Below are 57364 nucleotides of genomic sequence, written 5' to 3'. Positions count from 1 at the left end.
TGTCGACCAGATTGTTAAGCTTCAGGGTGATGCCGGACGACAGCCCTTTCTGGGCATTGGCAATCTCTTTATCAATCATATCGTACAGCAGACGGCGCGAGTTCTGCGGCGAGACCAGCAGATAGTCGAAGCTGACAGGGCGGTACGGATTCTCAATGAAGTTAAAGACCCGGCGTACCTCGTTGGTGATGCGCGCATCGGCGGTCAGCAGCGAGTAGTCGGTATAAATTCGCGCCGTTTTCTCGTTAAAGTTCCCGGTACCGATGTGGGCATAGCGCACCACGTCGTCGCCCTCTTTACGGGAGATCAGGAACAGCTTGGCGTGAATTTTGAGACCCGGCGCGGAGAAGATCACGTGCACGCCCGCTTCCGTCAGACGGCGCGCCCAGTGAATGTTCGCCTCTTCGTCGAAGCGGGCCTGCAGCTCAACCACCACGGTCACTTTTTTGCCGTTGTGCGCGGCGTGGATCATCGCATCGATGATGCGGGAATCTTTTGCCACGCGGTAGATGTTGATTTTGATCGCCAGCACGCTCGGGTCGAACGAGGCCTGTCGCAGCAGCTCCAGCACGTGTTCAAACGTGTGATACGGGTAGTAGAGCAGAACATCGCGCTCGCGAATGGCGTCGAACCCGTTGCGGAATTTATCAAACCACAGATGGCGCAGGCGCGGCAGCGGCTTGTTCACCAGATTGGCCTTGCCGACGTTCGGGAAGCCAATGAAGTCTTTAAAGTTGTGGTAACGGCCGCCCGGCACGATGGAGTCATAGCGCGAAATGGTCAGCTTCTCGCGCAGCATTTCTACCATGGCGTCCGGCATATCGCGCTGATAAACAAAGCGCACCGGCTCGGCCGTCAGGCGTTGTTTCAGGCTGGAGGACATCAGCTCCATCAGGCTGGCCTCCATCTCGTGCACCAGGTCATATTCGGCGTCACGGGTCATCTTCATCGAGTAGGCGTTTAGCGCATCGTAATCGAAGAAGCCTTTGAAAATGTCGTCGAGACAGTAGCGCAGGATGTTGTCCAGCAGGATCATCGGCTTGCGTCTGCGCGGGGTTTCCGGCGGCAGGTTCACGAAGCGCGGGACCTTGTCGGACGGGATCTCCAGCAGCGCGTAGCGAATGGATTCACCGCGAATAATTTCTACGGCCAGATAGGTGTAGTCATCTTTCAGGAACTGCACCAGATCGGTTTCGCGGTTGATGAGAATCGGGGTAATGTGCTGGCGCAGGTACTGTTTAAAATAGTGGCGCAGCCAGTTTTGTTGGTTAACGGAAAGCTGACGTTCGTTAATCAGGAAGATTTGATTGCGCGCCATCTCCAGCAGCAGTTCGTTATACAGGCCGTCAAATTCCTGATCGGCTTTCAACACGCGGGACTGGATTTTGCCCAGCAGATGCCGCGAGTGAGAGTTTAAGCCCTGTTCTTCGCTGATGATGATCCGTCTTTTCAGCTCGGCAAAGCGAACCTTGTAGAACTCATCCAGGTTGTTGGAATAGATGCCCAAAAAACGCATGCGTTCGATCAGCGGGTTACTTTTGTCAGCCGCTTCCTGGAGTACACGTTCGTTAAATGCTAACCAGCTTAGCTCTTTCTCGATATATAACTTTTCCTGACCCATTACAGCTCACACTCCAGTTCAATCACAGGACGTGGTAAATCCGTCTCGTCCTTATTATGGCGAGCATTTCCACGATATGTCCAACAGTGCCAGAAAAGTATGACAGTTATTTTTTTTGTTGGGGAATTTAGAAGGTTGGAGAAGGGAATATCGGGTAATGCAAGGTAGATGTCGGGTAAGCGCGGCGCCACCCGACATAACAAACTACTCTTCCGCCGCATGGCCCTGCGGGGGTAACTTCACGCCATCCAGCCAGGCAGCGCCGTCGCGCATTTCGAGGCGCCCGTCGACAAACCAGCTTACCACCAGCGGGTAAATGGCGTGTTCCTGGGTCTGCACGCGTTCGGTCACGTCTTCTTCGCTGTCGCCGTCAAAGACCGGGACTTTGGCCTGCAGGATCACCGGACCGCCGTCCAGCTCGTCGGTAACGAAATGCACGGAGGTGCCGTGCTCCTCATCGCCGTTTTCCAGAACCTGACGATGGGTGTGCAGGCCGGGATATTTCGGCAGAAGAGAAGGGTGAATATTCAGCAGACGTCCGGCGTAGTGCGCAACAAAAGCCGGGCTCAGAATGCGCATATAGCCCGCCAGCACCACGACGTCCGGTGCGTAGGCATCAATCTCCTGAACCAGCTCGCGGTCAAAGGCTTCACGCCCGGCGAACTGGCTGGCTTCCAGCGCGTGCGCGGGAATGTTCGCTTCCCGCGCGCGCTCAAGGCCGAACGCGTCGGCCTTGTTGCTGAATACTGCCCGAATGGTGCCGTTGATTTTCTTCTGTTTGCAGGCGTCAATGATGGCCTGCAAATTGCTTCCGTTGCCGGAAATGAGCACCACGATGTTTTTCATTCAATGACCACACGCTGTTCGGAATCGGAGGCTTTAATCGTACCGATTTTCCACGCGTTTTCACCTTTTTCGGTCAGCAGTTTAACCGCTTTATCCGCTTCGCTTGCCGGCAGGGCGATAACCATGCCCACGCCGCAGTTAAAGGTGCGGTACATTTCGTGAGAGCTCACGTTGCCTGCGGTCTGCAGCCAGTTAAACACGGCCGGCCACTGCCATGAGGATTCGTCGATTACGGCCTGGGTGTTGTCCGGCAGCACGCGCGGGATGTTCTCCCAGAAGCCGCCGCCGGTCAGGTGGGCGATAGCGTGCACGTCAACGTTCTCAATCAGTTCCAGCACGTTTTTAACGTAGATGCGGGTTGGCGCCAGCAGGTGGTCTGCCAGCGGTTTACCGTCAAGCTCGGTGGTCAGCGGGTCGCAGCCGCTCACTTCGAGAATTTTACGCACCAGAGAGTAGCCGTTGGAGTGTGGGCCGCTGGAGGCCAGCGCGATCAGCACATCACCATCCGCCACTTTGCTGCCGTCGATAATTTCTGATTTTTCTACTACGCCGACGCAGAAGCCCGCGACGTCATAATCTTCGCCGTGATACATACCCGGCATTTCAGCGGTTTCGCCGCCGACCAGCGCACAGCCGGACTGCAGACAGCCTTCGGCGATACCGTTAATGACGCTGGCCGCGGTATCCACGTCCAGTTTGCCGGTCGCGTAGTAATCGAGGAAGAACAGCGGCTCTGCGCCCTGAACCACCAGGTCATTCACACACATCGCGACCAGATCGATACCGATCGTGTCGTGACGTTTTAAATCCATCGCCAGGCGCAGCTTGGTGCCTACACCGTCAGTACCCGAGACCAGAACAGGTTCACGATATTTTTGCGGCAGCGCGCACAGTGCGCCGAATCCACCCAGACCACCCATCACTTCCGGGCGGCGGGTTTTTTTCACCACACCTTTGATTCGGTCAACCAGCGCATTACCTGCGTCAATATCAACACCGGCATCTTTGTAGCTGAGAGAAGTTTTGTTGGTCACGGCTCAAGTCCCCACGCGATTGCATAGCTAGTAAGAAAAATCGGCGCAATTCTAACAGTCCAGGCAAACGTTTGCGAGCCTATTCTCGGTGCGGGGATCTTTTTTTCTCTCTGGCTTAGGCAGGGCGACAAACTTGACTCTGTTCACGAAAATGAAACCGGTTTCGGCGTTCTGCTTGCAACGGCTATCCCCTTTGCACATCATCGAACTGAAACCGGTTTCTGTAATTGTTTTTGCAGAAAATAACGCAGAATGAGGGAAAGCAAATGTCAGGATTTAAAGCAGATTTTCTGTGGGGTGGTGCCGTTGCGGCGCATCAGCTTGAGGGCGGCTGGAAAGAGGGCGGCAAGGGCGTTAGCGTTGCCGATGTGATGACGGCGGGCGCGCACGGCGTACCGCGCGAAATCACCAACGGCGTGCTTGAGGGGAAAAATTACCCTAACCATGAAGCCATCGATTTCTACCACCGCTATAAAGAAGACATCAAACTCTTTGCCGAGATGGGGTTCAAATGCTTCCGTACCTCCATCGCCTGGACGCGTATCTTTCCGAAAGGTGACGAGCTTGAGCCGAACGAGGCCGGTCTGAAATTCTATGACGATCTGTTCGACGAGTGCCTGAAGTACGGCATCGAACCGGTGATTACGCTTTCCCACTTCGAGATGCCTTTCCACCTGGTCACGGAATACGGCGGCTGGCGCAACCGTAAGCTGATCGACTTCTTCGTTCGTTTTGCGAAAGTGGTTTTCCAGCGCTATCAGCATAAAGTGAAGTACTGGATGACCTTTAACGAGATCAACAACCAGGCCAACTTCCATGAAGATTTTGCGCCGTTTACCAACTCCGGGCTGAAGTACGCGCCGGGTGAAGATCGTGAGCCGGTGATGTTCCAGGCCGCGCACTATGAACTGGTGGCCAGCGCCCTGGCGGTGAGGGCGGGGCGCGAGATTAACCCGTCCCTGCAGATCGGCTGCATGATTGCCATGTGCCCCATCTACCCGCTGACCTGCGCGCCGGACGACATGATGATGGCGATGAACGCCATGCACCGCCGCTACTGGTTCACCGACGTCCATGTGCGCGGCAAGTATCCGCAGCATCTGCTCAACTACTTTGAACGTCGCGGCTTCGCGCTGGATATCACCGAAGAGGATAAAGTCGCGCTGACGCAGGGCTGCGTGGATTACATCGGGTTTAGCTATTATATGTCCTTCGCCACCAAGGCGACGGCGGACAACCCGCAGCTGGACTATGACGAAAGCAAGAGCCTGGTCTCCAACCCGTACGTGCAGAAATCCGACTGGGGGTGGCAGATTGACCCGGTGGGGCTGCGCTACTCCCTCAACTGGTTCTGGGATCACTACCAGCTGCCGCTGTTTATCGTTGAAAACGGCTTTGGCGCAATCGACGTGCAGGAGAGCGACGGCACGGTGAACGACCAGTACCGCATTGACTACCTGGCCGCCCACATCCGCGAGATGAAAAAAGCGGTGGTGGAGGATGGCGTCGATCTGATGGGCTATACCCCGTGGGGCTGTATCGACCTGGTGTCTGCCGGTACCGGTGAAATGAAAAAACGCTACGGCTTTATCTTTGTCGATAAAGACAATGAAGGCAACGGCACGCTGAACCGCAGCAAGAAAAAGTCGTTCGACTGGTATAAGCAGGTGATTGCGAGCAACGGCGATAACCTGTAATTGTCGGGTGGCGCTAACGCTTACCCGACCTACACTACACGTAGGCCCGCGTAAGCGTAGCGCCACCGGGCAAAACCTCGCACTTAAGCCGGAGACCTGTCTCCGGTTTTTTGTCTTTGCTTGATCCCTGTCAAGCAACATGGGTATGGCGCAATCCGAAAAAAGCGGTATAATCCCGCGATTTTTTTGCGGATGCCATTCAGAGGAGAAAGAGAATGAAGATTGTGGAAGTGAAACACCCACTCGTTAAACACAAGTTGGGCCTGATGCGTGAGCATGACATCAGCACGAAGCGTTTTCGCGAACTGGCCTCTGAAGTCGGCAGCCTGCTGACTTACGAAGCGACCTCCGATCTGGAGACAGAAAAAGTCACCATCGAAGGCTGGAACGGCCCGGTGCAGGTTGAGCAGATCAAAGGTAAGAAAATTACCGTTGTGCCAATCCTGCGTGCCGGTCTCGGCATGATGGAAGGCGTGCTGGAGCATGTGCCAAGCGCGCGCATCAGCGTGGTGGGGATCTACCGTAACGAAGAAACCCTCGAGCCAGTTCCTTACTTCCAGAAGCTGGTGTCCAACATCGACGAGCGTATGGCGCTGGTGGTTGACCCGATGCTGGCAACCGGCGGTTCAATGATTGCCACTATCGACCTGCTGAAAAAAGCGGGCTGCAGCAGCATTAAAGTGCTGGTGCTGGTTGCGGCACCGGAAGGGATCGCGGCACTGGAAAAAGCGCACCCGGACGTTGAGCTGTATACCGCCTCTATCGACCAGGGCCTGAACGAGCACGGGTACATCATCCCGGGGCTCGGCGATGCCGGCGATAAGATCTTTGGTACGAAATAATCGAATAACGATAAATAAGCCGACTTTGATAGTCGGCTTTTTTTTGAATAAAACACCAACAACGATACTACTCAGAGGAAAACACTATGACGCGCCGTGCTATCGGGGTGAGTGAAAGACCGCCGCTTTTACAGACTATCCCGCTTAGTTTGCAGCACCTGTTCGCCATGTTTGGCGCAACCGTGCTGGTGCCAATCCTGTTCCACATTAACCCGGCTACCGTACTGCTGTTCAACGGCATCGGTACGCTGCTGTATCTCTTTATCTGTAAAGGCAAAATCCCGGCATATCTCGGGTCGAGCTTCGCCTTTATCTCTCCGGTGTTATTGTTGCTGCCGCTGGGCTATGAGGTCGCGCTGGGCGGCTTTATCATGTGTGGCGTGCTGTTCTGCCTGGTCTCCTTCATCGTGAAGAAAGCCGGTACCGGCTGGCTGGACGTGATGTTCCCCCCTGCGGCGATGGGCGCCATCGTGGCCGTCATCGGTCTTGAGCTGGCGGGCGTGGCGGCGAACATGGCCGGCCTGCTGCCAGCAGACGGCCAGTCGCCGGATTCCAAAACCATTATCATCTCGCTGGTGACGCTGGGCGTAACGGTCTTTGGTTCCGTGCTGTTCCGCGGCTTTATGGCGATTATCCCGATCCTGATCGGCGTGCTGGCGGGCTATGCGCTCTCCTTTATGATGGGCGTGGTGGATACCACCCCGATTGCGCAGGCGCACTGGTTCGCGCTGCCTACCTTCTATACGCCGCGCTTCGAATGGTTTGCGATTTTCACCATTCTGCCTGCAGCGCTGGTGGTGATTGCAGAGCACGTCGGCCACCTGGTGGTGACGGCAAACATTGTCAAACGTGACCTGATCCGCGACCCGGGCCTGCACCGTTCCATGTTTGCGAACGGTTTCTCCACCATCATTTCCGGTTTCTTTGGATCTACGCCAAACACCACCTACGGTGAAAATATCGGCGTGATGGCGATTACCCGCGTCTACAGTACCTGGGTTATCGGCGGCGCGGCGATCATCGCCATTCTGCTCTCCTGCGTCGGCAAGCTGGCGGCAGCGATTCAGATCATCCCGGTGCCGGTGATGGGCGGCGTGTCTCTGCTGCTGTACGGGGTAATCGGTGCCTCCGGTATTCGCGTGCTGATTGAATCCAAAGTGGATTACAGCAAAGCGCAGAACCTGATCCTGACGTCGGTGATCCTGATTATCGGCGTGAGCGGCGCGAAGGTGCACATCGGGGCGGCCGAGCTGAAAGGCATGGCGCTGGCGACCATCGTCGGCGTGGGCCTGAGCCTCATTTTCAAGCTGATCTCCGTGATCCGCCCGGAAGAGGTGGTGCTGGACGCTGACGAAAGCGAAAAAGCGTCACAGTGATCCTTTAACCGGGCGGACGATCCGCCCGGTTCTCTCCTTGCAGGTTCCGTGTTAAACTCCATGCCGATTTTATGTCAGATCTGGTTGAGGTACTTCTGAACGGACCGGCACAGCTCTCTCTGCCACTCTATCTCCCTGACGACGAAACGTTTGCAAGTTTCTGGCCGGGTGATAACCCCTCTTTACTGGCTGCACTGCAAAACGTGCTGCGTCAGGAACACAGCGGATACATCTATATCTGGTCACGCGAAGGTGCGGGGCGCAGCCATCTGCTGCATGCCGCCTGTGCGGAGCTTTCGGCGCGCGGTGATGCGGTAGGCTATGTGCCGCTGGATAAACGAACCTGGTTCGTGCCTGAGGTGCTGGAGGGGATGGAACATCTTTCCCTGGTCTGCATCGATAACATCGAATGCGTGGCGGGGGATGAGCCGTGGGAAATGGCGATCTTTAACCTCTACAACCGCATTCTGGAATCGGGCAAAACCCGACTGCTGATCACTGGCGATCGCCCACCACGACAGCTGAATCTGGGCCTGCCGGATCTGGCGTCTCGCCTGGACTGGGGACAAATCTACAAGCTCCAGCCGCTGTCGGATGAAGATAAGCTTCAGGCGCTACAGCTGCGTGCAAAGCAGCGTGGGTTTGAGCTGCCGGAAGACGTGGGCCGTTTCCTGCTGAAGCGGCTGGACCGCGAAATGCGCACGCTGTTCGACACGCTGGATCAGCTCGATCGTGCCTCGATTACCGCCCAGCGCAAGCTGACCATTCCGTTTGTGAAAGATATTCTGAAGCTATAGTTGTGCCGGGTGCCGGCTGCGCCTTACCCGGCCTACATATGGCACCCGTAGGCCCGGTAAGCGCAGCGCCACCGGGCGAAACCATCAGAGGATCTCGAGCACGTCTTCCGGCGGGCGTCCAATGCGCGCCTGGCCGTTCGCCACCACAATCGGGCGCTCAATCAGCTTTGGATTTTCAACCATCGCCTGTATCAGCCGATCCTCGGAGAGACGGTCGTCATTCAGGTTAAGCGACGTATACAGATCTTCTTTCTTGCGCATCAGATCCCGTGCACTGCCCATGCCCAGCATATGCAGCAGCTGGCGGAGGGTTTGCGCGTCCGGTGGGGTGTCGAGGTACAGCACCACCTCCGGCTCCACGCCGTTAGACTTCAACAGGCTCAGGGTATCGCGGCTCTTGGAGCAGCGCGGGTTGTGATAAATTTTTACGGCGTCTGTCATGACGTGAATTCTCCTTGATTACATCTTCTCGTACGGCTTGAAGCGCTGCTGCAGGCCGCGAAGCTGATCGATACGCGCGTCGTATCGGGCCTGCTGGAGGCTGCCGAGTTTGACCTGCGAGCTGGCGCTGCTGAGCGCGGAAATGGCCTGATCGAGGCGGCCCACCAGGGCAAAGCCTTCGGCACGCGCCGCGAGCTCCTGGTCGCGGTTGCCAAGCTGGGCTTCCGCCTGAGCGAGCAGATCCCAGCCGTTTTGATCGTCTTTATTGTTAAAGGTGTAACGGTTCAGGATGGTCGCCGCTTCACCCGGCTGGCCGCCCTGCAGGTAAGCGTTCGCCAGGTTAAGCTGCAGCACCGGGTTGGTGCGGACGTCTTTCGCCCCTTTCAGGCGGTTAATCGCATCGGCAGGCTTCTTCTGCCCCAGATCGATATCCGTCGACAGATCGAGGTACCACGGGTTGTTCGGGTCGGCAGCCAGAAGCGGTTGCAGCGCTTTACGCGCCTCGTCGTATTTGCTGGCTTCCATCGCCTGGAGCGCCTGACCATACTGCGCGGCGTTTTTCTCACGCACGTTGCCTTTCGCCAGGGCATCCAGCAGGTCGCTGGTGAGCTGGTTACGCCCGGAATTGTACATCCCCAGCGTTCTCACTTTCGCCATGTAGAAATCCTGCGAAGACTGGACCACGACCGGGCGCATCTGGTTGGCACGGTTACGCGCGTCCGACAGACGGCTTTCAGGCAGCGGGTGCGTGAGCAAAATTTCCGGTGGACGGGAAGAATAACGCGCCTGATCGAGCAGTTTTTCGAGGAAGCTCGGCATGGCCTGCGGGTCAAAGCCTGAGCGCTGTAACACCTGGATGCCGATACGGTCCGCTTCCTGCTCGTTTTGTTGGGTAAAGCTGATCATCCCCTGGCGCGTCCCGGCCAGCGTACCGGTCAGCGCCGCCATCCCGGCCTGCGGGCTGGCCATCGCCAGCAGAATGGAACCCAGTGCGCCCACCCAGGTGAGGGGAGCGTTACGTTTCTGGTCTTCCATCGCACGCGCCAGGTGCCGCTGGGTGACGTGCGAAATTTCGTGCGCCATGACCGAGGCCAGCTGGCTTTCGTTGTCCGAATAACGGAATAACGCCGAATGCAGCACCACGTTACCGCCAAAGAAGGCGAAGGCGTTGATTTCGTCATTATTGATTAAATAGAAATGGAAGGGGGTTTTTACCGAGTCGGCGTGCGCTACCAGGCGCATTCCCAGCCCGTTTATGTACTGTACCAGCAAAGGGTCGTTAATCAGCGGGGCGCTGCCGCGCAGCTGGCGAACATAGTAGTCGCCCATTTGCATCTCTTGCCCAATAGATAGCGTGCTTCCTGCCGTGGTGCCCATGTCCGGCAATGTATCGGACGAGTCAGCAAAAGCGGGCAACACCTGACCGACCGTCACCGCGGCAATCAGTGTTGCAACCAGTGTTTTTCTCAACTGCCTGAACATAACCACTGTCCTGTATGTTAGATGTGCTAGTTTGACCGATGAACCGGCATATCGTTCATCTCTGCTGCCCTGCGAGTGTAGCCGTGTTGTAGCATGAAGAAAATCCCATTCATCAGGCTTTTGCGGATTGCGATCGGGATACAAAAAGCGAAAGTCTTTTTTGTGACAGTTAGATACAATTCACCGTCTCACTCCCGCCATTCGATTCAGGGAAGGGTTGTATGCTCGAAATGTTAATGCAGTGGTACCGGCGTCGGTTCAGCGACCCGGAAGCCATTGCTTTGTTGGTTATTCTGGTCGCCGGGTTCGGTATCCTGTTCTTCTTCAGCGGCCTGCTCGCCCCTCTGCTGGTAGCGATTGTGCTGGCGTACCTGCTGGAGTGGCCAACGGCGCGCCTGGAAAATATTGGGTGTTCCCGCCGCTGGGCGACCAGCATCGTGCTGGTGCTGTTTGTCGGCATCCTGCTGTTGATGGCCTTTGTGGTGATGCCGGTAGCCTGGCAACAGGGAATTAACCTGATCCGCGATATGCCCGGCATGCTGAATAAGCTTTCTGATTTCGCCGCCACGCTGCCGCGCCGTTATCCTGCGCTGATGGATGCCGGGATTATCGACGCGATGGCCGAAAATATGCGCGCCCGCATCATGACGATGGGCGATTCGGTGGTGAAGTACTCTCTGGCGTCCCTGGTCGGACTGCTGACGCTGGCGGTCTACCTCGTGCTGGTGCCGCTGATGGTCTTCTTCCTGGTGAAAGATAAAGACCAGATGCTCAACGCCGTACGCCGTATTCTGCCGCGCAACCGCGGGCTGGCGGGGCAGGTCTGGGAAGAGATGAACCAGCAGATCACCAACTACATACGCGGCAAGGTGCTGGAGATGATTGTGGTGGGGGGCGCCACCTGGATTGGCTTCCTGATTTTCGGCCTGAACTACTCGCTGCTGCTGGCCGTGCTGGTCGGATTTTCGGTTTTGATCCCCTACATCGGCGCGTTTGTGGTGACCATTCCGGTGGTTGGCGTGGCGTTGTTCCAGTTTGGGCTGGGTACCGAGTTCTGGAGCTGCTTCGCGGTGTATCTGATTATTCAGGGGCTGGACGGTAACCTGCTTGTACCGGTGCTGTTCTCCGAAGCGGTGAACCTGCATCCGCTGGTGATTATCTTATCGGTGGTGATTTTCGGCGGGCTGTGGGGATTCTGGGGCGTGTTCTTCGCCATTCCGCTGGCGACGCTGATTAAAGCGGTCGTCCACGCGTGGCCGGATGTGCCGGCGGTAGAAGAGCAGTAAGTTTTGCCGGGTGGCGCTGCGCTTACCCGGCCTATTTATCCTTGTAGGTCGGGTAAGGCGAAGCCGCCACCCGACACTCACTTTCAGGCACTTTCTTTCAGCCAGTTCAACACCACGTCGTGGTGGTTGCTGGTTTTGAAGTCGTCAAACACGTGTTCAACTTTACCGTCGGCGTCAATCAGGAAGCTGATGCGGTGAATACCGTCGTAGGTTTTACCCATAAACGTCTTCTCGCCCCAGACGCCGAACTGCTCGCATACCTGATGATCTTCGTCAGAAAGCAGCGTGAAGTTCAGCAGCTCTTTTTCAGCAAATCGTGACAGCTTTTCTGGTTTATCGGTGCTGATACCCAGCACTTCCACGCCGACTTTTTTCAACTCATCCATGTTATCGCGTAAGCCGCAGGCCTGTACGGTGCAGCCGGGGGTCATGGCTTTCGGGTAGAAATAGACCAGAACACGCTGTCCCTGGAAGTCGGTCAAATTTACTTGCTCGCCGTCTTGATCCGGTAAGCTAAATTTCGGTGCGATGTCACCGGCTTTCAGTGGATTCATTACTCAACTCCATCCTGTTCGTGCTGCGAATAATTGACGACGCTTATACTGCCCTGCGCGTTTAATTCTGTACAGAGGGCTTTGAACGCTTGCTCGATATTTGACGCATCCTGTGACGCAGGACTGTGCGCGGTAATTTGAATAAAGAGCGTGGGAACCGTGCTTGCGTCGCCCGGCTGTGTGCGGGAAACGAGCTCGGCGATGTTCATCTGATGGCTGTCAAACAGCGCGGTGAAGCGCTCAATCAGATGTGGAGAATCAGGCACTTCAACCTGCACCCAGACGGTAGAAGGCATGGCCGGGCGAGGGCGCGCGGTGGTGCGCTTCATGACGATCAGCAAGTCCAGCTCGGCACCTTTCAGCGGCAGGGTCGATTCAATCAACGTGATGGCGTTCCATGTCCCTGAAAGCAACATAATGAATGTGAACTCTTCGCCGAGCATGGCCAAACGGCTGTCTTCAATATTACAGCCGCAACTGCTTACGTGGCGGGTGATGGTGTTCACGATACCCGGCCTGTCGGCACCCAGCGCAGTGATAACCAGGTAATGTTGTGATGAGGTTGTCAAACCTGTTCTTCCTTTGCATGGTTAAGTCTTCCTAAGGAAAGCATAAAAAAAACATGCATACAACCGCCTGAGGGCCTCAGGTCGCTTGCTTTTATTACAGTTCCAAACGTACCATTGAGACTCTTGTTCGCACAGAGGATGGCTCATGTTCACGGGAAGTATTGTCGCGCTTGTAACACCGATGGATGAAAAAGGTAACGTCTGCCGGTCTAGCATGAAGAAGCTGATTGATTACCATGTCGCCAATGGAACCTCGGCGATCGTTTCGGTAGGGACTACCGGTGAATCTGCAACGCTGAGCCACGACGAGCACGGCGATGTGGTTATGCTGACCCTGGAACTGGCTGACGGACGTATTCCGGTCATCGCGGGCACAGGCGCGAATGCCACCGCAGAAGCGATCAGCCTGACTAAACGTTTTAACGACAGCGGCATTGTCGGCTGTCTGACGGTGACCCCTTACTACAACCGTCCTACTCAGGAAGGTTTGTTCCAGCACTTCAAAGCCATCGCTGAACATACTGACTTGCCACAAATTCTGTATAATGTGCCGTCCCGTACCGGTTGCGATATGCTGCCGGAAACCGTTGGTCGTCTCTCGGAAGTCAAAAATATTATCGGTATTAAAGAGGCGACAGGGAACTTAAGCCGCGTTCATCAGATCAAAGAGCTGGTTTCAGACGACTTTATCCTGTTGAGCGGTGATGATGCGACCGCGCTGGACTTTATGCAGCTCGGTGGCCATGGCGTGATCTCCGTAACGGCAAACGTTGCGGCGCGCGATATGGCTGAAATGTGCAAACTGGCCGCGGCCGGTCACTTTGATGAAGCGCGTGTCATAAATCAGCGTCTGATGCCGCTGCACAATAAATTATTTGTCGAACCCAATCCGATCCCAGTGAAATGGGCATGTAAGGAGTTGGGGCTTGTAGCAACCGACACGCTGCGTCTGCCAATGACACCGATTACCGACCACGGTCGTGATATCGTCAGGGCAGCGCTGAAGCATGCCGGTTTGCTGTAAAGTTTAGGGAGATTTGATGGCTTATTCAGTACAGAAGTCGCGCCTGGCGAAGGTTGCGAGTGTTTCGCTTGTTATGCTGCTCGCTGCCTGTAGTTCAGACTCGCGCTACAAGCGCCAGGTGAGCGGTGATGAATCCTATCTGGATGCGACCCCGCTTGCTGAACTTCACGCACCGGCTGGTATGATCCTGCCGATTCAGAACGGCGATTATAATATTCCCGTGACCAACGGCAGCGGCCTGGTCGGTAAAGCGCTTGATATTCGTCCACCAGCACAGCCTCTGGCGCTGGTGAGCGGGGCGCGTACCCAGTTCACCGGTGATACGGCGTCTCTGATGGTTGAGAGCGCGCGCGGTAGCACCCTGTGGCCGCAGGTTGTCAGCGTCATTCAGGCGAAGAACTACACCATCGATAAACGCGATGATGCCAGCCAGACGTTAACCACCGACTGGATCGAATGGAACCGTCTGGATGAAGACCAGCAGTACCGCGGTCGTTATCAAGTCTCCGTTAAACCACAGGGTTATCAGCAGGCGGTTAACGTTAAGCTGTTGAACCTGGAGCAGGCGGGTAAACCGGTTGCGGATGCCGCATCCCTGCAGCGTTACAGCACCGAAATGCTGAACGTGATTGCCGCAGGCCTGGATAAAAACGCGACCGATGCTGCCAACGCCGCGCAGAGCCGCAACGGTGTGACCTTCGATGTCCAGAGCGGCGCGGATGATACCGGCCTGCCAATGCTGGTGGTGCGTGCACCGTTTAACCAGACCTGGCAGCGTCTGCCAGCGACGCTGGAAAAAGTGGGCATGAAAGTGACCGACAGCACCCGCTCAACCGGCAGCATGACGGCAACCTATAAGCCGCTCTCCGACAGCGCGTGGCAGGAACTGGGCGCGAAAGATCCTCAGCTTGCCTCCGGTGACTACAAGATTCAGGTCGGTGACCTTGATAACCGCAGTAGCCTGCAGTTTATCGATCCAAAAGGTCACACGCTGACCCAGTCGCAGAACGATGCGCTGGTCGCTGTCTTCCAGGCAGCATTCAGCAAATAAATACGAGGGCTGGTGAATCCAGCCCTTTTTATTTTCGTGCTACGCAAACGTGTGCGTGGCATAATATCCCCAGTTTTGAACACAAATCATCACACCAGGAGTAATGAAGATGCAGAAGCAAGCTGAGTTGTATCGTGGCAAAGCGAAGACCGTATACAGCACGGAAAACCCGGATCTGTTGGTGCTCGAGTTCCGCAATGATACGTCAGCAGGGGATGGCGCGCGCATTGAGCAGTTCGATCGTAAAGGCATGGTGAACAACAAGTTCAACCACTTCATTATGACCAAACTGGCCGAAGCGGGTATCCCGACTCAGATGGAAGCGTTGCTGTCCGATACGGAATGTCTGGTGAAAAAACTGGATATGGTTCCGGTTGAGTGCGTTATTCGTAACCGCGCGGCGGGCTCCCTGGTGAAGCGTCTGGGCATTGAAGAAGGTATCGAACTGAATCCACCGCTGTTCGATCTGTTCCTGAAAAACGACGCCATGCACGACCCGATGGTCAATGATTCCTACTGCGAAACCTTCGGCTGGGTGAACAAAGAGAACCTGGCGCGCATGAAAGAGCTGACCTACAAAGCCAACGACGTGCTGAAAAAATTGTTTGATGACGCGGGCCTGATCCTCGTCGACTTTAAGCTGGAGTTTGGTCTGTTCAAAGGCGAAGTGGTGCTGGGCGATGAGTTCTCACCGGACGGTAGCCGCCTGTGGGACAAAGAAACCCTGGATAAAATGGACAAAGACCGCTTCCGTCAGAGCCTGGGTGGCCTGATTGAAGCGTACGAAGCGGTTGCTCACCGTTTAGGCGTTAAGCTCGACTAACTCCCTCACTTGCCAAAGGATGTTCGCATCCTTTGGCGTCTTACCTTTGTTTCCTATGGTAATCTTGCCGTTAACCGCCTACGATCATAGCTATTATAAATGGAATAGTTAGAGGTGGTTATGCGCTGGCAAGGGCGTCGTGAAAGTGACAATGTAGAAGACAGACGCAGTGATGGCGGCGGCGGTCCTTCCATGGGCGGACCCGGCTTCCGCTTACCCAGCGGCAAGGGCGGTATCATTCTGCTGATAGTGGTGCTGGTCGCGGGCTATTACGGCGTCGATCTCACCGGGTTAATGACCGGTCAGCCGCTGCAACAGCAGCAGCATTCTCAGCGCTCCATCAGCCCGAATGAAGATGAAGCGGCCAAATTTACCTCCGTGATCCTCGCCACAACGGAAGACACCTGGGGTCAGCTGTTTGAGAAGATGGGGCGTACCTACCAGCAGCCGAAGCTGGTGATGTACCGGGGCGCAACCCGCACCGGATGCGGCACCGGACAGTCCGTGATGGGGCCGTTCTACTGCCCGGCGGACGGCACCGTCTATATCGATCTCTCCTTTTACGATGACATGAAACGCAAGCTTGGCGCTGACGGCGATTTTGCCCAGGGCTACGTGATCGCGCATGAAGTCGGCCATCACGTGCAAAAGCTGCTGGGGATTGAGCCAAAAGTGCGCCAGCTGCAGCAAAATGCGTCGCAGGCTGACGTGAACCGCCTGTCCGTTAAAATGGAGCTGCAGGCGGACTGCTTCGCGGGCGTCTGGGGCCACAGCATGCAGCAGCAGAGCGTGCTGGAATCCGGCGATCTTGAGGAGGCGCTGAATGCCGCTCAGGCGATCGGTGACGACCGTCTTCAGCAGCAGAGCCAGGGGCGCGTCGTGCCGGACAGCTTCACTCACGGTACTTCGCAGCAGCGCTACAGCTGGTTTAAACGCGGTTTCGACAGCGGCGACCCGGCGCAGTGTAATACCTTCGGCAAAGCGATGTAATGCTGGCGTTTGAACAGCTGATACGCGAGCTTGAGCGCACCGGCCATCGTCGGCTGGTGGTGCTCAGCGGTGAGGCGCAGTGGACGTTGAGTCAGGCGACTGACCTGCGTAATGCCCTGCCGGGAGACTGGCTGTGGCTGGATGACAATCCCTCAAAAACCCTCAGCGGACTGCTGGGACGCGAATACCTTCACGCCGTTTTTGACGCGCGCGCCGGGTTTGACGTCTCAGCCTTCGCCGCGCTCAGCGGGACGCTGCGCGCCGGAAGCCTCCTGGTGCTGCTGGTTCCTCCGCTTGCTGACTGGGCCGACAGGCCAGACAGCGATTCTTTGCGCTGGAGCGACAGCGCGGAGCCGATCGCCACTCCACACTTTGTGCACCACTTCTGCCGGACGCTTGCCGCCGATTCGGATGCGATTGTCTGGCAACAGCATCGTCCTTTGTCCGTTCCCGTTGCGCCGGATTTACCCGCCTGGCAGCCTGCCAGCGGCGCACCGCAGCGCGAGCAGGCGGAGATCCTCGACGCGCTTCTGACCATGCCTGCGGGCATCGCTGCCGTAACGGCACCGCGCGGGCGAGGAAAGTCAGCGCTGGCGGGGATGCTGCTCAATAGCATTCAGGGGAGTGCGGTGGTCACGGCACCGGCTAAAGGGGCAACGGATGTCATTGCGCGCTTTGCGGGCGAGCATTTCCACTTTATGGCCCCGGATGCGCTGCTGGCCTCCACGCTGCAGGCCGACTGGCTGATTGTCGATGAAGCGGCTGCCATCCCGGGCCCGCTGCTGGAGAAGCTGGTGACGCGCTTTTCGCGCGTATTATTAACCACCACGGTGCAGGGCTATGAAGGGACGGGCAGGGGATTCCTGCTGAAGTTCTGCGCCCGTTTCAGCGGACTGCGGCATTATGCCTTATCGACCCCCATTCGCTGGGCCGCCGGATGTCCGCTTGAGCGGTTCGTGGCAAATGCTCTGTTATTTGATGATGCGCTTATCGATCGCAAACCGGAAGGTGAGGTTCGTATAACGCCGCTGGCGCCGCGGATGTGGGAGAGCGACCCGGCACGCGCGGCAAGCGTTTATGAACTGCTGTGTGCTGCACACTACCGCACGTCACCACTCGATTTACGCCGGATGATGGACGCGCCCGGCCAGCACTTTGCTGTTGCAGAGACGGGGGCTGATATTGCAGGCGCGCTCTGGCTGGTGGAAGAGGGCGGGTTGTCACCGGAACTTAGCCGCGCCGTGTGGGCGGGATACCGGCGTCCACGCGGGAATCTCGTGGCGCAGTCGCTGGCGGCGCACGGCGGCTCTCCGCTCGCGGCGACGCTGAAAGGGCGACGGGTTAGCCGCATTGCGGTTCACCCCCTGCGCCAGCGGGAAGGCATCGGGCAACGGCTTATCCTTAGCGCCAGCGGGGAAGATTATCTGTCGGTGAGTTTCGGTTATACCGACGAGCTGTGGCGTTTCTGGCAGCGGTGCGGGTTTGTGCTGGTGCGGATGGGGAGCCATCGGGAAGCCAGCAGCGGCTGCTACACGGCGATGGCGCTGCTGCCGCTGAGCGAGGCCGGGCGTCGGCTGTGCGCGCAGGAACATCACCGTTTATGCCGGGATATGCGCGTCCTGTCGGCCTGGAACGGTGAAAAGATCCCGGTGGAAGACGGCTGGGAAGCTACCCTTAATAGTGATGACTGGCGGGAGCTGGCGGGGTTTGCTTTTGCCCATCGCGCGTTTTCAACCTCGGTTGCCGCGCTGACGCGGTTGTTGCTCAATGTTGATATGCCGCTTCCGGCCCTGCGGGGGAAGCTAGCAGGAAAAACGGATGAGCTCGGGCGAAAAGCGTTGCTGGCAAAGCTGCGCTCTGAAACCGCGCAAGCGCTTGAAAGTCTTGATTATCCCCGCTGCCAGCAGTTGAAGGAAGCCATTTTGCAATGGCAATTTTTTCAATGACTTCTTCAGTAAAGTGGCATGGTCATTCCCGCCGGGAGGCGTAGAATCCAGGTCATCTATTAAGGAGACCACCATGAAACATGACCATTTTGTTGTTCAAAGCCCTGACAAACCGGCTAAACAGTTACTGCTTCTGTTTCATGGGGTTGGCGATAATGCCGTCAATATGGGTCAGATTGGCAGCTGGTTTGCGCCCGTTTTCCCGGAAGCGCTGATTGTCAGCATCGGCGGCGTAGAGCCATGCGGCCCGAACGGGCGCCAGTGGTTCTCGGTTCAGGGCGTGACGGAAGAGAACCGTCAGGCGCGTATCGACGCCATCATGCCGGCCTTTATCGACGTCATCCGTTACTGGCAGCAGCAGAGCGGCGTAGGAGCCGAAGCGACCGCGCTGATTGGCTTCTCGCAGGGGTCAATCATGTCGCTGGAAAGCGTAAAGGCGCAGCCGGGTCTGGTGTCACGGGTGATCGCCTTTAACGGCCGTTTTGCGACGTTACCGACAAGCGCAACCACGCAAACCACGATCCACTTAATCCACGGCGGTGAAGACCGGGTGATTGAGCTCTCGCATGCGGTTGCTGCCCAGGAAGCGCTGATGCGTGAGGGTGGGGATGTGACGCTGGATATCGTTGACGATCTGGGCCACGCCATTGACGACCGCAGCATGCAGTTTGCGCTTGACCATCTGCGCTATACCGTACCGAAGCACTACTTTGATGAAGCGCTCAGCGGCGGTAAGCCGGATGACGATGATATTGTTGAGTTTATGTGATTCTTCCCCCTCTCCCATGGAGAGGGGGAATCGGATCGATTACTTCTTCTGATCCTTCTTCGGCCAGTCGTCGTCATCGTCCCACTTGTCGTTGAAATCACGGTGCGGGGGAAGATCCGGCTTGTTGGCGAGAAATTTTTTATGGTCGACGCGCTTAAGGTCTTTAATCACGTTCAGCAGTACGCCGACCAGAAAAACCAACACCAGAACCCACCAGTACTTTGAAAGCCAATCCATTCGCTATTCCTCTCAGAGCGTTCGTCAGGCGACGATTTGCTCCATAATACGTTGATACATACGGGCCAGCAGTTGTAAATCTGCCGCATTGACACACTCATTTATTTTATGAATGGTTGCGTTCACTGGCCCCAGTTCGACAACCTGAGCACCCATACGGGCGATAAAGCGTCCGTCTGAGGTGCCACCCGTTGTCAGCAGCTGTGGCTTAATTTCATTATAGTGCTCGATGGCGTTCACCACCGCATCCACCAGTTTACCGCGCTGCGTCAGGAACGGCTGGCCGGAAAGCCACCACTCCACGGTGTAACGCAGCTGATATTTTTCCAGCAGGTCGATAACACGCGCCTTGATCATCTCATCGGTCAGTTCCGTGCTGAAGCGGAAGTTGAACTGGACGACGTAATCCCCCGGGATCACGTTATTGCTGCCGGTCCCGGCCTTGACGTTCGCAATCTGCATGCTGGTCGGCGGGAAGAACTCGTTGCCCTTATCCCACTCAATCGCCACCAGCTCGCTCAGCATTGGCGCGGCGCGGTGGACCGGGTTATCGGCCAGATGCGGATAAGCGACGTGGCCCTGCACACCGTGAATGGTCAGGTTACAGGTCAGCGAGCCACGGCGTCCGTTTTTGACGACGTCACCCACCACTTCGGTGCTGGACGGCTCACCGACCAGGCAGTAGTCGAGACGCTCGTTGCGTGCCATCAGCGCTTCGACGACCTTCACGGTGCCGTTGTGCGCGCTGGCTTCTTCGTCGGAGGTGATCAAAAACGCGAGACGGTTTTTGTGGTTCGGATGCTGCGCCACAAAGCGCTCTGCCGCCACGACCATCGCCGCCAGAGAACCTTTCATGTCTGCCGCGCCGCGACCAAACAGCATGCCATCGCGAATGGTCGGCTCAAACGGCGGGTTAATCCAGCGATCCGCGTCACCGGCGGGAACGACGTCAGTATGCCCGGCGAAGGCCAGCGTTTCGCCCTGTCCGCGCCACGCCCAGAAGTTCTGGGTATCGCCAAAATCCATGCGTTCAACGGTAAAACCGATGGCACGCAGGCGTTCAATCATAAGAGCCTGACAACCTGCGTCGTCCGGGCTAAGGGAAGGACGGCGAATAAGCTGCTGAGTCAGCTCAATGACCGGGCATGACATAAACTACACCTCAACGAAAAAAGTCGGAATAAAGGGTTTCACTGAAACCCAGCAGCATAGGCTGCCCTGGCGCGCAGAGCAATGGGCGTTTGATAATTGCCGGCATCTCGAGCATCAGTTTTGCCGCGCTGTCGGCATCGGTGATGCTGGCGCGCAGAGAGTCGTCCAGTTTACGCCAGGTGGTGCCGCGGGTGTTCAGCAGGGCTTCCCAACCCAGCTCGTGGATAGCGCTATGCAGAAATTCTGCATCGAGCCCGTCGGCACGGTAATCGTGGAAGCGGTACTCTACACTGTTAGCGTCCAGCCAGCGGCGGGCTTTTTTGATGGTGTCGCAATTTTTAATGCCGTACATCACAACCATGGTGAATCCTTTTGATGTTCTGATAATTAAATGTTCAGTAAATTCGAAGATATATCCTTAAGTGGAATATAACACATTCAGGAATTGTCTGGATTAATACGTCTTCTTAATTCGACTCACAACTGTACGCTGAATATTCTTTCATCATTTAAGCATAGATGTCCATTAACTTTAAAAATCCAATAAACTCAGCAAATAAAATAAAACTCACCCGTTCGTAGGGTTATTTCAAAATATTGCTGGCCGTCACAAAAAATTGAGGGCTCTCCGTTCATATTTATCATATATCCCCGCAGGACGTAGGGTACAATCACAGCAATTGGTTAAATAGTCTTCACAATGATGGTACGTTTTTGTAGAATGCGCATAATAATAAGAGAGGTTGTTATGATTGAACGTGAACTGGGGAACTGGAAAGATTTTATCGAAGGCATGCTTCGTAAATGACATTCAGTAAGAATTGCAAGAGCACTAAAATAAGTAAAATAACCATAGTGTGAATTAATCACACAGTAAAAAGGCGGCCGATAAAGCCGCCTTTTTTTATTTCAACCACTTACTCAGGACGTTCCTTTAGCGGGAAGCGGCGACGCACCAGCACAAAGAACAGCGGAACGAAGTAAATGGCCAGAACGGTGGCCGAAATCATGCCGCCCATCACCCCCGTGCCGACGGCATGCTGGCTGCTGGAACCTGCGCCAGTGCTGGTCGCCATCGGAAGTACACCAAAAATAAACGCCAGTGACGTCATCAGGATTGGACGCAGGCGCTGACGGCAAGCGTGCAGCGTGGCGGCCATCAGCTCGTGGCCTTTGGCATTCATCTCGTTGGCAAACTCAACGATCAGAATGGCGTTTTTCGCCGATAGCCCAATGACGGTGAGCAGGCCCACCTGGAAGTAAACATCGTTCTCCAGGCCGCGCATCCAGGTCGCGAGCAGCGCACCGATAACCCCAAGGGGCACGACCAGCATGACCGAGAACGGGACCGACCAGCTCTCATACAGGGCGGCAAGGCAGAGGAAGACCACCAGCAGCGAGAGTGCGTAAAGGGCCGGGGCCTGCGCCCCTGAGAGACGCTCCTGGTAAGACATGGCCGTCCACTCGAGACCAAAACCGGCGGGCAGCTGTTGCACCAGTTTTTCCATGGTGTCCATGGCGGTACCGGTGCTGACGCCCGGCGCGGCTTCTCCGACGATTTCAACCGCAGAATAGCCGTTATAGCGTTCCAGGCGTGGCGATCCGCTCTCCCAGTGCGAACTGGCAAAGGCGGAGAACGGCACCATGCCGCCAGCATTATTTCTGACAAACCAGCGGTTAATATCATCCGGCAGCATGCGGAACGGCGCGGCGGACTGGACATACACTTTTTTCACGCGGCCGCGATCCATAAAGTCATTCACATAGCTCGACCCCCACGCCGTTTGCAGGGTGTCGTTGATATCGTTGATCGAGACGCCCAGCGCCTGCGCCTTACGCTGATCGATATCCACCTGAAGCTGCGGGCTGTCGTCGAGGCCGTTATGGCGAACGCGGGTCAGGCCGGGATCGTTGCCTGCCAGCGCTAACAGCTTATCGCGTGCCGCCATCAGCGCCGTGTGGCCCGCACCGGCGTGATCCTGCAGCTCCATATCGAACCCGGCGGAACTGCCCAGCCCGCTTATCGCCGGCGGACTGCTGGCAAAGACGCGCGCCTCTTTGATGTGCGCAAAGGCTTTTGTCGCACGTTCAATGATGGCAAACGAGGTGCCCGTTCGGGTATCGCGCTCGTCCCAGTCCTTCAGGCGGACAAACATGCGGGCGACGTTCTGTCCGTTTCCGCCCGGGCCGGAGCCGACGGTGGAGAAGACCGAGACAACGTTGTCTTTCTCTTTGGTAAAGAAGTACTGTTCCACTTTCTGGACCACTTTCAGCGTCTGCTGCTGCGTTGCGCCGCTCGGAAGCTGCACCGAGGTGGTGAACATCCCCCGGTCTTCCATCGGCAGGAACGAGGTGGGCAGGTGCAGGAACAGCCAGACCATGCCGCCCAGCAGCACAACGTAAATCATCATCCAGCGCAGGCTGCGGTGCAGTACGCGACCAACGGCAGATTCATACCGCGCGGCGTTGCGGTTGAACATGCGGTTAAACCAGCCGAAGAACCCTTTCTGCCCGTGATGCTCTCCTTTGTGCAGCGGTTTCAGAATGGTGGCGCACAGCGCGGGGGTGAGGATCAGCGCGACCAGCACGGAGAGCACCATCGCCGAGACGATGGTGATCGAGAACTGGCGGTAAATCGCCCCGGTGGTGCCGCCAAAGAAGGCCATCGGGATAAAGACGGCCGACAGCACCATCGCAATCCCGACCAGCGCCCCCTGAATTTGCCCCATGGACTTGCGCGTCGCCTGGCGCGGAGAGAGCCCTTCTTCGCTCATGATGCGCTCGACGTTTTCAACCACCACGATGGCATCATCCACCAGAAGGCCGATTGCCAGCACCATCGCAAACATCGTCAGGGTATTAATGCTGTACCCGAAGGCGTAGAGCACCGCAAAGGTCCCCAGCAGCACCACGGGGACGGCAATGGTGGGGATCAGCGTCGCGCGGAAGTTTTGCAGGAACAGGTACATGACCAGGAACACCAGCGCGATGGCTTCGAGCAGAGTCTTCACCACGTCTTCAATGGAGGCTTTTACGAAGGAGGTGGTTTCATAGGCGACTTTGTACTCCAGCCCGTGCGGGAAATACTGCGACAGCTCGTCCAGACGGTCTAACACCAGTTTTGCCGTCGCCATTTCGTTCGCGCCGGAGGCCAGTTTAATCCCCAGACCGGAGGCCTGATTGCCGTTAAAGCGGCTCAGGTAGTCGTATTTCTCCGCCCCCATTTCCACCGTGGCGACATCGCCGAGACGCACTTCCGACCCGTCCTGATTCACGCGCAGGGTGATATTGCGGAACTGGTCCGGCGTCTGCAGCAGGGATTGCGAATTAATGGTGGCGTTCAGGGCTTGCTTATCAACGGAAGGCGTTCCCCCCAGTTGCCCTACGGCAATCTGGGCGTTCTGGGCTTTGATAGCATCCGTCACGTCGGTTGCCGTCATCTGGTAGCTGTTCAGCTTATTGGGATCGAGCCAGATACGCATGGAGTATTGTGAGCCGTAGGCGTCGATATCCCCGACGCCGTTAATCCGGCTGATGGGATCCTGAATATTACTGGCGACGTAGTCCGCGATGTCCTGTTTATCCATCGAGCCATCTGTCGAGACAAACGCGATGGTCAATATGTTGGTATCGCCGGTTTTACGCACGGTCACGCCCTGGTTTTGCACCGCCTGGGGCAGCTTGCGCATGGCCGACTGCAGCTGGTTTTGGACCTGCTGCACCGCTTCGTCCGGGTCGGTGCCCGCCTTAAAGCTCAGGGTGACCGTCGCCTGTCCCGTGGCGCTGCTTTGCGAGGACATGTACATCAGGTTATCCAGACCCGTCATGTTCTGCTCGATAACCTGCGTCACGGTATTTTCCAGCGTCTGTGCGGACGCGCCGGGGTAGTTTGCGGTGACGCGCACGTTCGGCGGTGCCAGGTCGGGGTATTGCTCAACGGGAAGTGAAGTAATCGCCAGGACGCCTGTCAGACACAACAGGATGGCAAGCACCCAGGCAAAAATGGGGCGATCGATGAAAAAATTCGCCATGAAAGTGTGACCTCGTTTTGCTGCACGTCATTATTGTTTATTGCCCGCATAACTTTAGCGGTAAGGCCCAGGTCAAACGTGGAGAAATAAAGGAGATAGTGTAAATTATCATGCGCTTTTCCCTGCGCTTCCCTCTTTACCGTTATTTACCCGTTAACGGAGTGGGCGCCGGAAACGTCACGCTGACCAGCGTGCCGCCGTTTTGCGGCTGTGAAAAGTGCAGCACTCCTCCAAGCCGCTGCGCGCGTTCGCGCATGATGTTCAGCCCGTAATGTCCCGGCGGCTCGCTGGCTTCGCCAATCCCGATGCCGTTGTCGCGAATGCTGACGCTGTGTGTACCGTCCGCTGCAGTCACGCAGCTGACGGTGATTTCGCTCGCCTGCGCGTGCTTAATGGCGTTCAGCACGGCTTCACGAACGATCTGCAGCAAATGCACCTGCTTTTGCGCGTCCAGCGCCAGCGAGGAGAGGCGGCAGTCGAGATGCAGTTTCGCCTGCGTCTGGCTCTGCAGCCCATCGAGGGACTCCTGCAGCGCCGCGGGTAAATTCGCATGGTTCAGCGTCAGGCGGAAGGTGGTCAGCAGCTCGCGAAGCTGCTGCCAGGCGTTGTTCAGCTCGCGGGAGAAGTCGGTGATAATGGCCTGCGCTTGGGTATTTTCTTCCGGCACGGCGCGTTTGAGCAGAGCAAGCTGAATGCGCAGATACGACAGCACCTGCGCCAGCGAATCGTGCAGCTCTCGGGCAATGGTGGCGCGCTCTTCCATCAGCAGCAGCTGCTGGTAATGCTTTTGCGCCTGGTTAAAGTACAGCCCGCGCCCGAGCATGGTCGCCACGCTTCTCATCAGCGGAAGGGGGACGCTGTCCGCCTCGCTTTGCCAGCGCAGCTCGCCGTAGAGCGTGTCCTGCATCAGTACCGGCAGGTTTTGCAGAGGGATACCCTCAGCCTCCGTCCCTTCGCATAGCCGCCAGTCGTCGCTGGTGCGCAGTTCCAGATAATTCATCTGCGTATAGTCATGGACAATCTGCAGGATATGCCGGAAACAGTGGCTGTCTATCTGGCCGGTATTGAGCGCCTGCGAGCACTTGAACAGCATGTCGAGCTGCTGGTGGGCTTCGTGCAGGTGCCGCGTCTTTTCCGCAACCGAGGCCTCGAGCGAACGGTAGAGCGTATCGAGCTCGGCCGACATGTGGTTAAAGGCGCGCGAAAGCTGCCCCAGCTCGTTCGGCAGGGCACTGTCCGGCGCAGGGGTGGCAAACTCGCCGCGCTCAATGCGTTCGCTGGCCGCCACCAGGTTATTCAGCGGAAGCACCACCTGGCGACGGATGCGTCGCAGGGTAAACAGCGTCAGCAGCAGGATCCCGAGTGCGCCAGCCAGCGAGAGCAGGGTGACCGTTTGAATTTTATGTTCGGTGTAGTGCTGGAGGGCGAGCACAAAGGCATCAATGCAGCCGACAAAATCCTCAATATTGCGTTGGTACCACGCGCTGTCGCCGCGGGCGATATGCGCATCCATCTCCTGCCAGGCCACATGCAGCTGCTGATAGCGTGCTTTCACATTGTCCGGGACGTACCAGCGGTTCAGCTTCTGCAGGGCAGGCGCACCGAGCGTCTGTTGCCAGCTCTCGCGATGTGCCGAAAGGGACGGGCTGTTGCGCTGCATCTCGTAGCCCAGACGATAGCTCTGCATGCGCAGTGAGCCAGCGATGTTGATGGCTTCGGCATCGCGCTGGCTGCTGGCCAGCGTCAGCAACGCGACGGTGCTGCTGAGTACGGATAGGGCAATGATCGAAAAGAAAGCCCAGGCAAGGCTTCCGGAAACGGGTCGTTTAACGGTCACTGAACGGCTCTCTGAATAAAATTGATCTGCCACAGGTTCACTGGAAATAATTGGGCGCTTCAGGCATTTGAACATTGCCCGAACGCACCGTGATGCGTAAATACCATACTCTTATAAAGAGAAAGGTTATTGAACCAAAAACAGGTGTGGTTATGAATCGTTTTATTATGGCTAACAGCCAGCAGTGCATTGGGTGTCGCGCCTGCGAAGTCGCCTGCGTGATGGCGCACAACGGTGAGCAGCATGCCCTGAGCGAGCGCCATTTTCATCCCCGTATCACGGTCCTGAGATCCGGCGAGAAGAGCCACCCCGTGACCTGTCATCATTGCGAAAATGCACCCTGCGCGCAAAGCTGCCCGAACGGCGCCATCAGCAAATGCGATGACAGCGTACAGGTGAATCAACAAAAATGCATCGGCTGTAAGGCCTGCGCGGTGGCCTGCCCGTTTGGCACGATGGAGATTATCGTCACTCCGCTCGACAATGGCAGCGTGAAGGCCTCGGCGAATAAATGCGATCTCTGTCTGACGCGTCCACACGGCCCGGCCTGTATCGAAAATTGCCCGGCGGATGTCCTCACCCTGGCGACGCCTGCCGCGCTGGAAAACCTGGCGAAATCGCGCCGACAGCGCACGGCCTGCCTGGAGGCGCAGCCCTGGCATGGTGCCGAGGCCGTCAGCGTGGACGCGCCGCGTACTAAACTGCAGCAGATGCAAACGACCCTGCCCCGCGGCGAGCCCGACAAGCTGGCTGGCGCAGAGCGCGTGGGCCATTTTAACGAAATTTACCTGCCGTTCCGGGCCGAACAGGCCGCCCGCGAGGTGTCGCGCTGCCTGAAGTGCGGAGAGCACAGCATTTGCGAATGGACCTGCCCGCTGCACAACCACATCCCGCAGTGGATTGAGCGCCTCAACGCGGGGGATATCACCGGCGCGGCCGAGCTTTCTCATCAGACCAACTGTTTACCTGAAATTACCGGTCGCGTCTGCCCGCAGGACCGGTTATGCGAGGGAGCCTGCACGCTTCGTGACGCGGCGGGGGCCGTGACGATCGGCAACATCGAGCGCTACATCTCCGATCGGGCGCTGGCGATGGGCTGGCGGCCGGATATGTCCGCCGTCACGCCGTCAGGTAAACGTGTCGCGATTGTCGGCGCGGGGCCCGCCGGGCTGGCGTGCGCCGACGTGCTGGCGCGCCGCGGCGTGAGCGTGACGGTCTATGACCGGCATCCGGAGATCGGCGGTTTGCTGACCTTTGGCATCCCGGCATTTAAGCTCGATAAATCGCTGCTCGCCCGGCGCAGAGAGATCTTTACCGCGATGGGGATCCGCTTCGAGCTGAACTGCGAGGTGGGCCAGGACGTGTCGATGTCGCAGCTCAAGAGCGATTACGACGCCCTGTTTATTGGCGTGGGTACCTATCGTTCGATGAAGGCGGGTATCCCGAACGAGGATGCGCCAGGGGTCTACGACGCGCTGCCTTTCCTGGTGGGCAACACGCGGCATGTTATGGGGCTGGAGGCGACGGCCAGCGAGCCGTTCATCGACACCCGTGGCCTGAACGTGGTGGTGCTGGGCGGAGGCGATACCGCGATGGACTGCGTCCGCACGGCGTTACGTCACGGCGCGGCGACGGTCACCTGCGCCTATCGTCGGGATGAGGCCAACATGCCGGGCTCGAAGAAAGAGGTGCAGAACGCCAGAGAAGAGGGGGCGTCATTTGAGTTTAACGTCCAGCCGGTTGAGCTGACGCTGGATCCGAACGGTAAGGTCAACGGTATCCGGATGCTGCGTACCGCGCTCGGTGAGCCGGATGCGCAGGGGCGTCGTCGGCCCGTTCCGGTGGCGGGCAGCGAGTTTGTGATGGCCGCGGATGCAGTCATCATGGCGTTTGGCTTTAATCCGCACGCGATGCCGTGGCTGCAGGCGCAGGGTGTCGAAACGGATGACTGGGGGCGGATCGTGGCCTCGGTCGAGAGCCGCTACCGTTATCAAACAACCAACCCGCAGATCTTCGCCGGGGGCGATGCGGTACGCGGCGCGGATCTGGTCGTCACCGCGATGGCGGAAGGGCGTCATGCCGCGCAGGGGATACTCGACTGGCTGGGAGTGGATGTACCACAACATCATTAATCCGGCGGACGACAAAGCGGGATTCACGGCGTAGTATAGGACGACTCATTGTGCCGTGGAGCCCGTATGACCCTGAAAATTGACGTTATCAAAGACAAAATTCTCTCTGAAAACTACTTTGTCCTGCGTAACATCACCTATGATCTTACACGTAACAACGGTGAAGTGATCCGCCACAAGCGCGAGGTCTATGACCGTGGTAACGGAGCAACCATTCTGCTCTATAACCGTGAAAAGCAGAGCGTGGTGCTGATCCGTCAGTTCAGGGTGGCAACATGGGTCAATGGCAATCCTGACGGACGTCTGATTGAAACCTGCGCGGGCCTGCTCGATGACGATGAGCCGGAAGTCTGCATCCGCAAAGAGGCCGTCGAAGAGACCGGCTTTGAAGTGGGCGAGGTCAAAAAGGTCTTCGAGCTGTACATGTCCCCGGGCGGTGTGACGGAAATTGTCCATTTCTTCATTGCTGAATACAGCGACGCACAGCGCACGCACCGGGGCGGTGGCGTAGAGGATGAAGATATCGACGTGCTGGAGCTTCCTTTTGCCCGAGCGCTGGAGATGGTGCGTTCAGGCGAAATCAGGGATGGTAAAGCGGTGATATTGCTGCAGTATTTACAGACAACCGGGCTGATGAATACCCCTTTCGAACGGATATAGCCTGTTTTTCAGGTATATCTGATAAATCCGATTGAGCAACCCCGGCGGGAACACGAAGATACTGCCCTGTTATGCGTTTTCGTTCCGGGATTGTGTCATTCATGCGCTACAGCGTCTTTTTATTTTCCCTGTTTTGTGTGCTCCTCGCGCCGCAGGTGCGGGCTGCACCCGCGCAGCAAGCCTTCTCTGACTGGCAGGTGACCTGCAATAACCAGAACTTTTGCCTTGCCCGCAACACGGGCGAACACCGCGGTCTGGTCATGACGCTCACCCGGAGCGCCGGGGCGAAAACGGATGCCACGCTGCGTATCGATCTCGGCGGTCTTGATACTCCCTCCGTGAAAGAGCCGGATATTGCCCCGCGGCTGCTGCTGGATAATGTTCCCCTGAAGCTCGACAAACAGCGCTGGCAGCTCACCCCCTGGCATCTGAAAACGGACGATGCGGCCACCATCACCGCCTTTCTGAAAAACATCCAGGAAGGAAAAGCCCTGACTCTGCGAGGCGGTAAGCAGGTGATTTCACTGGCCGGTCTGAAAGCCGCGCTGCTGTTCATTGATGCCCAGCAAAAGCGCGTTGGCAGCGAAACCGCGTGGATCAAGAAAGGTGACGATCCGCCGTTAAGCGTGCCGCCCGCACCTGCCCTGAAAAAGGTGGCGATCGTTAATCCTACCCCAACACCGCTTTCCCACGCTGAACTGAACGATCTGCTGGATTATGGTACCGGCAGGATGAACAGCAGCCAGTGCTCGCTGGATCCTAACCGTCGCGAAGTGCGCGTCACCGCGTTAACCGATGACAAAGCGCTGCTGATCGTCAGCTGCGAGGCGGGGGCCTATAACACGGTCGATCTGGCGTGGCTGGTGTCACGTAAAAAACCGTTCTCTGCCCGCAGCGTGAGGCTGCGTCTGCCGTTTACGCCGTCAAGCGACAGCAGCGAAATCGAGTTGATGAACGCCAGCTTTGATGAAAAGACGCGTGAGCTGACCACGCTCTCGCTGGGGCGCGGTATGGGGGATTGTGGGATCCAGACGCGCTGGCGGTTTGACGGCCAGCGTTTCCGCCTGGTGCGTTATGCCGAAGAGCCGAGCTGCGATAACTGGAATGGGCCAGACGCCTGGCCCACGCTGTGGATCACGCGGTAGCTTTTTGCCGGGTGGCGCTGTCGCTTACCCGGCCTACGGTTTGGTGGTTTTGTAGGCCGGGTAAGGCGTAGCCGCCACCCGGCAACGCAGACCGCACTAAATCACGCTCAGCGCCTTCTCTACCACGTTCTCAACGGTAAAGCCAAAGTACGGGAACAGCTTGTCGGCAGGGGCGGACTCACCGTAGCCCCGCATCCCAACAATCGCCCCTTTGAGCCCGACATACTTGTACCAGTAGTCGGCAATACCGGCCTCCACCGCCACGCGCGCCGCGACGTTAGAGGGCAGCACCGATTCCCGGTACGCCTCGTCCTGGGCGTCAAAGATATCCGTTGAGGGCAGGGACACCACGCGCACCGCGTGGCCTTCGGCGGTCAGTTTTTCCGCCGCTTTCACCGTGATTTCCACCTCGGAACCGGTCGCAATCAGGATCACGTCCGGCTTGCCGCCGCTGTCTTTCAGGATATAGCCGCCGCGGGCAATGTTTTTCACCTGCTCCGGCGTGCGCTCAATCTGCGTCAGGTTCTGGCGTGACAGAATCAGCGCCGTCGGGCCGTTATGGCGTTCTACCGCCAGCTTCCAGCCCACCGCCGCTTCGACCTGATCGCAGGGACGCCAGGTGCTGAAGTTGGGTGTTAAACGCAGGCTCGCCAGCTGTTCAACCGCCTGGTGGGTGGGGCCGTCTTCTCCCAGACCGATGGAGTCGTGGGTATAGACCATAATCTGCCGCGCCTTCATCAGCGCTGCCATGCGCGCCGCGTTACGGGCGTACTCGACGAACATCAGGAAGGTGGCGGTGTAGGGCACGAAGCCGCCGTGGTGGGCGATGCCGTTGGCGATCGCGGTCATCCCGAACTCGCGCACGCCGTAGTGGATATAGTTCCCGGCAATATCCTCCTTCAGCGATTTCGAGCCCGACCAGATGGTCAGGTTACTCGGTGCCAGGTCCGCCGAGCCGCCCAGCAGCTCAGGAAGGAGAGGGCCAATCGCATTCAGGGTGTTTTGCGACGCCTTACGGGTGGCGATTTTTGCCGGGTTGGACTGCAGGTTTTCAATCAGCGCCTGGGTTTTATCGTCCCAGTCCTCCGGCAGACCGCCGCTCATGCGCCGGGAAAACTCGGCGGCCAGCTCCGGGTACGCTTTTTTGTAGGCGGCGAATTTCTCGTTCCAGGCCTGCTGGGCTTTCTCACCGTCTTCACGGGCATCCCACGCCCGGTAGATCTCTTTCGGGATTTCAAACGGCGGGTATTTCCAGCCCAGCTTCTGCCGGGTCAGCGCCACTTCTTCGTCACCCAGCGCCGCGCCGTGCGCCTCTTCTTTGCCCGCCTTGTTCGGCGAGCCGAAGCCGATAACCGTGCGGCAGATAATCAGGGACGGTTTGTCCTTCACGCTCTGCGCTTCCTGAATCGCTTTTTTCACCGCCTCAGGATCGTGGCCGTCGATCTCGTGCACCACGTGCCAGTGATAGGCCTCGAAGCGTTTTGCCGTGTCGTCGGTGAACCAGCCCTCGGTTTCCCCGTCGATGGAGATGCCGTTGTGATCGTAGAAGCCAATCAGCTTGCCGAGCCCCAGGGTGCCCGCCAGGGAGCAGACCTCATGGGAAATCCCCTCCATCAGGCAGCCGTCACCCATAAACACGTAGGTGTAGTGATCGACAATCTCGTGGTCCGGCTGGTTGAACTGTGCCGCCAGCGTACGCTCGGCAATCGCCAGCCCGACCGCATTTGCCAGCCCCTGACCGAGCGGCCCGGTGGTGGTTTCCACGCCCGGCGTATAGCCAATCTCCGGGTGCCCCGGGGTTTTGGAGTGCAGCTGGCGGAAGTTTTTTAGCTCCTCAAGCGGCAGATCGTAACCGGACAGGTGCAGCAGGCTGTAGAGCAGCATCGAGGCGTGGCCGTTGGAGAGAATAAAGCGGTCACGATCGTACCAGGTGGGATCGTTAGGGTTGTGCTTCAGGAAGTCGTTCCACAGCACTTCGGCAATATCGGCCATGCCCATCGGTGCGCCGGGATGGCCAGAATTGGCTTTCTGCACGGCATCCATGCTGAGGGCGCGGATGGCATTGGCGAGCTCTTTACGGGACATAGTTCACTCCGTGGCAAGGTTAAAGTTTGGCAGCGAGAAGATCTTCAAGTTTGCGCTGGTCGACAGCGAACAGGCGGATACCTTCCGCCAGTTTTTCCACGGCCATGGCGTCCTGATTGTGCTCCCAGCGGAATTCGGCTTCGGTCATGGTTTTCGGTTTTGGCAGAACGGTAGAGGTGGGGATCAGCTTGCGGATGACCGTCTCTTCTTTATCCTGTAGCTCCTGGAGCAGGTTAGGGGAGATGGTCAGGCGGTCGCAGCCCGCCAGGGCGAGGATCTGCTCGGTACGGCGGAAGCTGGCCCCCATCACGATGGTTTCGTAGCGATGCTGCTTGTAGTAGTCGTAGATATTGCGAACCGATTTCACGCCCGGGTCCTCATCCACCACGTACGGATCCATCGGCTGTTTCGCCTGGTACCAGTCGTAGATGCGGCCAACAAACGGTGACACCAGGAACACGCCCGCTTCGGCACAGGCGCGCGCCTGGGCAAAGGAGAACAGCAGCGTCAGGTTGCAGTGAATTCCCTCTTTTTCCAGCACCTCTGCCGCGCGGATGCCTTCCCAGGTCGACGCCAGCTTGATCAGAATGCGTGATTTATCGATCCCCTGCTCCTGGTAGAGTTCCACCAGGCGGCGAGCCTTGTTGATGCTCTTTTCTTTATCGAACGAGAGGCGTGCGTCAACTTCGGTCGAGACGCGTCCCGGAATGCTTTTAAGAATTTCCGCACCAAAATTAACTGCCAGCTTGTCGCTGGCTTCGGCGACCTGCTGTTCCTGCGTCTTCCCGCGCTGTTTTCCGTAGGCAATGGCGTCATCAATCAGATGACTAAAATGGGTAAGCCCGGCTGCCTTGAGCAGTAGCGAAGGGTTGGTGGTCGCATCCTCCGGCTGATAGTGGCGAATCGACTCGATATCGCCGCTGTCTGCCACCACCGTGGTGAATTGTTTGATGCCGTCTAGCTGGTTCATAAATGATTACTCCTTGGAAATAAAAGCGTTAGCTGAGTGCGTTAGTTCACACTTCTGAGAAAATCATGATGGACTTAACAAAAAAGCATAGCAGACGGGGGAGGCATTGCTTTTGAGACGGGTAACATGGCTGTTATAAATTGATAACAATTTTTAATGTGTGATGGTGAGAGTTTGGCAGCCTTCAAAGTTTAGGAGGCGGCCTGAGGCGATACTAGGCGGCACACCAGGGTGTGCAACCGGATCGTTTTCGTCACCCTTTTGACCGATACGTGAAAGGAAAAATAAGATGGATGAGCAGTTGAAACAGAGTGCCCTCGATTTTCACGAGTTCCCTGTCCCGGGCAAAATTCAGGTCTCCCCAACCAAGCCGCTGGCGACCCAGCGCGATCTGGCGCTGGCCTACTCGCCGGGCGTGGCGGCCCCGTGTCTGGAGATCGAAAAAGATCCGCTGGCGGCCTATAAATACACCGCGCGCGGCAACCTTGTTGCCGTGATCTCTAACGGCACGGCGGTACTGGGGCTCGGTAACATCGGCGCGCTGGCCGGTAAGCCGGTGATGGAAGGCAAGGGGGTGCTGTTCAAGAAATTCGCCGGTATCGACGTGTTTGATATCGAGGTGGACGAGCTCGATCCTGACAAATTCATCAACGTGGTGGCCGCGCTGGAACCGACCTTCGGCGGGATCAACCTGGAAGACATCAAAGCGCCGGAATGTTTCTATATCGAGCAGAAGCTGCGCGAGCGTATGAACATTCCCGTGTTCCATGACGACCAGCACGGAACGGCCATTATCAGCACCGCCGCCATTCTCAACGGCCTGCGCGTGGTAGAGAAAAATCTCTCCGATGTGCGCATGGTGGTCTCCGGCGCTGGCGCCGCGGCCATCGCCTGTATGAACCTGCTGGTGGCGCTGGGTATGCAGAAACACAACATTGTGGTCTGCGACTCCAAGGGCGTGATTTACAAAGATCGCGAGCCGAACATGGCGGAAACCAAAGCGGCGTATGCGGTAGAAGACGACGGCAAGCGCACGCTTGAGGACGTGATTGACGGTGCGGATATCTTCCTCGGCTGCTCGGGTCCGAAAGTGCTGACCCAGGAGATGGTGAAGAAGATGGCGCGCGCGCCGATGATCCTGGCCCTGGCGAACCCTGAGCCGGAAATTCTGCCGCCGCTGGCGAAAGCGGTGCGTGAAGACGCCATTATCTGCACCGGGCGTTCCGACTACCCGAACCAGGTGAACAACGTGCTCTGCTTCCCGTTCATCTTCCGCGGCGCGCTGGACGTCGGCGCGACGGCGATCAACGAAGAGATGAAGCTGGCCGCCGTTCACGCCATTGCGGAGCTGGCCCACGCCGAGCAGAGTGAAGTGGTTGCCTCAGCCTATGGCGATCAGGATCTGAGCTTTGGCCCGGACTACATCATTCCAAAACCGTTCGACCCGCGTCTGATTGTCAAAATTGCCCCTGCGGTGGCAAAAGCGGCGATGGATTCCGGCGTGGCGACGCGTCCGATTGAAGACTTCGACGCTTACGTCGATAAGCTCACCGAGTTTGTCTATAAAACCAACCTGTTCATGAAGCCGATCTTCTCTCAGGCGCGCGCCGACGCGAAGCGCGTGGTGCTGGCGGAAGGGGAAGAGGCGCGCGTGCTGCACGCCACCCAGGAGCTGATCACCTTAGGCCTGGCGAAACCGATCCTGATTGGTCGTCCGAGCGTGATTGAAATGCGTATCCAGAAGCTGGGCCTGCAGATTAAGCCGGGCGTCGACTTCGAGATCGTCAACAACGAATCCGATCCGCGCTTCAAAGAGTACTGGAGCGAATACTACGCGATCATGAAGCGCCGGGGGATCACTCAGGAACAGGCGCAGAAAGCCGTCATCAGCAACACGACGGTGATCGGCGCGATCATGGTCCATCGCGGCGAGGCGGATGCGCTGATCTGCGGCACCATCGGCGACTACCACGAGCACTTTAGCGTGGTGCAGGAGATCTTCGGCTATCGCGACGGCGTCCATACCGCCGGGGCGATGAACGCCCTGCTGCTGCCGAGCGGGAACACCTTTATCGCTGACACCTATGTTAACGACGATCCGAGCCCGGACGAGCTGGCGGAGATCACCGTGATGGCCGCTGAGACCGTGCGCCGCTTCGGTATCGAGCCGAAGGTGGCGCTGCTGTCGCACTCTAACTTCGGTTCGTCCAAATCAGCGGCGGCGTGCAAAATGCGTGAGACGCTGGCGCTGGTGCGCGAGCGCGCGCCGGAGCTGATGATTGACGGGGAAATGCACGGTGATGCCGCGCTGGTAGAGAGCATCCGCAACGAACGTATGCCTGACAGCCCGCTGAAGGGATCGGCAAACATCCTGATTATGCCGAATGTGGAAGCGGCGCGTATCAGCTACAACCTGCTGCGCGTCTCCAGCTCTGAAGGGGTGACCGTAGGACCGGTGCTGATGGGCGTGGCGAAGCCGGTGCATGTGTTAACGCCGATTGCCTCCGTGCGCCGTATCGTGAATATGGTGGCGCTGGCGGTGGTTGAGGCGCAGACGCAACCGCTGTAAGCGTTGTGAGTCGGGTAGCGCGTTCGCTTACCCGACCTACGGGTTGAGCAGGCCGGATAAGCGCAGCGCCATCCGGCAGTTAAACCCAGTCGCGTACTTTAAGGAACTCACTCAAGGCAGCCTCCGGGCTGCCTTCTTTTGGCTCGTAGCAGTACTCCCAGCGCACCAGCGGCGGCATCGACATCAGAATCGACTCCGTGCGCCCGCCGGTCTGCAGGCCAAACAGCGTCCCGCGATCCCATACCAGGTTGAACTCCACGTAGCGCCCGCGACGGTAGAGCTGGAACTCGCGCTCGCGTACGCCATAGCTGGTGTCTTTACGGCGTTCGACGATGGGCAGGTACGCGTCGGTATAGCCTTCGCCCACCGCGCGCATAAAGCTGAATGCGGTATCAAAATCAGGCGTGTTGAGATCGTCAAAGAACAGCCCGCCGATGCCGCGCTGCTCGTCGCGGTGCTTCAGGTAAAAGTAGTCATCGCACCACTTTTTAAATTTCGGGTAAATGTCTTCGCCAAACGGCAGGCAAAGATCCCGCGCGGTGGTGTGCCAGTGCACGGCATCCTCTTCGAAGCCGTAGTAGGGCGTCATGTCGAAACCGCCGCCAAACCACCAGACCGGATCGGCCCCCGCTTTTTCCGCAATGAAAAAGCGCACGTTGGCATGGCTGGTCGGCACAAACGGATTGTGCGGATGCACCACCAGCGAAACGCCCATCGCTTCGAAGCTGCGGCCCGCAAGCTCGGGACGATGTGCCGTTGCAGACGCGGGCATCGCGTCGCCATGAACGTGGGAAAAATTCACGCCCGCCTGTTCGAAGATGCCGCCGTTACGCAGCACGCGGCTACGCCCGCCGCCGCCGGCTTCGCGCTGCCAGTTGTCTTCCTGAAATTCTCCGCCGTCAGCGGCGGCCAGTTTCTGGCAAATCTCATCCTGTAACTGCAGCAGGAAGGTTTTGACCAGTTGAGCATTGGGTTTCATCAGCGTTTCCTGGAGTGCGCTTTTTGGTTATCAAACCAGTTGAAGTAACTGATAATGCCGGAGGCGATGGCGTTGGCGATCTTCTGACGAAACGCCGTAGTGCCGAGGAGTCGCTCCTCTTCCGGGTTGGTAATGAACGAGGTTTCCACCAGCACGGACGGGATAGACGGTGATTTCAACACCACAAACGCCGCCTGTTCGGTGCTCCTGCTGTGCAGGCGATGCACTGGCTTAATCTTCTTCAGGATGTGCGAGCCGAGCGTCAGGCTGTTTTTGATCGTATCCGTCTGCACGAGGTCGAACAGCACCTGCTGTAGCAGGTGGTCTTTGTCGGTGGCTTTTTTCCCGGCGACTTCATCCGCCCGGTTTTCGCGGTCGGAGAGGTATTTTGCCATGGCGCTACTGGCGCCGCGGTTGGACAGCGCAAACACCGAGGCACCGGCGGCAGACGGGTTGGTAAAGCCGTCCGCGTGAATCGACATAAACAGATCCGCCCCGTGCTGGTGGGCGATCTCTACGCGATCGTACAGCGGAATAAAGGTGTCGCCAGAGCGCGTCAGACGCGCGTCAATGCCGTTGCTGCGTAAAATCGCCCGCACATTTTTTGCAATCGCCAGCACGACGTGTTTTTCTTTCGACCCGTTTTTGCCGATGGCGCCGGTATCAATACCGCCGTGGCCCGGGTCGAGCATCACCAGGCGCTTTGCGCCCGGCTTTTTGGTTTTCGGTTTGCTGTGTCCGTTACTGGTTTTAAGCGTGCTCTCGTCTTTTGCCTGAGCCTGCTTTGCGATGCCCGTTAACGTTAAGGCCGCCAGCCCCGCTTTGAGAACCTGACGACGCGATGTGAGTGCTTTTAATGGTTTGAATGTGCTCATGCGGCCTGAATACTAAAAAATGGGGTCCTGGTGTTATATCGTATCGCGTTTAGCGTTACGACAGTCCTTATTGAGAATTGTTTTACTTTTCATTTCAATACGTGACAAAGTGACATTATGCCAAATTTTGGCGAGATTTTCCCCGGTTATTGGCTAAAGGCGTGGTTCGCGCCATAATCACTGTTTTTAAACCCGAAAAGGCGGTTAATACCATGGAGATACGCGTTTTTCGCCAGGAAGATTTCGAAGAGGTGATCACCCTTTGGGAGCGCTGCGATCTGCTGCGTCCGTGGAACGATCCGGAAATGGATATCGAACGTAAGGTGAATCACGACGTCAGTCTGTTTCTGGTTGCGGAAGTCAATGGCGAGGTTGTGGGGACGGTGATGGGCGGTTATGACGGCCATCGCGGCTCGGCCTATTATCTGGGCGTTCATCCGGAATACCGTGGTCGCGGTATTGCCAATGCGCTGCTCAACCGGCTCGAGAAGAAGCTGATCGCCCGCGGCTGTCCGAAAATCCAGATCATGGTGCGGGAAGATAACGACGTGGTGCTGGGCATGTATGAACGCCTGGGCTACGTACACGCTGACGTGCTGAATTTAGGAAAGCGTCTCATCGAAGATGAAGAGTACTGAGATCCATCCGGCAGATTATGACGCGCAGGGTCGCGTCAGGCTGCCCTTTTTATTCTGGTGCGTTCTGCTGCTTCAGGCCCGCACCTGGGTGCTGTTTGTGATGGCCGCCGCGTCGCGCGGGCAGGGCGACACGCTGCTGACGCTCTTCTATCCCGATCACGATGCCTTCTGGCTCGGCTTGCTGCCGGGCGTACCGGCGGTGGTGGCTTTCTTGTGCAGCGGTCGGCGGCACGTAATCCCGCGCTTGTGGCGCGCGCTTCGCGGGCTGCTGATCCTTGCCCAAATTGCGCTGCTCTTCTGGCAGCCGGTACTCTGGTGGTACGGTGAACCGCTGACGGGCATCGGCGTTGCGCTGGTGGTTGCCGATATCGTGGCGCTGATGTGGCTGCTGACCAACCCACGTCTTCGCGCCTGTTTTGTGCCTCAGGATGATTAATCCGGCACTTTTTGCCGATGTCGCACTCCAACAAGCGTTGATTTAACACGTAAGGACGTTTCAATGAAATCGCTGCGTTTACTCTTATGCGCTCTTCCGCTGGCATTGACCGGCTGTTCGACGCTCTCCTCCATTAACTGGTCTGCCGCGTATCCGTGGAACTGGTTTGGCTCATCAACGGAAGTGACCGAGCAGGGCGTGGGGAAAATTACCGCCGCGACGGCGCTGGATCAGAAAGCTATTCAGGATGCGCTCAGCAGTGACTACCGCCTGCGCAGCGGCATGAAAACAGAGAATGGCAATATTGTTCGCTATTACGAGGCGCTGAAGGGCGACAAGCTGGCGCTGGCGATCAACGGTGACAAAGGCACGGTAAACCGGATCGCGGTGATGGATGAAGATATTCCGACCGCCAGCGGCGTGAAGGTCGGAACGCCGTTTAGCGATCTTTATAAGCAGGCCTTTGGCAACTGCACCAGCGTGCCATCCGACGATGAAGTGGCGGTGGAGTGTAAGGCGGAAGGCAGCCAGCACATCAGCTATGTTTTTACCGGCACCTGGAGCGGCCCGGAAGGGCTGATGCCGTCTGACGACACCCTGAAGAGCTGGAAGGTGAGCAAAATACTCTGGAAGGAGTAATTTGCGTCTGAACAAACCGCCTCGCTGAAATCCGGGTATAATAGCCGCCATCAATGCCACGCTGACGTGGCATCTTTATTTCAGGAGGAGCGATGTCTCAGGTTCAGAGTGGCATTTTGCCAGAACATTGCCGCGCGGCGATTTGGATTGAAGCCAATGTCAAAGGGGACGTGGATGCCCTGCGTGCGGCCAGCAAAGCGTTTATTGATAAACTGGCGACCTTCCAGGCCAAATTCCCGGAAGCCCACCTCGGCGCCGTTGTTGCGTTTGGCAATAACGTCTGGCGTCAGCTGAGCGGCGGTGAAGGGGCAGAAGAGCTGAAGGACTTCATTCCTTACGGCAAAGGCCTTGCACCTGCGACCCAGTACGACGTGCTGATCCACATCCTTTCTCTGCGTCACGACGTGAACTTCTCGGTTGCGCAGGCGGCGGTGGCGGCCTTTGGCGACAGCATCGAGGTGCAGGAAGAGGTTCACGGTTTCCGCTGGGTCGAAGAGCGCGATCTGAGCGGCTTCGTCGACGGAACGGAAAACCCGGCGGGTGAAGAGACGCGTCGTGAAGTCGCGGTAATCAAAGACGGCGTGGACGCGGGCGGCAGCTACGTGTTCGTGCAGCGCTGGGAGCATAACCTCAAGCAGCTTAACCGCATGAGCGTGCACGACCAGGAGATGATGATTGGCCGCACCAAAGAAGCTAACGAAGAGATCGACGGCGATGAGCGTCCGGTCACCTCACACCTGACCCGTGTTGACCTAAAAGAAGACGGCAAAGGGCTGAAGATTGTCCGCCAGAGTCTGCCGTACGGTACAGCAAGCGGTACGCACGGCCTCTACTTCTGCGCCTACTGCGCGCGCCTGCATAACATTGAACAGCAGCTGCTGAGCATGTTCGGCGATACCGACGGCAAGCGCGACGCCATGCTGCGCTTCACCAAACCGGTCACCGGCGGCTACTACTTCGCGCCGTCCGTCGAGCGTCTGCTGGCGCTATAAACCGCTTTCCATACGTAGGCCGGGTAAGCGTTAGCGCCACCCGGCAATTTTCTCCGCTCCTTATTCCCTTTTCTGCTTCTAAATCACCAAACGGTATATAAAACCGTTACTGCTTTCATCACCGTTATAAATATTATGACTATAAGATAGTCATCACATTTATAAGGGTGCGCAATGGCCGTTACTGTACTGAAAAAAGGAACTCTGGCGCTGGCAGGTTTACTGCTGGTGGCACAGGCGCAGGCGACTGAACTGTTGAACAGTTCGTATGACGTCTCCCGCGAGCTGTTTGCCGCCCTTAACCCCCCGTTCGAACAGCAGTGGGCGAAAGACAATAACGGCGACAAGCTGACCATCAAGCAGTCTCACGCCGGTTCATCAAAGCAGGCGCTGGCCATTCTTCAGGGACTGAAAGCGGACGTCGTGACCTACAACCAGGTGACTGACGTGCAGATCCTGCACGACAAAGGCAAGCTCATCCCGGCGGACTGGCAGAGCCGTCTGCCGAACAACAGCTCGCCGTTCTACTCCACCATGGGTTTCCTGGTGCGCAAGGGTAATCCGAAGAATATCCACGACTGGAGCGACCTGGTGCGTTCCGACGTGAAGCTGATCTTCCCGAACCCAAAAACCTCCGGTAACGCGCGTTACACCTATTTAGCGGCGTGGGGCGCGGCGGACAAGGCTGACGGCAACGATAAAGCCAAAACCGAGCAGTTCATGACCCAGTTCCTGAAAAACGTCGAAGTGTTTGATACCGGCGGCCGCGGGGCGACCACGACCTTCGCAGAGCGCGGCCTGGGCGATGTGCTGATCAGCTTTGAATCGGAAGTGAACAACATCCGCAAGCAGTATGAAGCGCAGGGCTTTGAGGTGGTTATCCCGAAAACCAACATTCTGGCCGAGTTCCCGGTCGCATGGGTGGATAAAAACGTGCAGGCGAACGGTACCGAGAAAGCGGCAAAAGCCTATCTCAATTACCTGTACAGCCCTCAGGCGCAGACCATCATTACCGATTACTACTACCGCGTGAACAACCCGGACGTGATGAACAAGCTGAAAGATAAGTTCCCGCAGACCGCGCTGTTCCGCGTGGAAGACCATTTCGGCTCCTGGCCAGACGTGATGAAAACGCATTTTGCCAGCGGCGGTGAGTTAGACAAACTGCTGGCGGCGGGGCATAAGTAATGTTTGCAGTCTCGACCAAACGCGTGCTGCCGGGCTTTACCTTAAGCCTCGGGACCAGCCTGCTGTTCGTCTGCCTGATTCTGCTGTTGCCGCTCAGCGCGCTGGTGATGCAGCTTGCGCAGATGAGCTGGGCGCAGTACTGGGACGTGATCACCAACCCGCAGGTGGTGGCGGCCTATAAGGTGACGCTGCTGTCGGCGTTTGTCGCCTCCATTTTTAACGGCGTGTTTGGCCTGCTGATGGCGTGGATTTTGACCCGCTATCGCTTCCCGGGCCGCACGCTGCTTGACGCCCTGATGGATCTGCCGTTTGCGCTGCCGACGGCGGTCGCGGGCTTAACCCTCGCGTCGCTCTTCTCCGTGAACGGGCTGTACGGCGAGTGGCTGGCGAAATTTGACATCAAGGTGACCTACACCTGGCTTGGTATCGCGGTGGCGATGGCCTTTACCAGCATCCCGTTTGTGGTGCGTACCGTGCAGCCGGTGCTGGAAGAGTTAGGTCCGGAATACGAAGAAGCGGCGGAAACGCTGGGCGCCACGCGCTGGCAGAGCTTCCGCAAAGTGGTGCTGCCGGAGCTGTCTCCGGCGCTGATGGCGGGCGTCGCGCTGTCGTTTACCCGCAGCCTCGGCGAGTTCGGTGCGGTGATTTTTATCGCCGGGAACATCGCCTGGAAAACGGAAGTGACCTCGCTGATGATTTTCATTCGCCTGCAGGAGTTTGATTATCCGGCGGCGAGCGCGATCGCTTCGGTGATCCTCGCGGCATCGCTGCTGCTGCTGTACTCGATTAACACTCTGCAAAGTCGCTTTGGTCGACGTGTGGTAGGTCACTGATGGCGGAAGTTACGCAATTGAAGCGATACGATGCGCCCCGCATCAACTGGGGTAAATGGTTTCTGATTGGGGCGGGCGTGCTGGTTTCCGCCCTCATTCTCGTCGTGCCGACGATTTATATCTTCGTTCAGGCGTTCAGCAAGGGCCTGATGCCCGCGCTGGAAAACCTGGCGAACCCGGATATGCTGCACGCCATCTGGCTGACCGTGCTGATTGCCCTGATCACCGTTCCGGTGAACCTGGTGTTCGGTACCCTGCTGGCGTGGCTGGTGACGCGCTTTAATTTCCCGGGACGTCAGCTGCTGCTGACCCTGCTGGATATTCCGTTTGCCGTGTCGCCGGTGGTGGCGGGTCTGGTGTATCTGCTCTTTTACGGCTCCAACGGCCCGCTGGGCGGCTGGCTGGATGCACATAACCTGCAGATCATGTTCGCCTGGCCGGGCATGGTGCTGGTCACCATCTTCGTGACCTGTCCGTTTGTGGTGCGCGAGCTGGTGCCGGTGATGTTAAGCCAGGGCAGCAACGAAGACGAAGCGGCGGTGCTGCTCGGGGCTTCGGGCTGGCAGATGTTCCGCCGCGTGACGCTGCCGAACATCCGCTGGGCGCTGCTTTATGGCGTGGTGCTGACCAATGCCCGCGCGATTGGCGAGTTCGGTGCCGTTTCCGTCGTCTCTGGCTCCATTCGGGGTGAAACCCTGTCGCTGCCGCTGCAGATTGAACTCCTGCAGCAGGACTACAACACCATCGGCGCCTTTACTGCCGCAGCGTTGCTGACGCTGATGGCGATTTTGACCCTGTTTTTGAAGAGTGTGGTGCAGTGGCGTTTAGAAAATCAGGAAAAACGTCAGCATCAGGAGGGAAATCATGAGCATTGAGATTGCCAATATTAAGAAGTCTTTTGGTCGCACCCAGGTGCTGAATGATATCTCGCTGGATATCTCTTCCGGACAAATGGTGGCGCTGCTGGGGCCGTCTGGCTCGGGCAAAACCACGCTGCTGCGCATTATCGCCGGGCTTGAGCACCAGACCAGCGGACACATCCGCTTCCACGGCACCGACGTGAGCCGCCTGCACGCCCGCGATCGTAAGGTGGGCTTTGTGTTTCAGCATTACGCGCTGTTCCGCCACATGACCGTGTTCGACAACATTGCGTTTGGCCTGACCGTGCTGCCGCGTCGTGAGCGCCCGGATGCGGCAACCATTAAGGCGAAAGTGACCAAACTGCTGGAGATGGTGCAGCTGGCGCATCTGGCGGACCGTTTCCCGGCCCAGCTGTCCGGCGGGCAGAAACAGCGCGTGGCGCTGGCGCGCGCGCTGGCCGTTGAGCCGCAAATTCTGCTGCTGGACGAACCCTTCGGCGCGCTGGATGCGCAGGTGCGTAAAGAGCTGCGCCGCTGGCTGCGTCAGCTTCATGAAGAGCTGAAATTCACCAGCGTCTTCGTGACCCACGACCAGGAAGAGGCGATGGAAGTCGCGGATCGCGTGGTGGTCATGAGTCAGGGCAACATTGAGCAGGTTGACGAGCCGGAGCAGCTCTGGCGTGAACCGGCGACCCGCTTCGTGCTGGAGTTTATGGGCGAGGTGAACCGCCTGCAGGGCACCATTCGCGGCGGTCAGTTCCACGTTGGCGCGCACCGCTGGCCGCTGGGCTATACCTCCGCGCATCAGGGGCCGGTCGATCTGTTCCTGCGCCCATGGGAGGTGGACGTGAGCCGTCGAACCAGCCTGGACTCACCGCTGCCGGTACAGGTGCTGGAAGCGAGCCCTAAAGGGCATTACACCCAACTGGTGGTTCAGCCGCTGGGCTGGTACACCGAGCCGCTGACCGTGGTCATGCGCGACGACGTCCCGCCGCATCGGGGAGAGCGCCTGTTTGTCGGTCTTCAGCATGCCCGTATTTATCACGGCAAGGAACGCATCGAGACGCGCGAGGATATTGCTCTGGCGGAGTCAGCCTGATAGGTTATTAGGATGTTTATCGCCCGGTGGCGCTGCGCTGACCGGGCCTACAGCTAAAACTGCGTCTTGTAGGCCGGGATCGCTGCGCGCAACCCGGCTTTTTTATTGAGTAAAAATCGTGAAAACACTCGAACACACCATCGGCAATACCCCTCTGGTCAAACTTCAGCGCATGGGGCCGGATAACGGCAGCGAAATCTGGGTCAAACTCGAAGGCAATAACCCGGCGGGGTCGGTGAAAGACCGGGCCGCACTGTCGATGATCGTCCAGGCCGAAAAGCGCGGCGAGATTAAGCCGGGCGACGTGCTGATCGAAGCCACCAGCGGCAACACCGGTATCGCCCTGGCGATGATTGCGGCGCTGAAAGGCTACCGCATGAAGCTGCTGATGCCGGACAACATGAGTCAGGAGCGTCGCGCCGCGATGCGTGCCTACGGAGCCGAGCTGATTCTGGTGACCAAAGAGCAGGGGATGGAAGGCGCGCGCGACCTGGCGTTAGAAATGGCCGAGCGCGGCGAAGGTAAACTGCTCGATCAGTTTAACAACCCGGACAACCCTTACGCGCACTACACCACCACCGGCCCGGAAATCTGGCAGCAAACCGACGGGCGCATTACCCATTTTGTCTCCAGCATGGGCACCACGGGAACCATTACCGGCGTATCCCGTTTTCTGCGCGAGCAGGCGAAAACCGTCACCATCGTTGGCCTGCAGCCGGAAGAGGGGAGCAGCATTCCGGGCATTCGCCGCTGGCCGGCGGAGTATATGCCCGGCATCTTTAATGCGCAGCTTGTGGACCAGGTGCTGGATCTTCACCAGCGCGAGGCGGAAAATACCATGCGTGATCTGGCCGTGCGAGAAGGTATCTTCTGCGGCGTCAGCTCGGGCGGCGCGGTAGCGGGTGCGATTCGGGTAGCGCAGGCAAACCCGGGTGCGGTAGTGGTGGCGATTATTTGCGATCGCGGCGATCGCTATCTCTCTACCGGCGTCTTTGGTGAAGAGAGTTATTCGCAGGGGGCGGGGATTTAAGCGTCATGGAGATGATTCTATTCCGGGATAATACCCGGGCGCAGCAAACCGATATTGTCGCGGTGCAGTCGCAGGTGGTGTACGGCAGCGTGGGGAACAGCATTGCGGTACCGAATATTCGTACCCACAGGCTGAACGTCACCGCCGTACCGACGGTACTGTTCAGCAACACGCCACACTATGACACCTTCTACGGCGGCGTGATCCCCGACGAGTGGTTCAGCGGCTACCTGAAGGCGCTGGAAGAGCGCGAAATCCTGCGCGAGCTTAAGGCGGTCACCACCGGCTATATGGGCAGTGCCAGCCAGATCGTCCTGCTGGCACAGTGGTTGAAGGCGGTCAAAGCGCAGCATCCTGACCTGCTGGTGCTGGTCGATCCGGTTATCGGCGATATTGACAGCGGGATGTACGTGAAGCCTGAGCTCCCCGAAGCGTATCGGGAGCACCTGCTGCCGCTGGCGCAGGGGATCACGCCCAATGTCTACGAGCTGGAAGTGTTAAGCGGCAAACCATGCCGTACACCTGAAAGCGCCATCGCGGCAGCACAGGGACTGCTCTCCGACAGCCTGAAATGGGTGGCGATCACCAGTGCGCCGGTTGCCGACGATCCGCAAAACATCCACGTGGTGCTGGTCTCACGCGAGGGCGTCACCGTCAGCGCACATCCGCGCGTAGAGACCGATCTGAAGGGAACGGGCGATCTGTTCTGTTCAGAGCTGGTAAGCGGCATTGTAGAGGGGAAAACCGTTGCCGATGCCATTCGCATGGCCGGCGATCGGGTGACTGACGTCATGCTGTATACCCAGTCGAAAGGCTACGACGAGCTTATCCTCCCGGCATAAACAAAAATGGCGCCCGAAGGCGCCATTTTTCTGTGCGGCAAGAATTACTTCTTGATGCGGATAACCGGGGTTTCACCCACGGTGACGCTGCCAGACAGTTTGATCAGTTCTTTGATTTCGTCCATGTTGGAGATAACAACCGGCGTCAGGGTAGACTTGGCTTTTTCTTCCAGCAGTGGCAGATCGAATTCAATCACCGGGTCGCCAACTTTCACACGCTGGCCTTCTTCCGCGATACGTTTGAAGCCTTCGCCTTTCAGTTCAACGGTGTCGATACCGAAGTGAACGAACAGTTCGATACCGCTATCAGATTCGATAGAGAACGCATGGTTGGTTTCAAAAATTTTACCGATGGTGCCGTCAACTGGAGCAACCATTTTGTTGCCAGTTGGTTTGATAGCAATGCCATCACCAACGATTTTCTCAGCAAACACTACATCCGGCACGTCTTCGATGTTGACGATCTCGCCGGAGAGCGGAGCAACAATCTCAATAGTTCCGGAGTCTTTCTTATCATCAGAAACCAGAGATTTCAGTTTATCGAACAAACCCATGATCTTCTCCTAAGCAGTAATTTGGGCCGCATCTCGTGGATTAGCAGATTGTTTTTTCTTCAATGAACTTGTTAACCAGCGTCATTAACTCGTCCGTTGTCGGTTGAGCAAGAGCCTGCTCTGCTAACACCTTCGCATCTTCGAAGTTCGTGTTACGGATAATCTTCTTAATGCGCGGGATGGAAATGGCGCTCATAGAGAATTCGTCCAGACCCATACCCAGCAACAGAAGTGTAGCACGTTCGTCGCCTGCAAGCTCACCACACATGCCAGTCCATTTACCTTCTGCATGAGAAGCATCAATAACTTGCTTGATCAAGTTCAGTACGGACGGTGACATTGGCTGGTAGAGATGTGAAATCATATCATTACCACGGTCAACTGCCAGGGTGTACTGCGTTAAATCATTGGTGCCGATACTAAAGAAATCAACTTCTTTGGCTAAATGACGCGCAATGGTCGCCGCCGCAGGTGTTTCCACCATCACGCCGATCTCGATTGACTCGTCAAATGCTTTACCTTCGTCGCGCAGTTCCTGCTTGTAGATTTCGATCTCTTTCTTCAGTGCACGCACTTCTTCAACAGAGATGATCATCGGGAACATGATGCGCAGCTTACCGAAAGCGGACGCACGCAGGATTGCGCGAACCTGGTCACGCAGGATCTCTTTACGATCCATCGCAATACGCACGGCACGCCAGCCCAGGAACGGGTTCTCTTCTTTCGGGAAGTTCATGTACGGCAGCTCTTTGTCGCCACCGATGTCCATGGTACGGACGATAACCGCCTGAGAGCCACAGGCTTCAGCAACGGCTTTATACGCAGCAAACTGCTCTTCTTCCGTTGGCAGCGCGTCGCGGTCCATGAACAGGAATTCTGTACGATAGAGACCAACGCCTTCCGCACCGTTGCGCTCAGCGCCATCAACGTCGCGGACGGTACCGATGTTTGCGCACACTTCTACCTGATGGCCGTCCAGAGTGATGGCTGGCAGGTCTTTCAGCTTAGCGAGTTCCGCTTTTTCAGTCGCAACCTGCTCCTGAACCGCGCGCAGTTTTTCGATCTCTTCGTTAGTTGGGTTGACGTAAACCAGATTGTTTACGGCATCCAGAATCAGATAATCGCCGTTTTTCACCTGAGAGGTGACGCTTCCGGTACCCACGATGGCAGGCAGTTCCAGAGAACGCGCCATGATAGAGGTGTGGGAGGTACGGCCGCCCGCATCGGTGATGAAACCGAGGACCTTTTTCAGGTTCAGCTGTGCGGTTTCAGATGGGGTGAGGTCAGCGGCAACCAGGATCACTTCATCCTGAATCGCGCTCAGGTCGATAATGGCCAGACCCAGGATGTTGCGCAGCAGGCGCTTACCGATGTCACGTACGTCAGCCGCACGCTCTTTCAGGTATTCATCATCCAGTTCTTCCAGGGCAGTTGCCTGACCTTCGATAACTTCATGCGCAGCCGCGTCGGCCGTCATGCCTTTATCTTTAATCAGGGCTATGATTTCCTGCTCCAGCTCCTCATCTTCGAGCAGCATGATGTGCCCTTCGAAGATGGCTTCTTTTTCTTCACCGAAAGTTTCGCCAGCTTTAGTTTTGATTGCTTCCAGTTGCGCAGATGCCTTGGCACGACCGCTCAGAAAACGTTCAACTTCCTGATCAACCTTGTCGGCAGAAATTTTTTTCCGGTCGATGACGATCTCGTCTTCTTTCAGCAGCAGTGCTTTGCCGAAAGCGATACCCGGGGATGCTAAAATGCCTGAAATCATAACCCTACCTTACTTGTGACTGATATTTAAAAGAACCCGGAAACTTACTCGAGCTCAGCCATCAGTTTTACCAGATGCTCAACTGCTTTCTGCTCGTCTTCACCTTCCGCAGAGATGGTGACTACGGTGCCCTGAGTCAGGCCCAGAGTCTGCAGTTTGAACAGGCTTTTTGCGCTGGCGCTTTTGCCGTTGGAAGTCACAGTGATTTCAGAAGTGAAGCCTTTCGCTTCTTTAACAAACTGAGCAGCAGGGCGGGTGTGCAGACCGTTCGGAGCGGTAATGGTAACTTCTTGCTGGAACATTGTATTTCCCCAACTTATAGGTTTAGTGTTGTGGAACTAAAGTCTAGCCTGGCGACTGAACTTTAGCCTGTATTGTTAGCGCTGACGTTTCGATCGTCATTAAACATTATGCAGCGAAAGCAAGACTTGAACCAAATCATAAAATCGATTCAGCAAGGCTATTTCGTTCGCTGATTAATTTCACGCATCAAAATAATTGCTGGTTTAAATACCAGACCCAACGGGGTGAAGCAATGCCAGGAGGGGCAAAAGTTTGAAGCAGGCCACAAAAAAGCACCTGAAAAGGTGCTTTTTTACGCGTTATTAACATAGTGGCACTACTGTTGCAGCTCTTTTTCAGTGAACAGATCGGCAAACAGTGCGGTGCTCAAGTAACGCTCACCCGAGGAAGGAAGGATAACCACAATATTCTTATTGGTAAAGGCCTCATCTTCCTGAAGTTTGAGCGCTGCCGCAACGGCCGCACCGGAAGAGATACCTGCCAGAATACCTTCTTCATCCATCAGGCGGCGCGCGGTAGAGATGGCTTCTTCGTTCGTGATAGTGACCACTTTATCGATCAGCTTCAGATCCAGGTTACCCGGAATGAAGCCTGCGCCAATCCCCTGAATTTTGTGCGGGCCGGGTTTGAGCTCTTCCCCCGCCAGGGCCTGGGTGATAACCGGTGAATCAGTCGGCTCAACGGCAACGGTGATCAGCTCTTTTTTACCTTTGGTGCCTTTAATATAGCGTGACACGCCGGTCAGCGTGCCGCCGGTACCTACGCCGGAGATAAAGACGTCAACCTGGCCGTCGGTATCTTCCCAGATTTCCGGGCCGGTAGTCTTCTCGTGAATTTCCGGGTTAGCCGGGTTGCTGAACTGCTGCAGCAGCAGGTATTTCGCCGGATCGCTGGCCACAATCTCTTCGGCTTTCTGAATGGCACCCTTCATGCCCTTCGCGCCTTCGGTCAGCACCAGGTTCGCGCCCAGCGCTTTAAGCAGCTTACGACGCTCGATGCTCATGGTTTCAGGCATGGTCAGCGTCAGCTTGTAGCCGCGCGCGGCAGCAACATAGGCCAGAGCGATCCCGGTATTGCCGCTGGTGGGTTCCACCAACTCAACGCCCGGCTTCAGTACGCCACGTTTTTCAGCATCCCAAATCATGTTTGCACCGATACGGCATTTTACGCTGAAGCTCGGGTTACGTGATTCGACCTTCGCCAGGATGCGTCCATTACCGATACGGTTCAGTCGAACCAGGGGCGTATGACCGATAGTCAGCGAGTTGTCTTCATAAATCTTACTCATGGCCTGTCCTTAACTGTATGAAATTGGGATACCGACCCAGCATACCTGCTAAGCAGGTAGGGGGAAGTAAGGAATTCGCATATCTATATACTGCAAGGAAATAATGGGGATCAGTATGGAATAAGGGGCGGCATAAGCCACCCCTGCTTTACACATTTTTGCATTATTTCCATAACGCGTGCTTAGCACGGTAGCAGTCGACCCACATGGCGGTCGCGCCGCAAACGGCAACCGGCATGATGAACAGATTCAGGAACGGAATCATGGTGAACAGGCTGGTCAGCGCGCCAAACTGCATATTGGCGATCTTCTGGCTGCGCAGGGCGGTGCGCATCTCTCTAAACGGCACCTTGTGGTTATCGAACGGATAGTCGCAGTACTGGATGGCCAGCATCCAGGCGCTGAACAGGAACCACAGCACCGGTGCCACCGTCTGGCCAATGCCGGGCACAAAATAGAGGATAAGCAGCACAACCGCGCGGGGCAGGTACCAGGCAAACTTCTGCCATTCACGCTTCATAATGCGAGGGAGGTCTTTCATGATCCCCACGATGCCCGTGTCCGGCGGTGTTGCGCCGGTAAGGCGCGCTTCCAGCTGTTCCGCCAGCAAACCGTTAAACGGCGCGGCTATCCAGTTGGCAATCGTCGAGAAGAAGTAGCCAAATACCAGCAAAACGGAGATCACCGCTACCGGCCAGAGCAGGTAGTTAAGCCACTGCAGCCAGTCCGGCACGTAGCTCATCAGCGATGGGATCCAGCTTTCCAGTTTTGTGAACAGCCACCAGAACGCGCCCCCCATCAGAATAATGTTGATCAACAGCGGCAGAATGACGAAGCGTCGAATACCCGGCAGGGAGACCAGTTTCCAGCCCTGAGAAAAATACCAGACGCCGCTGCGCGGGGGAGAAGAAGATGTTGAAACCATAGCCAGGCTGTACTCCTTTTTACACAACCAGTGGAATTGCCCGCCTATATTATCCACTTACGGACCAATGACCAGTTCGGAAATGTTCGAAAAACCAGCAAAAAGCACGATTTCCTTCATCTTTATGCTGTGAATGCTCTGCACACACTTGCACTTGACGTAAACGGCAAATACTCTTAGTGAGTAAATGTTTGCCGTGGTGGCAAGGTGTTAGAACAACAGAGAATATAATGATGCAGGATTTGCGTCTGATATTAATCATTGTTGGCGCGATCGCCATAATCGCTTTACTGGTACATGGTTTCTGGACCAGCCGTAAAGAGCGTTCCTCGATGTTTCGCGATCGCCCACTGAAGCGCATGAAGTCCAGTCGTGACGACGATTACAGTGAAGATGACATCGATGGAAGCGACGATGACGGCGTGGGTGAAGTTCGTGTTCATCGGGTCAATACTGCGCCCGGCGTAGGCCATGGGGAGCATGAAGCACCTCGTCCTTCGCAGCACCAGTATCAACCGCCGTACGCTTCTGCACAGCCGCGCCAGCCAGCGCCACAGCCTGTGGAAGAACCGGTGCGCCAGCCGCCGCAACAGCCTGTGTATCAGCAGCCTGCTGCGCCACAGCCGGTTCAACAACAACCCGTGCAGCAGCCTGTGCAACAGCAGCCTGCGCAACCGGTACATCAACCGCAGCAGCCTGTTCATGTTCAACCTGCGCCGCAGCCCGCTCCTGCCCCGCACGTTGAGCCTGAGCCCGTTGTAGAGCCAGAGCCGGTTGTTGAAAAAACGCAGCGTAAAGAAGCGGTGATCATCATGAACGTGGCCGCCCATCACGGCAGCCATCTGAACGGTGACGTACTGCTGAACAGTATTCAACAGGCCGGCTTCAAGTTTGGTGATATGAATATCTTCCATCGTCACCTGAGCCCGGACGGTAGCGGCCCGGCGCTATTCAGCCTGGCCAATATGGTTAACCCTGGCACATTCGACCCAGAAATGACGGGCGATTTCGTGACGCCGGGTGTCACTATCTTTATGCAGGTGCCGTCCTACGGCGACGAACTGCAAAACTTTAAGCTGATGCTGCAATCCGCTCAGCACATCGCTGACGAAGTGGGTGGTGTGGTGCTCGACGATCAGCGTCGCATGATGACCCCGCAGAAGCTGCGTGAGTATCAGGACCGCATCCGCGAAGTTAAGGAAGCCAACGCGTAACCGACGCGTTATCTTCAACTCCTCCTCAACCCCCGCATGTCGGGGGTTTTTTCTCATTGATGGTGTGATATGGACTCAATCGAACAACAACTCACTGAACTGCGAACCACGCTTCGCCATCATGAATATCTCTATCATGTTATGGACGCGCCGGAAGTCCCGGATGCTGAGTATGACCGCCTGATGCGCGAGCTGCGCGAATTAGAGGCGCAGCATCCTGAACTCATTACACCGGATTCCCCCACCCAGCGCGTCGGCGCTGAGCCGCTGGGCGCTTTCAGCCAGGTGCGTCATGAAGTACCGATGCTTTCGCTGGATAACGTCTTCGATGAAGAGAGCTTTCTCGCGTTTAACAAGCGCGTGCAGGATCGCCTGAAAAGCAGCGACGCTCTCACCTGGTGCTGCGAACTGAAGCTGGATGGCCTGGCGGTCAGTCTTCTCTATGAAAACGGCGTGCTGGTGCGTGCCGCGACGCGTGGCGACGGTACGACGGGCGAAGACATCACTACCAACGTGCGTACCATCCGCGCGATCCCGCTGAAGCTGCAGGGTGACAATATTCCTGCACGTCTGGAAGTGCGCGGCGAGGTGTTTCTGCCCCAGGCGGGCTTCGAGAAAATTAACGAAGAGGCACGTCGCACCGGCGGTAAGGTGTTTGCTAACCCGCGTAACGCGGCGGCGGGCTCGCTGCGCCAGCTTGATCCGCGCATCACCGCGAAGCGACCGCTTACGTTCTTCTGCTACGGCGTCGGTATTCTGGAGGGCGGCGAGCTGCCGGATACCCATCTCGGGCGTCTGCTGCAGTTTAAGGCGTGGGGCCTGCCGGTGAGCAACCGCGTTCAGCTCTGCGACTCGCCGGAAGCGGTGCTGGCGTTCTACCACAAGGTGGAAGCGGACCGTCCGACGCTCGGCTTTGATATTGATGGCGTGGTCATCAAGGTGAACTCGCTGGCGCTGCAGGAGCAGCTGGGCTTTGTGGCGCGCGCGCCGCGCTGGGCGGTGGCGTTTAAGTTCCCGGCCCAGGAGCAGATGACCTTCGTCCGCGACGTGGAGTTCCAGGTGGGACGTACAGGGGCCATTACCCCGGTCGCTCGTCTGGAGCCCGTACAGGTGGCCGGCGTGCTGGTGAGTAACGCCACGCTGCATAACGCCGATGAAATCGACCGCCTGGGTCTGCGTATTGGTGACAAAGTGGTAATTCGCCGCGCGGGGGACGTGATCCCGCAGGTGGTTAACGTCGTGGAGTCAGAGCGTCCTGACGATACGCGCGAGGTTGTCTTCCCGACCCATTGCCCGGTGTGCGGCTCGGACGTCGAGCGCGTAGAAGGTGAAGCGGTGGCGCGCTGTACGGGCGGCTTAATCTGTGGCGCGCAGCGTAAAGAGTCACTGAAGCACTTCGTCTCCCGTCGCGCAATGGACGTTGACGGCATGGGCGACAAGATTATCGATCAGCTGGTTGAGAAAGAGTACGTCCACACGCCAGCGGATCTCTTCAGGCTGACCGCAGGTAAACTAACCGGTCTGGATCGCATGGGGCCAAAGTCAGCCCAGAACGTGGTTAACGCGCTGGAAGCGGCAAAAGAGACCACCTTCGCCCGTTTCCTTTATGCGCTGGGCATTCGTGAAGTGGGTGAAGCGACGGCAGCAGGGCTGGCAGCGTACTTTGGTACGCTGGAGGCGCTGGAAAAGGCAAGCATCGACGAACTGCAGAAAGTCCCGGATGTCGGCATCGTCGTCGCCACGCATGTCTTTAACTTCTTTGCTGAAGAGAGCAACCGCGAGGTCATCGGCCAACTGCTGGCAGAGGGCATCAAATGGCCTGCGCCGGTCGTCGTCAACGCCGAAGAGATCGACAGCCCGTTCGCCGGTAAAACGGTGGTGCTGACCGGCAGCCTGAGCCAGCTATCCCGTGATGATGCAAAGGCACGTCTGGTGGCGCTGGGAGCCAAAGTGGCGGGCAGCGTGTCGAAGAAAACCGACCTGGTGATCGCCGGGGAGGCCGCCGGTTCGAAGCTGGCGAAAGCCCAGGAGCTGGGGATTGAGGTTATCGACGAAGCGGAAATGATGCGTCTGTTAGGAGAGTAACGTGGAGAAAGAGCAGCTCGTTGAGATCGCCAATACGGAGATGCCGTTCGGTAAATACAAGGGCCGCAGGCTGATTGATTTGCCGGAGGAGTATCTCCTGTGGTTTGCCCGTAAGGATGAATTCCCGGCAGGGCGACTGGGCGAGCTGATGGCTATCGCGTTACTGATCAAAACCGAGGGGCTGACCCAGCTGGTGCAGCCCCTGAAACGTCCTTAAGCCTTTGCGGCGCGGGTCCCTTCCTGCGCCAGTTTTTCCGTCTGGCGCTTGTAGCGACGCGCCAGCACCGCGCAGACCATCAGCTGGATCTGATGGAAAATCATTAGCGGCAGTACCATCATTCCAATCACCGAGGTCGGGAACAGAATGTTGGCCATCGGGATACCGTTTGCCAGACTCTTCTTCGAACCGCAGAACACAATCGTAATTTCATCCGCTTTGTTGAAGCCGCACTTGCGTGCCACAAAGACGTTTACTGCAATGACAATTGCCAGCAGGATGAGGCTGACCACCACGATAAAGAGCAGCGAACCAGCGCCCACCTTATGCCAGATCCCGTTCACGACCGCTTCGCTGAAGGCGGAATAGACCACCAGCAGGATCGACGACTGGTCGGTTTTTGAAATCCATTTCTTGTGCTTTGCCACAAATGCGCCCGTCCACGGACGCGAGAGATGCCCCAGCACAAACGGCAGCAGCAGCTGCAAACAGATTTTGCCGACCTGCTCAAGGTTACCTTCCGCGCCGTGCATGTTCATCAGCAGGCCCACCAGCAGCGGGGAGACGAAAATCCCCAGCAGGCTGGATGCCGATGCCGAGCAGACGGCGGCCGCAACGTTCCCTCCCGCCAGAGAGGTAAAGGCAATGGCGGATTGCACGGTAGCCGGCAGAATACAGAGATACAGAAAACCGGTATAGAGCGCCGGGTCGACGTTAACCGGTGCCCACCAGGCAAACAGCACGCCGAGGATCGGGAAGAGAATGAACGTGCTGCACATCACCCAGAGGTGCAGCCGCCAGTGGCTCCCCCCTGCGATAATCGCTTCACGGGACAGCTTCGCGCCGTGCATAAAAAACAGCAGTGCGATGGCGGCCGTCGTCAGCCCTTCAAAGAACGGAACGAACCCGCCGCGAGCGGGAAAGAACGAGGCCAGTAAAACGGTAACGACCAGGGTGAGCGTAAACGGATCAACAATACGAAATAGTTTCATAATGACTCCTGAAAACAGATGTCGCTATTGTGCTTTTTTCCATTTGAGAAATAAAATTGATTTATTGCATCCATTCATGAATTAAACAGATGAATTATTCTTTACGCCAGCTCCGCATTTTCGTTACCGTCGCCAATGCCCGCAGCTTTAGCCGGGCAGGGGAGATGATTGGCCTGAGCCAGTCGGCGGTCAGCCACAGCGTGAAAGAACTGGAAAATCAGACCGGCGTCCGGTTGCTTGACCGCACCACGCGCGAAGTGGTGTTGACCGAAGCCGGGCAGCAGCTTGCTCTTCGCCTTGAACGGCTGCTGGATGAGCTGAACAGCACGCTCAGAGACGTGGGGAGGCTGGGGCAGCAGCTTTCGGGTACCGTGCGGGTCGCGGCCAGCCAGACGATATCTGCACACCTTATCCCGCAGTGTATTGCCGAGGGGAACCATCGCTACCCGGACATTGACTTTGTGCTGCATGATCGGCCACAGCAGTGGGTACTGGAGAGCATCCGCCAGGGGGATGTCGATTTTGGTATTGTTATCGATCCCGGCCAGGTGAGCGATCTGGAGTGCGAAAGCGTACTTTCGGAGCCCTTTTTGCTGCTCTGCCGTGACGACGATCCGCTGGCCGCGTTGCCTGACGTCAGGTGGCAGTCACTGCAGGGCGCAAATCTGGTTTTACAAGATTATGCCTCGGGCAGCCGCCCGCTGATTGATTCCGCGCTGATGAATCAGGGAGTAAAGGCAGCGATCGTGCAAGAGATTGGCCACCCGGCAACGCTGTTTCCCATGGTGGAAGCCGGGATCGGCATCAGCGTGTTGCCCGCCCTGGCGCTTCCCCTGCCTCAGGGGAGTCGACTTGCCGTGAAGCGGTTGACGCCCGTTGTCGAACGAAAGCTAATGCTGGTGCGGCGAAAAAATCGTTCACTCTCGGGGGCGGCGCAGGCTATCTGGGAAGTGGTGCGTATCCAGGCACAGCGATTGACCGAGGCCCGCATACGCGATCCACTTTTTAACGCTTCAGAAGATCAGATGTAGATATCAATCTGATTATTATCTGATGGGCTATTCACACCTTCCACTTTGCCCAATTTTTGATCCTGCTTTTTCTGGGCCTCTTCGGCCTGCTGGCGCTGCAGTGCGGCGAGCTGCGCCTGCAGCACTTTGATCTGGGTCTGAATCAGTTCCTGCTGCTTTTTCTTTTCATCCGTGCTGCCGGGACTGTTCGCCAGCTCTTTTAGCTGCTGAGTTAGCTTTTTGATCTTATCGAGAATGCGGCTGATTTGCGCGGCGATATCGTTACTGCTGGAAGTACCGCTCCCGCCGCTGGTTTGAATAGGTTGGGTTGATGCCTGAATGGTCGTCATACTTTTTCCTCGCGTTATAAAACAGAGGTATCGGCACCGACGGGATTAGCTTGAGGAAAATGCGGCAGGTTCACATTTTTTATATCGCAGATAGCAAAAAAGCGCCTTTAGGGCGCTTTTTTACATTGGTGGGTCGTGCAGGATGACTCGCTTCGCTCGCCCTTCGGGCCGTCGCCGTAAACGGCTCCGGTGCCTCACTGCGTTCGGCTCGAACCTGCTGCAGGTTCGAATCATCCAGATCGCAGATAGCAAAAAAGCGCCTTTAGGGCGCTTTTTTACAT

General features: G+C 57.1%; 53 protein-coding genes and 1 other RNA gene (1 of these 54 cut by a window edge). 30 read left to right on the top strand and 24 right to left on the bottom strand.

The features are described from left to right. From ppk1 to purM, 3 genes are all read right to left on the bottom strand, one after another. A protein-coding gene (gene ppk1, locus AA74_RS0116225) for a polyphosphate kinase 1 (RefSeq protein WP_008501645.1) crosses the window boundary here: on the bottom strand, window positions 1-1621 show its 5' portion. Its footprint begins 440 nt before the window's first position; only the first 1621 of its 2061 coding nucleotides appear in the window; it begins with the start codon at window positions 1619-1621; its stop codon lies beyond the left edge, outside the window. 204 nt (window positions 1622-1825) lie between these two features. Beyond that, window positions 1826-2467, bottom strand: a complete 642-nt coding sequence (gene purN, locus AA74_RS0116220) for a phosphoribosylglycinamide formyltransferase (protein WP_021241814.1) — start codon at window positions 2465-2467, stop codon at window positions 1826-1828. Beyond that, window positions 2464-3501: a phosphoribosylformylglycinamidine cyclo-ligase gene (gene purM / locus AA74_RS0116215; RefSeq protein WP_008501643.1), complete on the bottom strand. Its 1038-nt coding sequence runs from the start codon at window positions 3499-3501 to the stop codon at window positions 2464-2466. The genes purN and purM overlap by 4 nt, the downstream gene beginning before the upstream one ends. Before the next feature lie 266 nt (window positions 3502-3767). Here purM and AA74_RS0116210 point away from each other — a divergent pair, with 266 nt between their 5' ends. The 4 genes from AA74_RS0116210 to AA74_RS0116195 all read left to right on the top strand — a co-directional run bounded on the left by AA74_RS0116210 (window position 3768) and on the right by AA74_RS0116195 (window position 8213). Beyond that, window positions 3768-5198: a 6-phospho-beta-glucosidase gene (locus tag AA74_RS0116210; protein ID WP_025912791.1), complete on the top strand. Its 1431-nt coding sequence runs from the start codon at window positions 3768-3770 to the stop codon at window positions 5196-5198. Between the two features lie 215 nt (window positions 5199-5413). After that, window positions 5414-6040 carry a uracil phosphoribosyltransferase gene (upp, locus tag AA74_RS0116205; protein WP_008501641.1) on the top strand — a complete coding sequence of 209 codons (627 nt, stop codon included), beginning with the start codon at window positions 5414-5416 and terminating at the stop codon, window positions 6038-6040. Between the two features lie 86 nt (window positions 6041-6126). After that, complete coding sequence (gene uraA, locus AA74_RS0116200; RefSeq protein WP_023294266.1) at window positions 6127-7416, top strand: uracil permease; 1290 nt, start codon at window positions 6127-6129, stop codon at window positions 7414-7416. A 95-nt stretch (window positions 7417-7511) separates the two neighbouring features. Further along, complete coding sequence (locus AA74_RS0116195; protein WP_166792068.1) at window positions 7512-8213, top strand: DnaA inactivator Hda; 702 nt, start codon at window positions 7512-7514, stop codon at window positions 8211-8213. A gap of 84 nt (window positions 8214-8297) precedes the next feature. Here the strand turns inward: AA74_RS0116195 and arsC are convergent, their stop codons facing one another. Then, window positions 8298-8654 carry an arsenate reductase (glutaredoxin) gene (gene arsC / locus AA74_RS0116190; protein WP_008501638.1) on the bottom strand — a complete coding sequence of 119 codons (357 nt, stop codon included), beginning with the start codon at window positions 8652-8654 and terminating at the stop codon, window positions 8298-8300. Window positions 8655-8672: 18 nt separating this feature from the next. After that, window positions 8673-10136, bottom strand: a complete 1464-nt coding sequence (gene bepA, locus AA74_RS0116185; protein WP_021241809.1) for a beta-barrel assembly-enhancing protease — start codon at window positions 10134-10136, stop codon at window positions 8673-8675. A gap of 221 nt (window positions 10137-10357) precedes the next feature. Here bepA and AA74_RS0116180 point away from each other — a divergent pair, with 221 nt between their 5' ends. Then, a complete protein-coding gene (locus AA74_RS0116180) occupies window positions 10358-11422 on the top strand; it encodes an AI-2E family transporter (protein ID WP_025912790.1) in 1065 nt (354 codons plus the stop codon). 83 nt (window positions 11423-11505) lie between these two features. Here the strand turns inward: AA74_RS0116180 and bcp are convergent, their stop codons facing one another. Together bcp and AA74_RS0116170 are read right to left on the bottom strand one after the other, a co-directional pair. Next, entirely contained in the window at window positions 11506-11976 is a 471-nt protein-coding gene (gene bcp, locus AA74_RS0116175; RefSeq protein WP_008501635.1) for a thioredoxin-dependent thiol peroxidase, read from the bottom strand. Further along, window positions 11976-12545, bottom strand: a complete 570-nt coding sequence (locus tag AA74_RS0116170) for a glycine cleavage system transcriptional repressor (protein WP_023325845.1) — start codon at window positions 12543-12545, stop codon at window positions 11976-11978. The genes bcp and AA74_RS0116170 overlap by 1 nt, the downstream gene beginning before the upstream one ends. A 145-nt stretch (window positions 12546-12690) precedes the next feature. On the opposite strand from AA74_RS0116170, the gene dapA reads away from it, so the two are divergent. The 6 genes from dapA to ypfH all read left to right on the top strand — a co-directional run bounded on the left by dapA (window position 12691) and on the right by ypfH (window position 19148). Then, on the top strand, window positions 12691-13569 hold the full coding sequence (gene dapA, locus AA74_RS0116165) for a 4-hydroxy-tetrahydrodipicolinate synthase (RefSeq protein ID WP_008501633.1): 879 nt from the start codon (window positions 12691-12693) through the stop codon (window positions 13567-13569). 16 nt (window positions 13570-13585) lie between these two features. Then, window positions 13586-14620: an outer membrane protein assembly factor BamC gene (gene bamC, locus AA74_RS0116160; RefSeq protein WP_008501632.1), complete on the top strand. Its 1035-nt coding sequence runs from the start codon at window positions 13586-13588 to the stop codon at window positions 14618-14620. Window positions 14621-14729: 109 nt separating this feature from the next. Then, entirely contained in the window at window positions 14730-15443 is a 714-nt protein-coding gene (purC, locus tag AA74_RS0116155) for a phosphoribosylaminoimidazolesuccinocarboxamide synthase (RefSeq protein WP_008501631.1), read from the top strand. A gap of 120 nt (window positions 15444-15563) precedes the next feature. Continuing rightward, on the top strand, window positions 15564-16433 hold the full coding sequence (locus tag AA74_RS0116150) for a neutral zinc metallopeptidase (protein ID WP_025912789.1): 870 nt from the start codon (window positions 15564-15566) through the stop codon (window positions 16431-16433). Continuing rightward, window positions 16433-18379 carry a tRNA(Met) cytidine acetyltransferase TmcA gene (locus AA74_RS0116145; protein WP_025912788.1) on the top strand — a complete coding sequence of 649 codons (1947 nt, stop codon included), beginning with the start codon at window positions 16433-16435 and terminating at the stop codon, window positions 18377-18379. Before AA74_RS0116150 ends, AA74_RS0116145 begins: the two co-directional genes overlap by 1 nt. Window positions 18380-18452: 73 nt before the next feature. After that, window positions 18453-19148 carry an esterase gene (gene ypfH / locus AA74_RS0116140; RefSeq protein WP_025912787.1) on the top strand — a complete coding sequence of 232 codons (696 nt, stop codon included), beginning with the start codon at window positions 18453-18455 and terminating at the stop codon, window positions 19146-19148. Window positions 19149-19187: 39 nt separating this feature from the next. Here ypfH and AA74_RS0116135 read toward each other — a convergent pair whose 3' ends face one another. Genes AA74_RS0116135 through AA74_RS0116125 form a run of 3 tightly spaced genes read right to left on the bottom strand, consistent with a single transcriptional unit; the run spans window position 19188 to window position 20898 of the window. Further along, window positions 19188-19385 (bottom strand): YpfN family protein, encoded by a 198-nt coding sequence (locus AA74_RS0116135; RefSeq protein WP_008501627.1) that lies wholly within the window; start codon window positions 19383-19385, stop codon window positions 19188-19190. 24 nt (window positions 19386-19409) lie between these two features. Continuing rightward, window positions 19410-20537: a succinyl-diaminopimelate desuccinylase gene (gene dapE, locus AA74_RS0116130; RefSeq protein WP_025912786.1), complete on the bottom strand. Its 1128-nt coding sequence runs from the start codon at window positions 20535-20537 to the stop codon at window positions 19410-19412. Between the two features lie 10 nt (window positions 20538-20547). Further along, window positions 20548-20898 (bottom strand): ArsC family reductase, encoded by a 351-nt coding sequence (locus AA74_RS0116125; RefSeq protein ID WP_025912785.1) that lies wholly within the window; start codon window positions 20896-20898, stop codon window positions 20548-20550. A 387-nt stretch (window positions 20899-21285) separates the two neighbouring features. Here AA74_RS0116125 and ypfM point away from each other — a divergent pair, with 387 nt between their 5' ends. Then, the gene (ypfM, locus tag AA74_RS1000000123460; protein ID WP_015572204.1) at window positions 21286-21345 is read left to right on the top strand and encodes a protein YpfM; all 60 of its coding nucleotides are present in this window, start codon (window positions 21286-21288) and stop codon (window positions 21343-21345) included. 109 nt (window positions 21346-21454) lie between these two features. Here ypfM and acrD read toward each other — a convergent pair whose 3' ends face one another. Both acrD and narQ read right to left on the bottom strand, forming a co-directional pair. Further along, window positions 21455-24568, bottom strand: a complete 3114-nt coding sequence (acrD, locus tag AA74_RS0116120) for a multidrug efflux RND transporter permease AcrD (RefSeq protein WP_025912784.1) — start codon at window positions 24566-24568, stop codon at window positions 21455-21457. A gap of 142 nt (window positions 24569-24710) precedes the next feature. Then, on the bottom strand, window positions 24711-26405 hold the full coding sequence (narQ, locus tag AA74_RS0116115; RefSeq protein WP_025912783.1) for a nitrate/nitrite two-component system sensor histidine kinase NarQ: 1695 nt from the start codon (window positions 26403-26405) through the stop codon (window positions 24711-24713). Window positions 26406-26557: 152 nt separating this feature from the next. Here narQ and aegA point away from each other — a divergent pair, with 152 nt between their 5' ends. The 3 genes from aegA to AA74_RS0116100 all read left to right on the top strand — a co-directional run bounded on the left by aegA (window position 26558) and on the right by AA74_RS0116100 (window position 30342). Continuing rightward, complete coding sequence (gene aegA, locus AA74_RS0116110) at window positions 26558-28537, top strand: formate-dependent uric acid utilization protein AegA (RefSeq protein ID WP_025912782.1); 1980 nt, start codon at window positions 26558-26560, stop codon at window positions 28535-28537. A 66-nt stretch (window positions 28538-28603) separates the two neighbouring features. Further along, window positions 28604-29197 (top strand): GDP-mannose pyrophosphatase NudK, encoded by a 594-nt coding sequence (nudK, locus tag AA74_RS0116105; RefSeq protein ID WP_025912781.1) that lies wholly within the window; start codon window positions 28604-28606, stop codon window positions 29195-29197. A 101-nt stretch (window positions 29198-29298) separates the two neighbouring features. Beyond that, window positions 29299-30342 (top strand): DUF1176 domain-containing protein, encoded by a 1044-nt coding sequence (locus AA74_RS0116100; RefSeq protein ID WP_008501620.1) that lies wholly within the window; start codon window positions 29299-29301, stop codon window positions 30340-30342. A 96-nt stretch (window positions 30343-30438) separates the two neighbouring features. Here AA74_RS0116100 and tkt read toward each other — a convergent pair whose 3' ends face one another. Both tkt and tal read right to left on the bottom strand, forming a co-directional pair. Next, on the bottom strand, window positions 30439-32427 hold the full coding sequence (gene tkt / locus AA74_RS0116095; RefSeq protein ID WP_008501619.1) for a transketolase: 1989 nt from the start codon (window positions 32425-32427) through the stop codon (window positions 30439-30441). Window positions 32428-32446: 19 nt separating this feature from the next. Next, entirely contained in the window at window positions 32447-33397 is a 951-nt protein-coding gene (gene tal / locus AA74_RS0116090) for a transaldolase (RefSeq protein ID WP_025912780.1), read from the bottom strand. Window positions 33398-33686: 289 nt separating this feature from the next. Here tal and maeB point away from each other — a divergent pair, with 289 nt between their 5' ends. Continuing rightward, entirely contained in the window at window positions 33687-35966 is a 2280-nt protein-coding gene (maeB, locus tag AA74_RS0116085) for an NADP-dependent oxaloacetate-decarboxylating malate dehydrogenase (RefSeq protein ID WP_008501617.1), read from the top strand. A 79-nt stretch (window positions 35967-36045) separates the two neighbouring features. On the opposite strand, the gene hemF is transcribed toward maeB, so the two are convergent. After that, window positions 36046-36945 (bottom strand): oxygen-dependent coproporphyrinogen oxidase, encoded by a 900-nt coding sequence (gene hemF / locus AA74_RS0116080; protein WP_023344644.1) that lies wholly within the window; start codon window positions 36943-36945, stop codon window positions 36046-36048. Beyond that, window positions 36945-37820 (bottom strand): N-acetylmuramoyl-L-alanine amidase AmiA, encoded by an 876-nt coding sequence (amiA, locus tag AA74_RS0116075; protein WP_008501615.1) that lies wholly within the window; start codon window positions 37818-37820, stop codon window positions 36945-36947. Before amiA ends, hemF begins: the two co-directional genes overlap by 1 nt. A 212-nt stretch (window positions 37821-38032) precedes the next feature. On the opposite strand from amiA, the gene AA74_RS0116070 reads away from it, so the two are divergent. The 10 genes from AA74_RS0116070 (at window position 38033) to pdxK (ending at window position 46377) form a co-directional block, all read left to right on the top strand. Next, on the top strand, window positions 38033-38458 hold the full coding sequence (locus tag AA74_RS0116070; RefSeq protein ID WP_008501614.1) for a GNAT family acetyltransferase: 426 nt from the start codon (window positions 38033-38035) through the stop codon (window positions 38456-38458). After that, entirely contained in the window at window positions 38445-38894 is a 450-nt protein-coding gene (locus AA74_RS0116065) for a DUF2919 domain-containing protein (RefSeq protein ID WP_025912779.1), read from the top strand. The genes AA74_RS0116070 and AA74_RS0116065 overlap by 14 nt, the downstream gene beginning before the upstream one ends. 63 nt (window positions 38895-38957) lie before the next feature. After that, window positions 38958-39533: an RpoE-regulated lipoprotein gene (locus AA74_RS0116060; RefSeq protein WP_025912778.1), complete on the top strand. Its 576-nt coding sequence runs from the start codon at window positions 38958-38960 to the stop codon at window positions 39531-39533. Window positions 39534-39625: 92 nt separating this feature from the next. Next, window positions 39626-40525: a Dyp-type peroxidase gene (locus tag AA74_RS0116055; RefSeq protein ID WP_025912777.1), complete on the top strand. Its 900-nt coding sequence runs from the start codon at window positions 39626-39628 to the stop codon at window positions 40523-40525. 174 nt (window positions 40526-40699) lie between these two features. Beyond that, on the top strand, window positions 40700-41713 hold the full coding sequence (locus AA74_RS0116050) for a sulfate ABC transporter substrate-binding protein (RefSeq protein ID WP_023344640.1): 1014 nt from the start codon (window positions 40700-40702) through the stop codon (window positions 41711-41713). After that, window positions 41713-42546, top strand: coding sequence for a sulfate/thiosulfate ABC transporter permease CysT (gene cysT / locus AA74_RS0116045; RefSeq protein WP_008501609.1), 834 nt, complete (start codon window positions 41713-41715; stop codon window positions 42544-42546). Before AA74_RS0116050 ends, cysT begins: the two co-directional genes overlap by 1 nt. Then, a complete protein-coding gene (gene cysW / locus AA74_RS0116040; protein WP_008501608.1) occupies window positions 42546-43421 on the top strand; it encodes a sulfate/thiosulfate ABC transporter permease CysW in 876 nt (291 codons plus the stop codon). Before cysT ends, cysW begins: the two co-directional genes overlap by 1 nt. Next, window positions 43411-44505, top strand: coding sequence for a sulfate/thiosulfate ABC transporter ATP-binding protein CysA (gene cysA / locus AA74_RS0116035; protein ID WP_023294248.1), 1095 nt, complete (start codon window positions 43411-43413; stop codon window positions 44503-44505). Before cysW ends, cysA begins: the two co-directional genes overlap by 11 nt. Before the next feature lie 118 nt (window positions 44506-44623). Beyond that, a complete protein-coding gene (gene cysM, locus AA74_RS0116030; protein ID WP_023294247.1) occupies window positions 44624-45535 on the top strand; it encodes a cysteine synthase CysM in 912 nt (303 codons plus the stop codon). 5 nt (window positions 45536-45540) lie between these two features. Further along, entirely contained in the window at window positions 45541-46377 is an 837-nt protein-coding gene (pdxK, locus tag AA74_RS0116025; protein ID WP_023294246.1) for a pyridoxine/pyridoxal/pyridoxamine kinase, read from the top strand. A 44-nt stretch (window positions 46378-46421) separates the two neighbouring features. On the opposite strand, the gene crr is transcribed toward pdxK, so the two are convergent. From crr to cysZ, 5 genes are all read right to left on the bottom strand, one after another. Continuing rightward, window positions 46422-46931 carry a PTS glucose transporter subunit IIA gene (gene crr, locus AA74_RS0116020; RefSeq protein WP_003861316.1) on the bottom strand — a complete coding sequence of 170 codons (510 nt, stop codon included), beginning with the start codon at window positions 46929-46931 and terminating at the stop codon, window positions 46422-46424. A 40-nt stretch (window positions 46932-46971) separates the two neighbouring features. Further along, window positions 46972-48699 carry a phosphoenolpyruvate-protein phosphotransferase PtsI gene (ptsI, locus tag AA74_RS0116015; RefSeq protein ID WP_008501604.1) on the bottom strand — a complete coding sequence of 576 codons (1728 nt, stop codon included), beginning with the start codon at window positions 48697-48699 and terminating at the stop codon, window positions 46972-46974. Between the two features lie 44 nt (window positions 48700-48743). Continuing rightward, window positions 48744-49001, bottom strand: coding sequence for a phosphocarrier protein Hpr (gene ptsH / locus AA74_RS0116010; RefSeq protein ID WP_000487600.1), 258 nt, complete (start codon window positions 48999-49001; stop codon window positions 48744-48746). Window positions 49002-49318: 317 nt separating this feature from the next. Beyond that, window positions 49319-50290 (bottom strand): cysteine synthase A, encoded by a 972-nt coding sequence (gene cysK, locus AA74_RS0116005; RefSeq protein WP_008501603.1) that lies wholly within the window; start codon window positions 50288-50290, stop codon window positions 49319-49321. A gap of 163 nt (window positions 50291-50453) precedes the next feature. Then, window positions 50454-51215 carry a sulfate transporter CysZ gene (cysZ, locus tag AA74_RS0116000; protein WP_025912776.1) on the bottom strand — a complete coding sequence of 254 codons (762 nt, stop codon included), beginning with the start codon at window positions 51213-51215 and terminating at the stop codon, window positions 50454-50456. Between the two features lie 230 nt (window positions 51216-51445). Here cysZ and zipA point away from each other — a divergent pair, with 230 nt between their 5' ends. The 3 genes from zipA (at window position 51446) to AA74_RS0115985 (ending at window position 54731) form a co-directional block, all read left to right on the top strand. After that, window positions 51446-52429, top strand: a complete 984-nt coding sequence (zipA, locus tag AA74_RS0115995; protein WP_025912775.1) for a cell division protein ZipA — start codon at window positions 51446-51448, stop codon at window positions 52427-52429. 69 nt (window positions 52430-52498) lie between these two features. Beyond that, window positions 52499-54514 (top strand): NAD-dependent DNA ligase LigA, encoded by a 2016-nt coding sequence (gene ligA, locus AA74_RS0115990; RefSeq protein ID WP_025912774.1) that lies wholly within the window; start codon window positions 52499-52501, stop codon window positions 54512-54514. A gap of 1 nt (window position 54515) precedes the next feature. Beyond that, complete coding sequence (locus AA74_RS0115985; protein ID WP_008501599.1) at window positions 54516-54731, top strand: DUF3820 family protein; 216 nt, start codon at window positions 54516-54518, stop codon at window positions 54729-54731. Here the strand turns inward: AA74_RS0115985 and AA74_RS0115980 are convergent. Continuing rightward, window positions 54728-55723 carry a bile acid:sodium symporter family protein gene (locus tag AA74_RS0115980; RefSeq protein WP_008501598.1) on the bottom strand — a complete coding sequence of 332 codons (996 nt, stop codon included), beginning with the start codon at window positions 55721-55723 and terminating at the stop codon, window positions 54728-54730. The two genes, AA74_RS0115985 and AA74_RS0115980, sit on opposite strands and share 4 nt — an antisense overlap. Window positions 55724-55812: 89 nt before the next feature. Here AA74_RS0115980 and AA74_RS0115975 point away from each other — a divergent pair, with 89 nt between their 5' ends. Then, a complete protein-coding gene (locus AA74_RS0115975) occupies window positions 55813-56754 on the top strand; it encodes a LysR family transcriptional regulator (protein WP_008501597.1) in 942 nt (313 codons plus the stop codon). Here the strand turns inward: AA74_RS0115975 and AA74_RS0115970 are convergent. Both AA74_RS0115970 and AA74_RS1000000123010 read right to left on the bottom strand, forming a co-directional pair. Beyond that, window positions 56745-57083: a FlxA-like family protein gene (locus AA74_RS0115970; protein ID WP_025912773.1), complete on the bottom strand. Its 339-nt coding sequence runs from the start codon at window positions 57081-57083 to the stop codon at window positions 56745-56747. The genes AA74_RS0115975 and AA74_RS0115970 overlap by 10 nt on opposite strands. A gap of 126 nt (window positions 57084-57209) precedes the next feature. Beyond that, window positions 57210-57338: non-coding RNA, RtT sRNA (locus AA74_RS1000000123010), on the bottom strand. Between the last annotated feature and the right edge of the window lie 26 nt (window positions 57339-57364).

The sequence above is a fragment of the Enterobacter sp. 5-4 genome (genome assembly GCF_000612205.1).
Taxonomy (GTDB): Bacteria; Pseudomonadota; Gammaproteobacteria; order Enterobacterales; family Enterobacteriaceae; genus Enterobacter; species Enterobacter roggenkampii.
Note: the sequence above shows the minus strand (reverse complement) of the source record. Positions and strands in the feature narration are given on the sequence as shown.

Coding starts and splice junctions, on each gene's coding strand:
- purN (WP_021241814.1), bottom strand. CDS start 2,467: ATGAAAAACATCGTGGTGCTCATTTCCGGCAACGGAAGCAATTTGCAG.
- AA74_RS0116210 (WP_025912791.1), top strand. CDS start 3,768: ATGTCAGGATTTAAAGCAGATTTTCTGTGGGGTGGTGCCGTTGCGGCG.
- upp (WP_008501641.1), top strand. CDS start 5,414: ATGAAGATTGTGGAAGTGAAACACCCACTCGTTAAACACAAGTTGGGC.
- uraA (WP_023294266.1), top strand. CDS start 6,127: ATGACGCGCCGTGCTATCGGGGTGAGTGAAAGACCGCCGCTTTTACAG.
- arsC (WP_008501638.1), bottom strand. CDS start 8,654: ATGACAGACGCCGTAAAAATTTATCACAACCCGCGCTGCTCCAAGAGC.
- bepA (WP_021241809.1), bottom strand. CDS start 10,136: ATGTTCAGGCAGTTGAGAAAAACACTGGTTGCAACACTGATTGCCGCG.
- AA74_RS0116180 (WP_025912790.1), top strand. CDS start 10,358: ATGCTCGAAATGTTAATGCAGTGGTACCGGCGTCGGTTCAGCGACCCG.
- bcp (WP_008501635.1), bottom strand. CDS start 11,976: ATGAATCCACTGAAAGCCGGTGACATCGCACCGAAATTTAGCTTACCG.
- dapA (WP_008501633.1), top strand. CDS start 12,691: ATGTTCACGGGAAGTATTGTCGCGCTTGTAACACCGATGGATGAAAAA.
- bamC (WP_008501632.1), top strand. CDS start 13,586: ATGGCTTATTCAGTACAGAAGTCGCGCCTGGCGAAGGTTGCGAGTGTT.
- purC (WP_008501631.1), top strand. CDS start 14,730: ATGCAGAAGCAAGCTGAGTTGTATCGTGGCAAAGCGAAGACCGTATAC.
- AA74_RS0116150 (WP_025912789.1), top strand. CDS start 15,564: ATGCGCTGGCAAGGGCGTCGTGAAAGTGACAATGTAGAAGACAGACGC.
- AA74_RS0116145 (WP_025912788.1), top strand. CDS start 16,433: ATGCTGGCGTTTGAACAGCTGATACGCGAGCTTGAGCGCACCGGCCAT.
- ypfH (WP_025912787.1), top strand. CDS start 18,453: ATGAAACATGACCATTTTGTTGTTCAAAGCCCTGACAAACCGGCTAAA.
- AA74_RS0116135 (WP_008501627.1), bottom strand. CDS start 19,385: ATGGATTGGCTTTCAAAGTACTGGTGGGTTCTGGTGTTGGTTTTTCTG.
- dapE (WP_025912786.1), bottom strand. CDS start 20,537: ATGTCATGCCCGGTCATTGAGCTGACTCAGCAGCTTATTCGCCGTCCT.
- AA74_RS0116125 (WP_025912785.1), bottom strand. CDS start 20,898: ATGGTTGTGATGTACGGCATTAAAAATTGCGACACCATCAAAAAAGCC.
- acrD (WP_025912784.1), bottom strand. CDS start 24,568: ATGGCGAATTTTTTCATCGATCGCCCCATTTTTGCCTGGGTGCTTGCC.
- aegA (WP_025912782.1), top strand. CDS start 26,558: ATGAATCGTTTTATTATGGCTAACAGCCAGCAGTGCATTGGGTGTCGC.
- nudK (WP_025912781.1), top strand. CDS start 28,604: ATGACCCTGAAAATTGACGTTATCAAAGACAAAATTCTCTCTGAAAAC.
- AA74_RS0116100 (WP_008501620.1), top strand. CDS start 29,299: ATGCGCTACAGCGTCTTTTTATTTTCCCTGTTTTGTGTGCTCCTCGCG.
- tkt (WP_008501619.1), bottom strand. CDS start 32,427: ATGTCCCGTAAAGAGCTCGCCAATGCCATCCGCGCCCTCAGCATGGAT.
- tal (WP_025912780.1), bottom strand. CDS start 33,397: ATGAACCAGCTAGACGGCATCAAACAATTCACCACGGTGGTGGCAGAC.
- maeB (WP_008501617.1), top strand. CDS start 33,687: ATGGATGAGCAGTTGAAACAGAGTGCCCTCGATTTTCACGAGTTCCCT.
- hemF (WP_023344644.1), bottom strand. CDS start 36,945: ATGAAACCCAATGCTCAACTGGTCAAAACCTTCCTGCTGCAGTTACAG.
- amiA (WP_008501615.1), bottom strand. CDS start 37,820: ATGAGCACATTCAAACCATTAAAAGCACTCACATCGCGTCGTCAGGTT.
- AA74_RS0116070 (WP_008501614.1), top strand. CDS start 38,033: ATGGAGATACGCGTTTTTCGCCAGGAAGATTTCGAAGAGGTGATCACC.
- AA74_RS0116065 (WP_025912779.1), top strand. CDS start 38,445: ATGAAGAGTACTGAGATCCATCCGGCAGATTATGACGCGCAGGGTCGC.
- AA74_RS0116060 (WP_025912778.1), top strand. CDS start 38,958: ATGAAATCGCTGCGTTTACTCTTATGCGCTCTTCCGCTGGCATTGACC.
- AA74_RS0116055 (WP_025912777.1), top strand. CDS start 39,626: ATGTCTCAGGTTCAGAGTGGCATTTTGCCAGAACATTGCCGCGCGGCG.
- AA74_RS0116050 (WP_023344640.1), top strand. CDS start 40,700: ATGGCCGTTACTGTACTGAAAAAAGGAACTCTGGCGCTGGCAGGTTTA.
- cysT (WP_008501609.1), top strand. CDS start 41,713: ATGTTTGCAGTCTCGACCAAACGCGTGCTGCCGGGCTTTACCTTAAGC.
- cysW (WP_008501608.1), top strand. CDS start 42,546: ATGGCGGAAGTTACGCAATTGAAGCGATACGATGCGCCCCGCATCAAC.
- cysA (WP_023294248.1), top strand. CDS start 43,411: ATGAGCATTGAGATTGCCAATATTAAGAAGTCTTTTGGTCGCACCCAG.
- pdxK (WP_023294246.1), top strand. CDS start 45,541: ATGGAGATGATTCTATTCCGGGATAATACCCGGGCGCAGCAAACCGAT.
- crr (WP_003861316.1), bottom strand. CDS start 46,931: ATGGGTTTGTTCGATAAACTGAAATCTCTGGTTTCTGATGATAAGAAA.
- ptsI (WP_008501604.1), bottom strand. CDS start 48,699: ATGATTTCAGGCATTTTAGCATCCCCGGGTATCGCTTTCGGCAAAGCA.
- ptsH (WP_000487600.1), bottom strand. CDS start 49,001: ATGTTCCAGCAAGAAGTTACCATTACCGCTCCGAACGGTCTGCACACC.
- cysK (WP_008501603.1), bottom strand. CDS start 50,290: ATGAGTAAGATTTATGAAGACAACTCGCTGACTATCGGTCATACGCCC.
- cysZ (WP_025912776.1), bottom strand. CDS start 51,215: ATGGTTTCAACATCTTCTTCTCCCCCGCGCAGCGGCGTCTGGTATTTT.
- zipA (WP_025912775.1), top strand. CDS start 51,446: ATGATGCAGGATTTGCGTCTGATATTAATCATTGTTGGCGCGATCGCC.
- ligA (WP_025912774.1), top strand. CDS start 52,499: ATGGACTCAATCGAACAACAACTCACTGAACTGCGAACCACGCTTCGC.
- AA74_RS0115980 (WP_008501598.1), bottom strand. CDS start 55,723: ATGAAACTATTTCGTATTGTTGATCCGTTTACGCTCACCCTGGTCGTT.
- AA74_RS0115975 (WP_008501597.1), top strand. CDS start 55,813: ATGAATTATTCTTTACGCCAGCTCCGCATTTTCGTTACCGTCGCCAAT.
- AA74_RS0115970 (WP_025912773.1), bottom strand. CDS start 57,083: ATGACGACCATTCAGGCATCAACCCAACCTATTCAAACCAGCGGCGGG.